Here is a 57671-nt window from a genome sequence, read left to right on the forward strand (position 1 = left end):
TCATATCACCCGATGTCATCACTCACAGTGCCCATCCCGCCGGACCCGAGGCCCGGCGTGTCGGGCCGGAAACACCGATCTTGAAGCACTCCCCGTTCGGCGGGCTGTCTCTGCCGGACTCGGTGCAGGCGGCGAAGCCTTCGTGCTCGGATCGCCGGTATGCGTTGATCCGCCGGGGTGTCATCGCGGCGTTGGCATCCGGAGTCGTCCTGTGCGCTCGGGCCGATGCGTCCCRCACGGCTCAACGTGGGCGCTCGCCTTCGCGCGGTGACAGAGGCGGTGGCCGGCCCGGCCTTGTCTCTACGCTGCTCGGTTGCCGCCCGCCCCAGCGGATGACGCGGACACCCACGATGCGAGAGGCACCGCCGTGACCCTTGAACCCTTCCAGATCAAGATCGGCCAGGATCGGCTGGATCTGCTCGGCGAGCGGCTGCGTTCGGCGGTGTGGGCGGACGAAGCGGCGGGAGGCGAGGGGTGGGGCTACGGGGTGCCTGGCGGGTATCTGCGGGACCTGGTCAGGTACTGGCGGGACGAGTACGACTGGCAAGATCATGAGGCGGCGATGAACCGGTGGCCTCATGTGCGCGGTGAGATCGACGGGGTGACCGTCCACGCCCTTTACGAGCGTGGCTCGGGGCCGGCGCCGCTGCCGCTTGTGCTCTCGCACGGTTGGCCGTGGACGTTCTGGGACTTCGCGAAGGTGATCGAGCCACTCGCGCACCCGGAGCGGTTCGGCGGTGACCCGGACGACGCGTTCGACGTCGTGGTGCCCTCGCTGCCCGGTTCGGTGTTCTCCGCACCGTCGCCGTCCGGCGTTGGCTGGCKGCGGACCGCGGGTTTATGGGTGAACCTCATGGCCGAGCTGGGCTATGAGCGGTTCGGCGCGCACGGTGGCGATTCGGGTGCGTTCGTCACGGCGCAGCTGGCGCATGAGTTCGCCGACCGGCTGATCGGGGCGCACCTGACGTACCCCGCGTTGCTCGGCGCCGACACGGCCAGTCTGCGCAGGGAGGACTTCGCGCCTGACGAGGTTGGCTACTTCGATGCCCGCCGTAGTCCGCAGGCGAACCTCACCCACTTTCTGACCCACACCCTGGAACCGCAGACTCTCGCCTGGGCGATGCAGGACTCCCCCGTGGGTCTGGCGGCGTGGATGGTGCAGCGGCGGCAGGCGTGGAGCGACTGCGACGGCGAGGTGGAACGCCGGTTCAGCCGCGACGAGCTCATCACGAGCTTCGCGCTGTACTGGCTGACCGGCACCGTCGGCGGCTCGCTGCGGTTCTACGCGGACTCTTTCCGGCTGCCGTGGACCGCCTCCCACGACCGTCAACCGGCCCTGGAGGCACCGACCGGAATCGCGGTGTTCCCGCGCGAGCTGACGCATGTGCCCCGGGCCTTGGCTGAGCAGCACGCGAACCTGGTGCATTGGACGCGGATGCCCGGCGGCGGTCACTTCGCCCCGGCCGAAGAACCGGGCCTCCTCGTCGACGATCTGCGTGCGTTCTTCCGGCCGCTACGCGAGCTTGACCGCGCCCGGTAGCTGTCCGATGCCGGCGAAGACGGCGTCGACGAGCTCGTCGGCGGCGCCCGCGGTGAGCGGCCGTCGGTTCAGAACGCGGTAGATCATGCCGCCGACGAGGGCCTGAGCTACGACCGCTGGCGAGCTACCGGCCTGGATCTGGCCGGCCCGTTCGGCCGCGCGCATCCGGGCCGCGAGGGCCTCTTCGAGGGAGCCGATGAAGCGTTCGTGGAACCGCGCGGCGACGTCCTCGCTGTCGGCCGTCGCGGCCACGGACGCGCGGAACAGCGACGCGGTGTGCGGCTCGCTGTTGTGCTCGGCGAAGGCGCGCAACCAGTCCCGGAGGTCACGGTACGCGTCACCGGTGTCGGGGACCGCGATGCTGTCGGCCAGGAAGTAGCCCTCCAGGGCGCACTCGGCGACCAGGGCGCTCTTCGACGGGTACCAGCGGTAGACGGTCTGCTTGCCGACGCCGGCCGCGGCCGCGACGCGGTCGATCGACAGCTTGTCGTAGCCGCACTCGCTCAGCTGGTCGCGGGTGGCTTCGAGGACGGCGTGCCGCGCTGTCTCGCTGCGCACTCGACCGCGGCGAGACCCAGGCATGGTGACGAGCGTAGCGGCTTGGGGTACTGTGGCCGTTCAACGAGACAAAAAGTCTCGCAAATCAGGGACGCGCCCCGGCAGGTAGCGAGCACGAACTGGTCGTCATCAGAGCGGAGGTGGGGCAGCCCGCCCGCCGGATGGGTCCCAGCCGACGGCCGAACTCGCCGACGTCGGCGAGCAGGCGGCTTGGCGATCTAAGCCGCAGCCCGCACGCCCAGATCCATCGACCCACCCATCGACCCGAAGGAGCTGTCATGACGGTGGACATGTCGTCGGGACTGCCGGATGAGCGGGACTTCATCGTGGCCGAGTGCCCCGACGTGCCCATGTGGTCGGAGAACCTGCTGTTCGCGGTGTACGACCCGACCTCCGGAGTCACGCTCTGGCTGCATCTCGGCACGGTCCCCGGAAAGTGGACGATGTGGGAGGACCGGGTGCTCGCGCTCCTGCCGGGCCATGACGGCGCCCTGTCGCTGCGCGGCTACCACCACACGGCTCCGGAACGGCGACCGGCCGGCCCCGGGCTGGAGTTCCGGCAACGCGAGCCGTGGCGGCGCTGGCAGGTGACCTTCGACGGCGCCGGTCTGCACACCCCTGAGGCGGAGATGCTCGCCGGCGTGGCCCGCGACGGCTGGACGAAGCCCCTCGCGGTCGACCTTGAGGTCGAGTGCGTGACCCCCGCCTGGGACGCTCGCACGGCCAGCCTGCTCGCCTCGGGCGGCGGCAGCATGGACGGTCACGACTGGGCGAGCGAACACTACGAGCAGCTCGTGCGCGCCACCGGCACCGTCACCCTCGCCGAAGGCACCATCCCGTTCTCCGGCTACGGCTGGCGCGACCATTCCCGCGGCCCGCGCAGCCACGCGACCCTCACCGGCTGGGGCGGGCATGTGATCCTCGGCTGCGTCTACCCGGACAGCGGCCGTGCCTGGGGCTTCTCCCGTTATTTCAAGCAGGACGGGCTGATCACGCTTGAGGGCGGCTACGTGTTCGTGGACGGGAAGTTCGAACACGCACGCGTCGTCACCGCACCCCGCCTCCTCGAACTACGCCATGAAGGCGAGACTCTCCCCGTCGCCCTCGAATGGTCCGGCGGCCTGATCGAGGTCCAGCTGGAATGCGACCGCTCGCTGTGGACCTCGATGAGCCGCAGCCTCGCGGTCGGCAAGGACCTCGACGGCGACAGCATCATGTACGTCCTGAGCCACGGCCACGCCGACTGGGACGGCGAGACCGGCTACTTCTACAGCGAACGCTCTGACCGCCTCAACAACCTCGCACCCGAACCACACCACGGCACCGCCGCCGCGGCGACCACAGGGGCGAGCGCGTGACCGGCTCGGACGGCTCCGACTTAGTCGGATCGGGATGGCACCTGAAGGAACAGACCCAGACGCTCGACCGCATCCGCAGCGGCCTGCAGGGCTGGCTACGGGACCGCCTCGACGACCCGGCAGCCGAGATCGGCGCTCTGAGCACCCCGGGCGGCACCGGCATCGCGAACGAGACCGTGATGTTCCCGCTGCGCCGCACCACCGGGGCCGCCGCTGGCAGGACCGAGAGCTATGTCGCGCGGCTCGCGCCGGCCGACCCGCTCTACCTGGACTACGACCTGCACCGGCACTACCGGATGTACGAGGCCATGATGGCCTTCCCCTCGATCCCCACGCCCGACGTGCTCGGCTACGGACCTGACGCCACCATCGTCGGCGCACCCTTCTTCGTGATGGAGAAGATCGACGGGGTCGTCCCTTCCGACACTCCCTCCTGGGAGAACGAGGGATTCGTCGTCGACGCCGAACCCGCCCAGCGGCGCGTCCTGTGGGAACGCACCGTGCGGATGATGGCCGAGGTCCACCGCCTCGACCGCGAGCCGTTCCTGTTCCTGCGGACCGGCCGCACCGACAGCGGCGCTGGGGACTGCCTCGACTACTGGATCCGGTCCCTGCAATGGGCCGGCCTGGACGAACCACTGCCCCTCACCCAGGAATGCGAGCAATGGCTGCTCGCCCACCAACCGAACACCACCGCATTGTCGTGGGGCGACAGCCGACTCCCGAATGTCATCTACCGCGATTTCACGCCGGTGGGACTGCTCGACTGGGACCTCGTCTCACTCGCCGGCCCCCAGACCGATCTCGCCTGGTGGATCATCATGCAACGGTGGGAACGCCACCAGCTCGCCGGCATCGGGACCAACGACGAGCTGGTCGATCTGTGGGAAGAGGCCAGCGGTCAACGCGCCACCGACCTGCACTGGTACCTCGTCTTCGGCGCCTACCGACTCGCCGCCATCTTCGCGAAGCTCTACACGATGAGCGTCAAGCAGGGGCATCTGAGCGCCGAGGACGCCCGCGTCCGCCTCGTGCGGGGCTACCACATCGAGCTGATATCCGGGCTGCTGGACCTGACGCCTCCGCCCGGTGTCGTCCCGCTCGTCCCCGATCTGCGACGTCGCTGATCGACGTCCAAAAGGACAGCTGTCCGGCTTGAAGGTGCGGTCCATCGCACGACACCAGATTTCTTCGACATAAGGCCCAGCGGCGCCGCCTTTCCCGGCCGGCGCCCCTGGTCCGCTGAGGCGGGAGACAACGCACTGTGACCAAGACCCTCGGGCTCATCGGCAGCGGAATGATCGGCGGCACGCTCGCGCGCCTCGCTGTCGCCGCCGGCCTGGACGTCGTCCTGAGTAACTCGCGCGGCCCAGAGACCCTCGCCGCGCTCGTCACCGAGCTGGGCGGGCGGGCGCACGCCGCAACGCCGATCGAAGCCGCGCAGGCCGGTGACCTGGTCGTGGCGACGATCCCGCTCGGCGGCTACCTGGTCCTTCCCGCGTCGGCCCTGGCAGGCAAAACCGTGGTCGACACGATGAACTACTACCCGGAGCGCGACGGCACCCTCGCCGAACTGGAAGCAGGCACGCTGACCTCCAGCACCCTCGTGCAGCGCCACCTGCCCGATGCCCGGGTGGTCAAGGCGTTCAACAACATCGACTTCCACCACCTGTTCACCCTCGCCCGGCCCGCGAGCGCTCCCGACCGCAGCGCCCTACCGATCGCCGGCGACGACCCCGCCGCCAAAGCGGACRTCACCGCACTGTTGGACTCCCTCGGCTACGACGCGGTCGATATCGGCACCCTCGCCGATAGCTGGCGCAGCCAGCCCGGCACCCCGATCTACGTCGACCCCTACCTGCCACCCCGGCCCGAAGGCATGAACCAGGAAGAAAGCGGTCGCTGGTTCTTCGAGACGCCGGGCATTCCGGTGCCCGCGGCCCGCGTGAAAGAACTGGCCGACGCCGCCGTCCGCTAGACGACTCACGATCCATCGAACAAAGGGAGCACTTGTGGGACGCGCGATTGTTTTCAACGGTGATGGGACCTGGGAGGAGCGGGAGTTGCCGGTTCCCGATCCCCAGCCGGGCGGCGCCGTGCTCCGGGTCGAGGCAACAGGGCTGTGTCACGGCGACGTCGACCAGTTCCACGGTGTCGGCCGCACGCCCCGGGGCGGAGCTTTCCCCGTGATCCCGGGACACGAGATCGTCGGGCGCATCGAGAAGATCGACCGGCGGACGGCCGAGGACTGGGGAGTCACCGAAGGCGACCGGGTCGCGGTCCGGACCATCATCATCAAACCGGATGGTGGCACCCGCGCCTACGGGATCGACTTCTCGGTGAACGAGGGCTCCGGCCTGTACGGCGGCTACGCCGAATACCTGGAACTCCTGCCCGGCTCGGCGGTCTACCGGCTGCGCGAGGACCTCCCCGCGGCCGAACTCACGATCTTCGAGGCGTTGTCCTCGACCGTGACCTGGGTCCGCCCCGTCAAAGAAGGCCACACCGTCGTCGTTGAGGGGCCCGGCCACATGGGCCTGGCCACCGTGGTCGCGGCCCGCGCCGCCGGCGCGGGCACCATCGTCGTCACCGGGCTGACCCAGGACCAGTCCCGGCTCGACTGCGCGCTGCGGGTGGGCGCCGATCACGTCATCGACGTCCAGAAACAGAACGCGACCGAACGCCTCGCCGACCTGACCGGCGGCCGGATGGCCGACGTCGTGATCGACGCGTCGTCGGGATCCTCGCAGACAGTCAACGTGGCGATGGATCTCGTCGGTCGAGGCGGCACGATCGTCGTCGCCGGCTTCAAAGACAACCCGGTGAACGGACTGGACAGCAACCAGTTCGTCTTCCGGCAGATCACCATGCAAGGCGGCGCCGGGCTCGACGCCGCCCACGCAGTCCAGCTCATCAACGACGGCAAGGTACCGACCGCCGAACTCGCCGGCGAGACCTTCCCCCTCGATCGCTTCGAAGACGCCTTCGCTCTCCTGGACCGCCGTGTCGCCGGCCGCGACGCGGTGCGCGTCTCGCTGCAACTCTCCTGAACGCCCACCGAGCGAATCCGAACGATCTTCCGCTACAGGCCGCCGGCAACGGCGCGAGGAGGAATAGATGGACCTGCAGGCGCTGTCCGACAAGATCGAAATCCACGAGCTGCTCGCCCGCTACGCACGGAGCTGTGACTTGAGGGACTGGGAGCTGTTCAGGACGTTGTTCACCGAAGACGCGTTCCTCGACTACCGGTCAGTGACCTCAGCCGTCGGTTCCCGCGACGAGGTCGCGGCGTGGCTGGAGGCGAACCTCAGCAAGACGCCGATGACGCAGCACTTCATCAGCAACGTCGAAATCGACCTCGACGGCGACAGGGCGAAGGTGCTCGCCATGTTCTACAACCCGATGCAGCTGCCAGGGATGCCCGAGATGAGCTACTGCGGCGGCTACTACCACCACGACATGGTCCGCACCCTACAGGGATGGAAAAGCGAACGGCTCGTCGAGGAGAACAAATGGTTCGTCAATCACCCAGCCGCCCCTGACGCCTGACGTAACTGAGCGAGGTCAAAGCGATGAGCTAACCGCCTGCATGCCGGTGACTTCGAATCGGTCTGGGCGCAGCCCAGTGGCGGCCGGACAATCGGCCGCCGGCGAGTGGGCTGGAGGACAGTGTGCCCTTGCTCTGGCGCTGCGTCGACGGGCTCACGCGCGGGCGGTTCTGGCTGCGGTCAGGGCCGTGGCAGTAGCCGGATCGTCACTTCGGCGGCCTTGTCCCCGGTGACCGATCCGACGATCGCCGGGCCGTATCGGTCGTATTTGGCGTGGTAGGCCGCGTCAATGGCGGCCTGGGTGTCGGAGTCCGTTCCCGCGTCGGCGAACGAGACGTCGCGTTCTAGATCGCCGGCGCGGATGCGGCCCGCGCCACTGGCTTTCGCCCTGCGGTACCACGGGTTGTCCGCACCGTAGGCCGAACGGACGTACACCTCGTCACCGGCCCGGACGACCCACATGGTCACGTATCGGCGCAGCGTGCTGTCGGCGCGCAGGGACGCGAGGCGCAGTTCCTCGGCCCGGCCGATGCGGTCGAGGTCCTCGGTGGTCCAGGTGCTCATCGTGCCTCCTTGGGCAAGGCCAGGTCGGTCTGTCACGCGTCGGTCAGCCTTCGCTGGCTGGCTCGACCGCCGGGCTCGGGTTTAGCGGTTGATGAGCTTCTGCATCGCTTCGGGGTAGCGGTCGCCGGTGAGCTGGAACGCGTCGGCGGCCTGCTGGATCTCGGCGAGGTCTTCGTCGGTGAGCGCGACGGTGGCGCCGCCGACGTTCTCCTCCAGCCGTTCGATGCGGCGGGTGCCGGGAATCGGCACCGCCCAGGGGTTGCCGGCGAGAATCCATGCGATCGCGACCTGTCCCGGGGTCGCGCCGTGGCGCCTCGCGATGCGCTGCAGCAGGTGGACCAGGCCCTGGCTGGCTTCGATCGTGTCCTGGGTGAATCGGGGGAAGATCGTCCGGAAGTCGTCCGCGCTGGAGATGTCGGCGACCGAGGTGATGTTTCCGGTGAGGAAGCCCTTGCCGAGTGGGCTGTAGGGGACGAACCCGATGCCGAGCTCCGTCAGGGTCGGCAGGATCTCGGCTTCCGGCTCGCGCCACCACAGCGAGTACTCGCTTTGCAGGGCGGTGACCGGCTGCACTGTGTGGGCGCGGCGGATGACCTCGACCCCGGCCTCGGACAGGCCGAAGTGGCCGACCTTGCCCGCCTCGATCAGCTCCTTCACGGTTCCCGCGACGTCTTCGATCGGCACATCCGGGTCGACGCGGTGCTGGTAGAGCAGGTCGATGTGGTCGGTGCGCAGCCGGGCCAGGGAGGCGTCGACAACTTCGCGGATGTGCTCGGGCCGGCTGTTGAGGCCCGCCTGGCGGCCGTCTTCGAGGTTGAACCCGAACTTCGTGGCGATCTTCACCTGGTTGCGCACCGGCTGCAGTGCCTCGCCGAGGAACGCCTCGTTGGTACGCCCGCCGTACACCTCGGCAGTGTCGAAGAACGTCACGCCCAACTCGATCGCGCGGCGGATCAGGGGTAGGGCCTCGTCGCGTGAGCGCAGGCTCATGCAGCCCAAGCCGACTGCCGAGACTTCCAGGCCGCTGGTCCCCAGGAATCGCTTCTTCATCTCTCTTCGCTCCTCTTCGGTCCGGTCTGGCTTCTCAGCTCTTCTGACRCCGTCCACGCATCGTGCGCGTCGGGGTTTGCCTCCGACGCGGCAACCGGGGCGCGGATCGCTCGCGTTACTCGCCGGGCGCGTGGTYGGTGGAAACCGCGAGATCACGCTGGCGTTCGAAGCCGTCCATGCGAGCGCGCAGGGTCCCCAGGGTCGTGTCGAGCGCCTGGGACCCCAGGACGAGGCGCAGGGGCGCGGGTTCGACCTCGACGCTGTCGATGATGCGGGCGGCCATCCGCGCCGGGTCACCGGCCGCGGGCGCGCTCGCCGGGTCGAGCATCGCGAGGAAGCCATGCGCCGGGGTGGCGTCGTAGACGTCCAGAAGGTCGGCGACCTGGGCGCTTCCGTACCGGAACTCGGTGCGCGCGCCGCCGGGCTCGACGATCGTCACACCGATCCCGAAGCCGGCTACTTCCTGGGCGACGGACTCGGCGAAGCCTTCGATACCCCATTTGGTGGCGTGGTAGAGCGAGTTTCCGGGGAAGGCGACCTGCCCGCCGTAGGAGGAGATCTGGATGATCCGCCCGCCGCCCTGAGCGCGTAGGTGGGGCAGCGCGGAGCGGATGACCTGGATCGAGCCGGTGAGGTTGGTCGCGATGATGTGGTCGATCTGGGCATCGCTGAGTTCCTCGGCCGCGCCGAACAGCCCGTAGCCGGCGTTGGAAACGACGACGTCGAGCCGCCCCGCGATAGCGAACGCGCGGTTGACGACCGTGTGGATCGCCGGGGTGTCGGTGACATCGAGGACCTCGGCGTGGAAGGCGTCGCCGTGGGTGTCGGTCAGGTCCTTCACCTTGGCGGGGTCGCGGACGGTGCCGACGACGCGATCGCCGCGGGCGAGGAGCTGCTCGGTGAGCTCACGGCCGAAACCGCTGTTGACCCCGGTGATCAGCCACGTCCGTTCTGTCATCGCGTCCTCCGCGGTGGTCTGGGAAGGTGGCCAACGCCGCGTCGCGGCGGTGACCTCGTCCACGGCCCGCAGGCCGTTGAGGGTGGGGGGATCCTGGCTGCTCCGGGATCAGCCCTGCCCCTGACGCGGAGCCCGGAACTCGGGATCACGCTGCCCCTGTAGGGCTCCTACGCTAGGTGCGCTACCGGCAAGCAGGCAGGTTCTGTCATTACCTGTAAGGCCAGAACCTGCCACTCCGGCGCGCTTCGCCAGCGGCAGCGCGGCCGGGCCTGGACCGCTCAGAAGCGTTCAGCGGGTTCGCAGCGTGTTCGTCACCCATCGCTCGACGTCGCCGCCCGCGTTGTCGACCTTTTCGCCCTGCACGGCCAGGCCGGTGCCGAGGCGTGCGTGGGGAGCGGCGGCGGTGTACTCCTGCGCCGTGAGCCCCAGGCCGCTCATGGCGCAGGTGGTGAACGGGATGAGGGCTTTGGTCTGAAGGTCGAGGTTGGCGAGGAAGGTGAGCATGATGCGCGGTGGTCGTACGTTCCAGATCGGACTGCCCAGCAGGATCGTGTCGTAGCCGGTGACGTCGGGCAGTGGTCGGGCGATGGCGGGGCGCGCGTCGCTGCGCTGTTCCTGAACGTTGCGGGCGACGGTTTGGTCGTAGCTGTCCGAGTACGGGTCGGCCGCTTCGATCCGGTAGACGTCGCAGTCGATGTTCGCGGCGATCATGGTGGCGAGCTTCTCGGTGTTGCCGACGGTGAGGGTGCGCCTGCCGCCGTAGTAGTAGTTCTCCCCGGCTCTGGAGAAGTAGGCGAGAAGGACGCGCCCAGTCGCCTCCGACGGCGTGAGTGCTGGTCTCGCGGCCGAGGAGGTCGACGCCGAGGTGGAGGTCGTCGATTGTGGGTCGTCCCGCGAGCAGCTCGTGGGGCCGAGGCCGACCGTGGCGATGCCGCCTAGCGCGGCGGCTCGCAGGAGGTGCCGGCGGTGGAGCGTAGAGGTCACGCAGCCTCCTGAGCCGTGATCGGTAGTACTAGTCGTCGCGCGATCGCTTTGGGATCAGCCGAGGGACAGGCTGTAGCGGCCGGTGACGATGGAGGCGATCACGCCGCCGTCGATGAGCAGGTCGGTACCAGTGACGAACGCCCCGTCGCGTCCCATGAGGAAGGCGGCGGTGGCAGCGATCTCGTCGGGGGTGCCGACACGACCGGCGGACGAAGTTTTGATCATCTCTTGGTAGGCCGGGCCGGCGGGGGAGTTGAACTCATCGAGGGCGAGCGGGGTCATGATGATGCCAGGGCTCAGGGAGTTCAGCCGTGCCCCCCGGTCGCCCCAGACCACGCTGGCCGCCTGGACCCRCAGAACGTTGGCGCGCTTGGCGATGGCATAAGCCATGCCGGAGTTGGCAAGGACATCGGCGGCCAGGAACGGCAGCGCGGCGAGCTGCGAGGCGGGGGTCGCGGCCAGCGCCTGGTTCTGCTCGGCGGGTAGTGGCGGGATCATGTGGCCGGCCTGGCTGGCGATGACGATGCCGGAGCCGCCTTCGGCGATGACGCCGCCGAACTCCTCCAGTGCGTAGGCGACGCCGACGAGGTCCACCTGGATGATCGCCTCGGGTGTGGCCTGCGCGGGCGACAGCCCGGCGGTGTGGACGAGGTGAACGACCTCGCCCAGGTCGGTGGCGGCCGTGACCAGGGCTCGGACGGAGTCCTGCGAGGAGACGTCGACATGGGCGGTAGCCGTCGCATATCCGGCTGTGGTCAGGGCCGTCGAGGCCGCTTCGGCGGCGTCGAGACTCACGTCTGCGAACAGGACGGTCTTGCCGACGCCGATGCGGCGGGCGATGGCCTGGCCCATCGAGCCGGCGCCGATGACGACGACGACCTCGGTGGCCGTGGCCGTGGACATGCTCATGCAGTGCTCCTCGTCACGAGGGTGCGTCGGCGGTCGCCCGGGATGTCAGCGACTAGAAGTAGGTCGGCAGTCGCGGTGTGTAGGGGTCTTCGAGGGCGGCGATCTCGTCGTCGGTGAGCGTTACGTCCAGGGCGGCGACGGCGTCGCTGAGGTGATGGCTCTTGGTGGCGCCGACGATGGGCGCGGAGACCACCGGGTTCTTCAGGACCCAGGCCAGCGCGATCTGCGCCATCGAGATGCCGCGGGCCTCGGCGATCTGGGCTACGGCGTCGACGATGGCCTGGTCGCTGTCGAAGACCAGCGGGCGACCGAACATGTCCACGTCAGGGTTCGCCTTGGCACGCACGGTGTCCTTCTGCCCCCACGGGCGAGCGACCCGGCCACCCGCCAGCGGGCTCCACGGGATGGACCCCACACCCTGGTCGGCGAGGAGGCCGAACATCTCCCGCTCCTCTTCCCGTGCGAGGAGGCTGTACTGGTCCTGCATGCTGATGAACGGCGTCCACCCGTGGGTCCGCGCCGCGTGCTGCATCGTCGCGAACTGCCACGCCCACATCGACGACGCACCCAGGTAGCGGACCTTGCCGGCCCTGACGAGGTCGTGCAGGGCTTCCATCGTCTCCTCGACCGGAGTCTCAGGGTCGAAGCGGTGGATCTGGTAGAGGTCGACGTAGTCGGTGCCGAGACGCTTCAGGGAGGCGTCGATCTGCTCCATGACCGCCTTACGTGACAGTCCCGCCCCGCCGGGACCCTCATGCATCTTCGAGAACAGCTTGGTGGCCAGGACGACGTCGTCGCGGCGGGTGTACTTCGTGATCGCGCGGCCGACGATCTCCTCCGACGTTCCGTGCCCGTAGATATTGGCGGTGTCCCAGAAGGTGATCCYGGCGTCCACGGCCTGGCGGAAGATCGGCTCGGCGCCGGCGTCGTCGAGCGCCCAGGACATCCGCGAGGTGTCCCCGAAGCTCATACATCCCAGCGCGACCCGGCTGACCTTCAGCCCGGAGCTGCCCAGACGGGTGTACTGCATGGCGGCTTCCTCTCCTTGATGGTCTGCCCCAGCCTGTGATCGCGTCTGCGAGGCGATGGCTCGTCGTGGCGGCCGGCCCCGGCGAGCAGCCGTGGCGAGCGGGACAGTTACGAGGCTAGGTAGACCCGGGCAGGGGTGGGAGGTTCTGTCAGGGCCAGCCACCCTGCACGCCGGACGCCTACCGTCGAGGTATGGACAACCGCGAACAGGTGCGCAGTTTCCTGGYCAGCCGGCGGGCGCGGATCACCCMCGAGCAGGTCGGCCTGCCCACCTACGGTGGCCTGCGCCGGGTGCCGGGACTGCGCCGCGACGAGGTCGCCCAGCTGGCCGGTGTCTCGGTGGACTACTACACACGCCTCGAACGCGGCGACCTCACCGGTGCCTCCGACAGCGTCCTGTCCGCCCTCGCCCGCGCCCTACGCCTGGCCGACGACGAGCGCCAGCACCTGTTCGCCCTGGCCCGCGTCGCGAGAGCCGGCCGCGGAACCCCGAAGCGCCGGCCACGGCAGGTCAAGATACGCGAGAGCATCCGCGCCATCGTCGAGGGTCTCAGCGACCTGCCCGCGTGCGTGGTCAACGGCCGCATGGACCTGGTCATGACCAACCGGATGGGCCGCACCCTGTACGACCCCCTGTTCGACGACCCCACCCACCCGCCCAACCACGCCCGATTCGTCTTCCTCGACACCCGCGCCCACGACTTCTGGGTGGACTGGGAAGTACAGGCCACCGAAGTGGTCGGCGCTCTACGAGCCGCGGCAGGACGCGACCCCTACGACAAAGACCTCACCGACCTCATCGGCGAGCTCGTCACCCGCAACGACCGCTTCCGCACCTGGTGGGGCTCCCACGACGTGTTCAACCACCGCGGCGGAACGAAGAAGATCAACCACCCCGTCGTCGGGCGTCTCGACCTCACCTACGAGATCCTGACACTGCCCTCAGACCCCGACCTGTCCATCCTGACCTACTCCGCCCCGCCCCAGTCCCCGTCCCACGACGGACTGCAACTGCTCGCCGCGTGGACGGCGACCGGCGACGAGACCACACCGGGCGATCGCGCCATCGCTGCCGAGATGAAGGACTCTCCTCAGGGGTCGTAATGACAGCTGGCCACCTTCTGGTCAGCGCGCCATACCGAAAAGGTCACGGCCGCCGCGGCCCGCGCACCGCTGTCCGCTGCCGACGCCGAGCAGCTCGCCGGCATCCTCCGGCCGGCCGGTGGTCGCGTAGATCGAGACCGTGCCGATGACTGCGGCGCAACGAGAAGAGGCAATCTCCGCGCTGCGGGCAGGCAGGGAGCACCAGCAGAAAACCGGGCCAAGCGGGCTGATTCTGGACTTACGCTCGCCGATGTCGAACAGGTGCCGAAAGGGTCATGGTCGCTGCGGCCGAAAGTGGGTCCGACGGGTAGCTCTCCTTGACATCGCCAATCTTTTCGAGGGCTTTCGCCAGGAGACCGCCTGCCACCGGTGGAGGAAGGTTCCGATTCAGACTAGTGAGAGCCTGCGAGGCAGGCGCTCCGTCGTGCAGCCGGAGTTATCCAGCGAGAGCCCTATTAACATTCCCCGGCAGCATGAGTGATCCCGGTTCGCCACTGGGCTGCTTGTCGTGATGCTCACCGCTCCAGTAGGAGCGTCGCGCCCGACGTTCCTCCTACCAGTTCGACCTGCTGAAGGCTCCAGGCCTGTGGTGATCCAGACGAGCCTGCCGCCAGCGCTGGCGAGGGGCGGCGGATGCCAGAGGAAGCAGATCCCGCACCGACAGTCACCGACAGGCCGGCAGTCCCAGGAAGTCTGGCATTGTACGAACCGGTTGATCATGTGTTCTGACCTGCAACGATGACATCTCGCGCACCATTCCGACTCATAGGTCAAACCTATTTGACCAGGTCGGGGGCTTGTTGCGCTCCGTAGTGGGGCGGGCGGGGCTCGAATCCACGTCCGGACGAACGCAAGGCGGTAGCTCGCACCCGACGGAGCGAAGCGAGGCACTCGGAGTGCCTGTGCCTGGCCCCGGAGTGCCTGGGCCGGGCACACGACGTTGTGGGGCGCGCGGTCAGTGGCCCGCGCCGAGGTGGCTGCCGCCCGGGTAGCCGCCGCCGCCGAAGCGTTCGTCGAGGGCGTCGTAGTCGACCGCGCCGCCGGCCCGGGGGAGCGCGTCGACGAACTCGACCGTCTTGGGCTTCTTGTAGGTCGCGATCAGCGCGCGGCAGTGTTCGATCAGCTCGGCGGCGTCCGCGGCGGCGCCGTCGGCGAGCGCGATGACGGCCTTGACGTCCTGCAGCCAACGCTCGTTCGGGACGCCGATGACGGCCGCCTCCCGGACCGCCGGGTGGGCCTCGAGCGCGCGCTCCACCTCGGCGGGGAAGATGTTCTCCGCGCCTGACTTGATCATGCGGGTGAGCGTGCCGACGAACGTGATGCTGCCGTCCGCCTCGCGCCGCCCGGCGTCGCTGGTGTGCCACCAGCCGTGCGCCCAGCGGCGGGCGTTCACCTCGGGACGGTTCCAGTAGCCGAGGTTCACCAGGTCGCCGCGGGCGCAGATCTCGCCGACCTCCCCGACGGGCACCTCACGCCCGTCCGGGTCGAGGAGGCGCACCTGCAGCAGCGGGGAGGGCCGACCGGCGTTCGCCCCGCCGTTGCCATAGGAGCGCAGCAGGTTCATGCCGGCCAGCTCCGTCTGCCCGTAGCCCTGCCCCATGCCGCCGCCCATCCGGGCGAACCGGCTCTGGTCGGTCTCGACCACCCCGTTCCACAGCGGGGCCGCGAACGTCGCTCGCAGCGAGGACAGGTCCCGTGGCTCGGCCGCCTGCAGGGCGACGACCTCGGCGATCGTGGCGGGCATGAGGTAGGCATGGGTGCAGCGCTCCTCAGCGAGCAGGCGCAGCACCTCGGCGGCGGCGACGCGGGGCAGCACGACGTTCGTGCCGCCGAACAGGAACGTGGAGACGCCGAAGTACTGGAAGTTGCCGATGTGGAACATCGGGCCCGAGTTGAGGAAGACGGTCTCGGCGCCGATGTCGCCGGCCCAGGCCGTCGTCATCCCCATGCCGATCAGGTTGGTGTGCGACAGCATGGAGCCGCACTGGCGGCCGGAGATGGCGGCCGTGTAGATGACCAGCAGGGCGGCGTCGGGGGAGACCTTGGTCTCCGGGTCGGTGTCGGCTCCGCCGGTGAGGAACGCCTCGTAGGCGTCCGGCCCGTCGGCGTCGTGCTGGAGCCACAGCGCCTTGTGCCGGTCGCCGACCTGCGCGCGCGCCTCCCGGACCGTCGCGCCGATCTCCTCGTCCTGCCAGACCACGACCGTGGGGGAGAAGTCCTCGATCGCGAAGGCCATCTCGTCGACCGACCAGCGCCAGTAACCGGGGCACACCATCGCGCCGATCTTCGCCGCCGCCGCCAGCAGCTCGTACACGCGCGCGGAGTTCTGGCCGAGCCACAGGATCCGGTCGCCCTCCCCGGTGCCGGTCGCGCGCAGCGCGTCGGCCAGCCGGTTGACCCGGCTGTCGAGCTCCGGCCAGGTCAGCCGCGTCTCGCCGTCGACCAGGGCGACCTGGTCCGGGAAGGCGCGGGCGTGGTCGCGCAGGACGTCGCCGAAGGTCTGGCGGTACACAGGCATGTCGATCTTCTCCTGGAGAAGGAAGCCGGCGCTCGGGCGGACGGTGGCTCGGGAGGACGGTCGATGATCGTGGGTCGGCCGGGCCGGCTGGGTGGGCCGTGCACGAGTGTTCAGTCGTCGGTGCGCAGGACGAGCCCCTGAGCGTTGAAGAACAGGCCGCCGGGCGTCAGGAACGCCACCCGCGCGTCCGGCACCTGGCGCTCCCCGGCGATGCCGCGTAGCTGGGTGACGGCCTCGCGGACGTGGCCGGCGGCCTGCGATCCGCCCTCGGAGAGGCTGCCGCCGTGCGGGTTGATGGGCACCCTGCCGTCGATGAGGACCCGTCCGGTGTCGTCGGCGCGGTGGGCGCGCAGGAAGTCGCCGGCCTCGCCCGGCTTGCACCAGCCGTAGGTCTCCAGGCAGCGCAGCGTCAGGAACGAGAAGCCGTCGTAGGGGAGGAACAGGTCGGCGTCCTCGATCCACAGGTCGCTCTTGGCTCGCAGGTCACGGGCGACGACCGCCTGCCCGGTGACGGACAGGTCCTCGGCAAGGTGCTCCTCGGGATGGCGGGTYATGCCCATGCTCGCCGCGTGCACGAGCACGGGTGGCGTCACCAGGTCGCGGGCGCGCTCGGTGGTGGTGACGACGAAGGCGTCCGCGCCGTCGACCGGCACGTCCATGTCGAACAGGCACAGCGGTTCGCGGATCATCCGGCCGACGAGGTACTCGTCCATGGTCAGCGGTGCCCGCATGACCGCGTTCGGGTTGCGGGCGCCGTTCGCCCGCGCGTTGAGCGCGACCAGGCCGAGGTCCTCGCGGGTGCGGCCGAACTCGGCGAGGTAGCGGCCCGCCCAGGCCGCGTAGCCGATCGAGCCGAACATCCCGTAGGGCTCGCCGTCGGTGTGGCCCTCGCCGGTGGCGGCCCGGCCGTCCGGCAGGCCGAACGCGGCGCGGCGGCGGAACGGGTCGGCGCCCGCGCCGCGGGAGTTCCCGCTCACCCGGTACATCGAGTGGTAGACGAGGACGGTCTCGGCGGCGCCGGAGCAGACCGCGCCGATCGCCGCGAGCAGGTGGTTCATGATGGGCGGGCGCACCTGCGCCCAGTAGGTGACCTCGTCGAGGCCCAGGGCCGACACGACCGTCGACGGGTCGATCCCCCCGGTCAGCAGGCCGCCGCCGACGACTCCGTCGATGTCGGCGCCGGTCAGGCCCGCGTCGCGGACTGCCGCCGTGGCGGCCTCGAGCACCATCGAAAGCTCCGTCGTGGCGCCGCGGTCGCGGGCGTACGGCGACAGGCCGACCCCGGCGATGGCGACCTTGTCCTTGGCTCGGTTGCGCGCGCTCACTGGTGTACCTCCGTGCTCGGCGCCGCCGGCCGGAACGCGTACCAGGGCGCGCCAGTGCGGGTGATCCAGGTCAGCTCGACGGGCAGGCCGACGGCGAGCCGCTCGGGCGGGCAGTCGACGATCGTGGCGGCGAACCGCAGGCCCGGCTGCTCGGCAAGCTCGACGGCGGCCAGCGGCCACGGCCTCGTGTAGTCGACGTCCGGCGCCGGCGGCCCCTGGTGCAGCAGCGTGAGCGTGTGGACGGTCCCGCGCCCGGACACCGGCGCCGGGGTGACGTTCGTCGACCAGCAGGCCGGGCAGAGCGGGCGCTGCTGGGCCGCCCAGTTCCCGCAGTCCCCGCAGCGGGTCGCCAGCAGTTCATGACGCAGCAGACCGGCGTAGAACCGGGCATTGAGGCGGTCCAGCCGTACGTCCGGGTAGGCCAGCAGCACCTCCTCGTCGTCGACCGGCCCGGTGGCCGTGCCAGCGGTCATGCGGCGCCTCCCTGCTCTGTTGCGCTCCACGTCACATCCTATAATTATAGTGAGAAGTTAGCTATTTGAAGAGGTGGGGTGGCGAGCATGGGACGACTGGATGGCCAGGTCGCGCTGGTGACGGGCGCCGGCCAGGGCGTCGGACGGGGCATCGCGCATGCGCTCGCCCGGGAGGGCGCCCGCGTGGCCGTGTCCGGCCGGCGGGCCGAACCCCTCGACACCGTGGTGAAGGAACTGGTCGACCTGGGCGCCCGCGCCCGCGCGCTCGCGGTCACGGGTGACGTCGGCGTGCGGGCCGACGCCGACCGGATGGCCGCGGCGACGGTCGCCGAGTTCGGCGCGCTGGACATCCTGGTCAACAACGCGCAGTCCTCGGTCCAGGTCCGGCTCGAGCAGACCACGGACGCCGACGTCGAGCTCGCCTGGCGCAGCGGCGCTCTGGGCACGCTCTACTGCATGCAGGCCTGCCTGCCGCACCTGAAGGAACGCGGCGGCAGCATCGTGAACTTCGGCTCGTCCACGGGCGTCCGCGGCGACACCACCTTCGGCTCCTACGCGATGGCCAAGGAGGCCATCCGCGGCCTGTCCCGGGTCGCGGCCCGCGAGTGGGGCCGCTACGGCATCCGCGTGAACGTCATCTGCCCGACCGCGACGTCGCCCGCCGCCGAGGAGTATCGCGAGGCCAACCCCGAGCGCTTCGCGATGGTGATGCGGGAGATCCCGCTGGGCCGGTTCGGCGACCCCGAGACCGACATCGGCCGGGCGGTGGCCGCGCTCGTCAGCGACGACATGTCCTACCTGACGGGGGCGACCCTCATGCTCGGCGGCGGTCGCGAGGTCCAGTGACCCACCCGTCGGCGGCCGCGCGCGGTTCGGCCGCCGCCGCGCGGCCGGGCTCGGCGGCCGTCAGCTCGCCGTGTCGCCGGATGCCGCGTCGCCAGATGCCGCGCCGTCCGGCGACGCGAGAGTGAGGCGAGCCTCCAGTACGGCCACGCCGCCGCCCTCGGGGAACACCCGCAGCGGCCGGATCGCCAGGTCGGTGACCCGCGGCAGGTCCTCGACCAGCGCCGACACCCGCAGCAGCACGTCCTCCAGCGCGGCGACATCGCACCGCGGCGCTCCCCGCCAGCCGTCCAGCAGCGGGAAGGCACGTAGCGACCGTGTCATCTCCGGTGCGTCCCGGCTGGACAGCGGGGTGACGCGCAGCGCCACGTCGCCGACCAGATCCGCGTAGTCGCCGGCGAGCGCGAGGGTCACCACCGGGCCGAAGACCGGGTCGGTCGTCACGCCGACCGCGACGTCCACGGCGCCCGGCTCCTCGCCCGCGGCCGGTTGCCCGGCGGCCAATTGCCCGGCGGCGGGTTGTCCGGCGGCGGCGCGTCCGGAGACCGGGACTGGAATGCCGTAGCCGCGCAGCAGCGCCCGGACGGCGTCGGGACCGACAGGACCCGCCGGCTGGTCGTCGAGCAGCGCCCGGGCCGCCGCGCGGTCCGGATCGCGCGGAGTGATCACGACGCCGGCCGGGCTGCGCCGCCACGCGCCGTAGGCCGCGGCCGCGCCGAGCGCGGTGGCCGCCGCCTCGGGAAACACGTAGCTGGGGATCGCCCGTCCCTCGCGGCGCAGCAGCGAGGGCAGCCCCGACGCGGACAGGAAGCTCGTCACGACCGGCTTGTCGGGCGCCGCCGCGGCCGCCGAGGCGATGGCCGCGGCGACCTCGGTGACGTGCCGGACCAGCGGTGGGACGTACAGGACGATCGCCGCGTCCACCGCCGGGTCGGCGAGCGCCGCTGTGAGGCTCGTCTGGTAGTCGGCGGCCGTCGCGGTCGGGCCGAGGTCCGCCCCAGCGTGCTCGGCGACGACCAACCCGCTCGCCCGGCACGCGTCGGCGGTCAGGGCGCCAGGGCCACCCGCGTTCGTGACGATCGCGACCCGGTTGCCGCCGGGCACCGGCTGGTTCGCGAGCAGCAGCGCGACGTCGAACATCGCGCCCAGCGAACGGGTCCTGATGATTCCCGACTGCTGGAACAACGCGTCCAGCGCGGTGTCGGCGCCGGTGACCGGCCGGGCGTCCCGCGTCGCGCCGCTGGCCCGGCCCGACAGCGTCGGCACGCCAGCGTGCACCGCGACGATGGGCTTGCGGGCGGCGATCCGCCGGGCGACGCGGGCGAACTTGCGAGGGTTCCCGAACCGGTCGAGGTGCAGCAGGATCACCCCGGTCGCCGGGTCCTCCTCCCACCACTGCAACAGGTCGTTGGTGGAGACGTCCGCGGCGTTGCCGATCGACACGAAGCTGGCGAAGCCGAGGCCGAGCTGCTCGGCGTGCGTCAGCACCGCGAGCCCGAGCGGCCCGGACCGGCTCGACATCGACACCGCGCCGGGCGGYGGGAGACGCGGCGCGAACGTGGCGAACACGGTCCGGTCCTCGATCCGGCTCACCAGGCCCATGCAGTTCGGCCCGACCAGGCGCATCCCGGCTGCCCGGGCGGCCTGGACGAGGCGTCGCTCCCGGGCCAGGCCGGCGGGCCCCGTCTCGCCGAACCCCGTCGACACCACGACCACCGCGCCCGCGCCGACGGTCGAGGCCTCCCGCACGACCTCCTCCACGCCCTCGGCGGGCACGGCGACGATGACGAGGTCCACAGGCTCCGGCAGGTCGCGCAGGCTCGGGAACGCCGGGACGCCCGCGATCTGGTCGGCATGGGGATTGACGGGGTGGACGGGCCCGCCGAAGCCGTGGGCGACCAGGTTGCGCAGGATCTCGTGGCCGATCGTCTCCGGCCGTCGTCCGGCGCCGACGACGGCGATCGAGCGGGGTCGCAGGAGTGGCCGCAGCGACGAGCGGACCGCGACGTGCTCCCGCCGGTCGGAACGGGCCACGGTCTGGGCGCCCGGATCCGTCGCCATCGTCACGTGCACGACCGACCCGTCCCAGACCGTCTCGGTCCGGTACCCGGAGCCCGCGAAAGCACGCAGCATGCGAGTGTTGTCGGCGAGCACGTCCGCGGTCATGGTCGTGACGCCGCGGGCGCGGGCCGCCTGGGCGAGCCGTTCGAGCAGCAGCGCGCCGAGGCCGAGCCCCTGGAAGTCGTCCTCGATGGTGAACGTGGCCTCGCCCTGGTCGGGCTCCTCCGGCGCGCGCAGGCAACGGGCTCCGCCGATGAGCCGGGCGCCCAGGAAGGCGACGAGCGCGATGTGGTCGACCTGGTCGACGTCGGCCCAGGCGCGCAGGGTCCCGTCGCTGATCCGCACCACCGGGCCGAGCAGCCGGTAGGAGATCGTCCGGCGGGAGAGCCGGTTGCCGAACGCGGTCAGGGCTTCGGCGTCGTCCACGTGGATCGGCCGGACGAGCACCGACCGGCCGTCACGTAGCAGCCCCGGCCGCTCCCACGAGGAGGTCACCCTGTCCTGCCTCATCGCCGCCACCGATCCAGCCTAGCGGCGATGATCAGCAATCGCCGTCGACCGCGCCCAGCCCGCCAGTATCCCGCTCATACCGTCGTCCCGCGTCGTCGCCGGTCAGTCGATGAACGGCGACGGCGGACGCAGGTCGCCGAGGCGGCCCGTGGTGTAGGTGAGCCAGCGGTCGTAGTCGGTCGCCTTGTTCCGGAACGACGAGCCCACCTGTGGGTTCGGCAGGATCAGGAAGTTCTCGGCCGCGAGCCCCGCGACGGTGATCTCGGCGACCTCGGCCGGTGTCTGCACCAGGCCGATCCCCGGGAGGTCGGCGCCGCTGACGGTGCGCGTCTCGACCGCGGTCGGGCACAGGCACGACACCCGGATGCCCTTGTCCGAGTAGTTGATTGTCAGCCACTCAGCGAAGCCCAGCGCGGCGTGCTTGGTGACGGTGTAGGCCAGCTCCGAGGGTCCGGTGATCAGTGCCGCCGCAGAGAGCGTCTGCAGGAAGTAGCCGCCGCCGCGGCGCAGCATCCGGGGCACCAGGCACTGCGCGGCCCAGACGTGGGCGAGCACGTTGACCCGCCACGACCGGTCCCAGGTCGCCGCGCTGGTCTGCAGGTTGCCGCCCTCCGGCCCGCCGAACACCGCCGGGTTGCCGCAGAACAGGTCCGTCGGCCCGGCAGTCTGTTCGGCCCAGTCGATGAACGCCGTCAGTGCCGCCTGATCGCCGACGTCGCACGGACGCCCGGGGACGCCGAGCGTCTCGGACATCGCCGAGACGGCCTCGGTGTCCAGGTCGCTGACGACCACCGACCGGGCGCCGTGCGCCAGGAACGCCTCGACGAGGCCGCGGCCTATGCCGTGCGCCGCGCCCGTCACCACGATCCGGCTGCCTTCGATCTTCATGGCCGTCTCCGCATCGCCGTAGGGCCTGTCCGGACAATCCTCTCAGGTGGTGGCAGCGAATGCCATCGTGGCAGACTCTGCCATGAGCGACGCGACTGGTGCGCCGCGAGGGGAGGCGACGGTGGGTCTGGCGGAACTGTTCGACCTGGAAGGCCGGGTCGCGGTGGTGACCGGCGGCAGCCGCGGGATCGGTTACGCCGTCGCCCGCGGCTTCGCCGCCGCCGGCGCCGACATCGTCGTCGCGAGCCGCAAACTGGACGCCTGCCAGGCCGCCGCCGAGCGGATCGCGAAGGAGACCGGCCGCCGGGCGGTTCCTCTTGGCTGCCACGTCGGGCGCTGGGCGGACTGCGACCGCCTGGTCGACGAGGTCTACGCCGCGTTCGGCCGCTGCGACGTCCTGGTCAACAACGCCGGGATGTCCCCGCTCTACCCGGACCTTCCCAGCGTCACGGAGGACTACTTCGACAAAGTCGTCGGGGTCAACCTCAAGGGGCCGTTCCGGCTCGGCGCGCTCGCCGGTGCCCGGATGGCGGCCGCCGGCGGCGGCAGCATCATCAACGTCTCGACGATCGGCTCGCTGCGCCCCGGCGCCGACGAGCTCGTCTACGCCTGCGCCAAGGCGGGCCTCAACGCGCTGACCATCGGGCTGGCGGAGGCCTACGGGCCGGCGGTGCGCTCGAACGGCATCCTGCCCGGCGCCGTGCTCACCGACATCGCCGACGCCTGGACCCCCGAGCGCCGCGAGCAGGCGGCGCGCGCCACCACCCTCGGCCGCGCCGGTACCGCCGACGACTTCGTCGGCACCGCCCTGTGGCTCGCGAGCCCCGCCTCCGCATGGGTCAGCGGCACCCTCATCCGCGTCGACGGCGGCGCATACCGGCAGACCAGCTAGCCAGACCAGCCGCCAGGCCGGACCGCCACCGCCGTCGACCGGCGCGGGTCGGGCCGGCGAAAGGAGAGCAACCGTGGTCGACTTCGCCATTCCCGAGGAGGCCCAGGCCGTGCGCGCCAGGGCCGCCGACTTCCTCGACACCCACGTTCTGCCGGCCGAGGCGCGCGTCGGCCGGGAGCCCTACTTCGACATTGTCGCCGAGCTGCAGGCGAAGGCCCGGGCCGACGGCCTGTGGTGTCCCTTCGTTCCGGTGGAGTGGGGCGGCATGGGCCTCGGCCCGCTGGCGAACGCGCTCGTCCAGATCGAGGTGGGCCGCTCCTTCACGTACCTGGGCGCGTGGGCGCTGAACTGCATGGGCCCGCAGGACGCCACGATGCTCACCCTCATCGAGCACGGCACCCAGGAGCAGAAGGAGCGCTACCTGCGCCCGCTCGTCGCCGGCGACCTGCGGATCTGCYTCTCGATGACGGAGCGGGCCGCCGGCGCGGATGCGACCGGCCTGCGCACCTCCGCTGTCCGCGACGGCGACCACTGGGTGCTGGGCGGCGAGAAGTGGTTCAGCAGCAACGCGTCGATCTCGCAGCTCGCGCTCGTCATGGCCCGCACCAGCGAGCAGGGCCCGCGCCGTGAGCAGTTCACGACGTTCCTCGTCGAGCTGCCGAACCCCGGCTACCGGATCCTGCGCAACATCCCGACGATGGACGAGCCGCTGCGCCCCCGGTTCGAGGACGAGGTGACCAGCGGCCACGCGGAGGTCCGGATCGACAACCTCGTGGTGCCGCACGCGAACGTGCTCGGCGGCGTCGGGCGCGGCTTCGCCATGGGCCAGCACCGGCTGGGCTACGGCCGGCTGCGGCACGGGATGTGGAGCATCGCCAAGGCGCAGGCCGCCCTCGACCTGGCCGCGGGCCGGGCGCTGTCGCGGGAGACGTTCGGCGCGCCCCTCGCCGACCGGCAGGGCGTCCAGTGGATGCTCGCGGACTGCGCCGAGCGGCTCTACCTGAGCCGGCTGATGGTCCTGCACATCGCCGCGAAGATGGAACGCGGCCAGGACCTGCGGCAGGAGAACGCGATCGCGAAGAACTACATCGCGCACATGCTGCACCACGTCGTCGACACCGCCCTGCAGCTCCACGGCTCCCTCGGATACACCCTCGACACCCCGCTCGCCGAGTGGTACGCCGAGGCCCGCCAGCAGCGGCTGGTGGATGGCCCCGACGAGGTCCACCGCTGGATGATCGGCCGGGGCGTGCTGCGGGCGTTCGAACGCGACGGCACCACGGCCGCCGCCGCCGGCGGGGACCTGCTCTGATGGGCGCGGACGCCACGCCGGCCGCGGCCGCGGCGGCCCCGGAACGGCCGGCCGCCCCGCTCGTCGACCTGCCGCGGCTGGAAGCCTGGCTGGAGACCCTGCTGCCGGGCGGCGGCCCGGCGCGCCTCGCCCGGCTGGGTGAGGCCACCGGCATCGCCAATGCCCTGTTCGCGCTGGACTGGGGCGGGCGGACGCTCGTGCTGCGCCGGGCGCCCGCGGCCCGGATCACCAGCAGCGCCGGCAACACCCTGCGGGAGGCGACCCTGCTCGGCGCCCTCGCCGACACCCCCGTCCGGCACCCGCCGCTGGTGGCGACGTGCCCCGACCCGGACGTCATCGGCGCGCGGTTCATCCTCATGGAGCGTGTCGACGGCTTCACCCCGACGGGCGACCTGCCCGCCCCCTTCGACCGCGCCCCCGAGGTCCGTCGCGCCCTGGGCGTGGAAGCGGTCGACGCGCTCGCCGAGCTCGCGTCCGTCGACTGGCGGGCGGCAGGGCTCGACGGCTTCGGCAGGCCCGACGGCTTCCTCGACCGGCAGGTCGACCGCTGGCTGTGGCAGCTGGGTACCTACCAGACCCGGCCGTTGCCCGACGCCACCGACGTCCTCGCCCCGTGGCTGCGCGCCCACCAGCCCGCCACCGGGCCGATCGCGATCATGCATGGCGACTACAGCCTGTTCAACGTGATGTTCGCGCACGACGCGCCGGCGCGGCTGGCCGCGATCGTCGACTGGGACACCGCGACGATCGGCGACCCGCTCCTGGACCTGGGCCACCTGCTGGCCCGCTGGGACGAGCCGGGCGAACCGCCCACCTTCCTCGGATCCTCCGACATCGCCGACCGGACGGGCCTTGCCACCCGCGCCCAGCTGGCCGCCCGCTACGCCGACCGGACCAGCCTCGACCTCGCGGACCTCCGGTTCTACGAGGTGCTGTCGCTGTTCAAGCTCGGCTGCATCCTGGAAGGCCACCACGCCCAGGCGCCCCGGGCCGGCGACCCGGCCGGCGGCCAGTTCGCCCCGATGGCGCCGGCTGTCTTCGCGGACGCGGCCGCGATCGCCCGCGGGGAGCGGACGCTCTGAGGGCCACATCCGCGCAGGTGTGTCTGGTCCGTCCCATTGCCAGGGGCGTGGTCTGGGCAGAACCTGGGCAGAGTCCGGGCACGCGAGATGAGCTCGGCGTGGCGTGGTGTGGGGCTGGTAGATGGACGAGCGGGCAACGGTGCCGGGCCGGGATCCGTTGCTGGCTGCGCGGGTGACGGTGCTCCATGAGACGGAGCGGACCCGGGTCGTTCGGCTGACGTTCCCGGGCGGAAGCGTGATCCGCAAGGAGCTGCTGGGGCCCGGCGCGCGGCGGCGGCAGCGGCATGAGGTGGAGATCCTCGGTCAGCTGTCCGGTGTCGAGGGAGTCACGCAGTTGGCGACCGGGCTGCCGTCGTCCCCGGACTCGATCCTGCTGGCCGATGTCGGCGGTGTGGCGCTGTCCGAGCGGACTACTCCGCTGGATCCGGTCGAGCTGGTCGGACTGGCCGGGTCGCTGGGGCGGGCGATGGCGGAGATGCACCGGCGGGGGGTGGCGCATCGGGACGTCAATCCGGCGAACATCGTGATGACTGATGGCGGGGGAGCGCCATGCCTGGTCGATTTCTCGCTGGCCACCACGTTCGCGGTGGTTCAGCCGGAATTCGTACATCACAGCGAGATCGTGGGAACGGTGCCGTATTTGGCGCCGGAGCAGACTGGCCGGACTGGTTGTCACGTCGACCAGCGGGCCGATCTGTACGCGCTCGGGGCGACGCTGTACGAGCTGGCCACCGGGGCGCCGCCGTTCGGTGCCGGTGATCCTGTTCAGGTCATTCACGACCATCTGACGCGGGTGCCGGCGCCGCCGTCGGCCGTGAACCCGGCGGTGCCGGCCGGCCTGTCGGCGATCATCATGCATCTGCTGGAGAAGGAGCCGGACGATCGCTACCAGAGCGCCGACGGACTGGTGCACGATCTCACCTTGGTACGTCGTGGCGCCTTCTTGGTGCATCCAGGCGAGCACGATTTCCCCGCACGGCCACTGACGCCATCCCGGTTGGCCGGGCGTGACCAGGAGATCCGCGAGCTGGGCGTGGCGTTCGCCGAGGCGATGGAGGGTCGCTGCCGCGGGCTGCTCGTCGGCGGTGCGCCGGGGGTGGGCAAGACGGCGCTGGTCAACGAACTGCGGCCGATCGTGGCCGGTGCCGACGGCTGGTTCGTGGCGGGCAAGTTCGACCAGTATCGCCGTGACCAGGAGTACGACGGGGGCTGGCAGGCGTTCCGGGCGCTGGGCCGGCTGTTGCTGGCCGAGCCCGAGCAATACCTGGCCGAGGTGCGGGAGCGGATACTGCTGGCGTTGGGACCCAGCGCCGGGCTGGCGACCGCCACCGTGCCGGAGCTGGCGGCGCTGCTGAAGGTCCCCCCGGATCCGGGCGATCCGATGACCGCGCAGGTGCGAGCGCTGCGCAACGGAGTCGAGGTCCTGCGCGCCGTCGCCTCCAGGAAACGGCCGGTGGTGTTCTTCGTCGACGACCTGCAGTGGGCCGGGCGGACTCCGCTGGGCTTCGTCGATCTGATCCTCAGCGGCGCCGAACAGGTCGAGGGACTGCTGCTGGTCGGCGCCTACCGGGACAAGGAGGTCGACCCGGCTCATCCGATGACGCCGATGCTCGCCCGCTGGCAGCGCCAGCCGGCCGGTCCGCGCATCGTGCGGCTGGGCAACCTGACCCCGGACGGCCAGATGGCCATGGTTGCAGACCTGGTGCGCGTCGCGCCTGAGGCCGCCGCGGAGCTGGCGCGGATGATCGCGCCGTCGGCCGGTGGCAATCCGTATGACACGCAGGAGCTGCTGAACTCCTTACGCCACGACGGTCTGCTCGTCGCTGGCGTCGGCGGGTGGCGATGGGATCGGGCGGTGCTGGATCGCCGGCTCGGGCGGGTGGATGTGGCCGGGATGCTGGCCGCTCGGGTGGCCGGGCTGCCGTCGGCGACCAGGCAGGTGTTGGCGGTGATGGCGTGTCTGGCGGGCCGGGTGGAGCTCGACCTGTTGGAGGTCGCGGCGGGGCTGGCCACGGAGGATGTCGAGCACCGGCTGGGCCCGGCGTTCGCCGCCGGCCTGCTGGTGCTCGAGCCTGGCGGCGGGCAGGGGGTGCGGTTCCACCACGACCGGACATGGGAGTCCGTGCTGGGCGCCCTCAGCCCGCGGCGGCGGCGTGGCCTGCGACTGCGGCTGGCCCGGCGGCTGGCCGAGCGGGGCGAGTACTTCGCGGTCGCGGCCGAGCAGTACCTGCACGTGGTCGACGTGGTGCGGGACGACGCCGAGCAGCGGCTGGTGGCCGGGCTGTTCCAGCAGGCCGCCGAGCAGGCGCGGCTGCTGAGCAACCATCCGCTGGTGGAGCGGTTCCTGACCGCGGCGGTGCCGCTGGTCGACCCGACCGACACCGACCAGCTGATCGAGGTCCGCACCGGCCGGCACGCCGCCCTGTACAGCCTGGGCCGGTTGGAGGAGGCGGACGAGGAATACCGGAACGTCAGTCGGCTGTGCACCCGCCCGGCGCAGCGCACGGCGGCCACCGTGCTGCAGGTGATCAGCCTGACCAACCGGGGCCGCGCCGAGGAGGCGGTCCGGCTCGGCGTGGACCAGCTGCGCGAGGTCGGTTTCGCCGTGCCGGACCGGGAGCGCCTCGACGCGGAGATCGACCGAAGACTCGACGCGGTCTACCGGTGGATCGACCAGTCCAACGCATCCGACGACCTGTGCCGCCCGGAGGGCACCGACCGTTCGCGACTGGGCATCATCAAGCTCATCAACCGGCTCATCCCCGCGGCGTTCCTCTGCGACCGGCCGATGATGGCCTGGCTGACCGCGACGGCGCTGGAGATGTGGGCACGGGACGGACCGGATCCCGCCCTGATCGGCCCGACCAGCCACGCCTCCGTCCTGACCACGGCCCTCAGGCACGACTACCGCACCGGGCACCGCATCATGCGGCGCCTTCTCCAAGTCGGTCACGCACGCGGCTACGAACCGGACATCTGGCAGATGCAGTTGATGTATGCGGTCTTTACCGGCCACTGGTTCGACCCGCTCGAGGACAACCTGTCCGCCGCGCGTCGCGCACTGGAGGGCCTGCTCCAGGGCGGCGACCTGCAGTACGCCTGCTGGACCCATGTCGTGCTGCTGCCGGACCTGCTGGACTGCGGCCCGTCGCTGGACGCCTATGTCGCCGGTGCCGACGAGGCGATGGCTATCGCCACACGCACCGGCAACGGATACGCCGAAGAGGTGTTCCGGCCCTGGCGCCAGCTGGCGAGGGTGCTGCGTGGCGAGGCCGTCGGCCAGGCGGCCGACGAGGCGGCCGAGCAGGGCCTGCTGGCCGCCAACCCGCTCGCCGCCGCCAACATGCACCTCACCCGGGCGCTCGCCGCCGCCATCTTCGATCATTCGGCCGAGCTGGCCCGGCACACAGCGGCGGTGATGCGGTTGCTGCCGGTCCTCGAAGCGACCTACCTGATCGCGGTCGCGCGCGTGTTGCGGGCTCTGGCCCTGACCGGGCAGGCCCGGACGACGGAAGCGGGCCGGCGCGGGGCCGTGCTGGCCGAGCTGGACGAGGTGGTCGACTGGCTGGCCGCCCGCGCGGCCGACGCGCCGGTCAACTTCCTGCACCTGTTACGCCTGGTCGAGGCCGAACGGGCCTGGGCGGCAGGTGACTTCCGGGAGGCCGCGTACACCTATGACCTGGCACAACGTGAGGCCGCCACCCGCACACGCCCCTGGCACCGGGCACTGACCTTGGAACGCGCCGCACGGTTCCACCTCGCCCAGGGCATGGAGGAAACCGGCCGCATGCTGCTCGCCGCCGCCCGCCGCCAGTACGCCGACTGGGGCGCCACCGCCAAGGTCAGCCAGCTCGACTGGGCTTACCCGGCGCTGGCGGCCGAACCCGCCGGCGCCGAACCCGCTGCGCGAGCACCAGCCCAACCCACCACGGGCAGCCCCGCCGTCACCACCGGCACCATCGACCTGCTCGGCGTCGTCGCCGCCTCCCAGGCGCTGAGCTCCGAGACCAGCATCGAGGGCCTGCGCGCAAAGGTCGTGGGAATCCTGTCCGAGATGACCGGCGCCACCGGCGTCCACCTCCTCCTTCGCGACCAGGACGACAACGATGGCGGCTGGCTGGTACCCACCGACGACGGCGCCATCCCCCTGCGCGAGGCAGGCCTGCGCCGCCTGCTGCCGCCCTCGGTCGTCTGGTACACCGAACGCACCCACGAACCCACCGTCATCGYCGACGCCACCCGCGACGACCGATTCGCCCGCGACCCCTACCTCACCAGCCTCGACCGCTGCTCCCTACTCGCCAYCCCCCTCACGATCCGCGGCGAACTCAAAGCCATGCTCCTGCTGGAGAACCGAATGATCCGCGGCGCGTTCGCCACCAACCGCCTCGAACCGATCATGCTCATCGCCGGGCAGCTCGCCGTCTCCCTCGACCACGCCCAGGTCTACGCCTCCCTGGGGCGCAAAGTCGCCGAACGCACCCACCAACTCGCGGCCGCCAACCAACGCCTGGAACAACTGTCCATCACCGACCMCCTCACCGGACTGGCCAACCGACGACGCCTCGAAGAAGTCCTCCACGCCGAATGGCACCAGGCCTGCCATCAGCGCACCCCCCTCGCCGTCGCCATGACCGACATCGACTACTTCAAGCGCTACAACGACCACTACGGCCACACCGCCGGCGACCGCTGTCTCCGACTCGTTGCCGCATGCCTGGCCGACAACACCCGCGACACCGACCTCGCCGCCCGCTTCGGCGGCGAGGAGTTCGCCATCGTCATGCCCCACACCGACACCGACACCGCCGCCCGCGTCGCCCGAGACCTACGCGACGCCGTCGCCGCGCTCGCCGAACCACACCCCCTCGGCATCGACCACATGATCACCCTCAGCATCGGCGTCGCCGCCACCATCCCCACCACCGACAATCAGCCACAAAGCCTGATCGATCTCGCCGACGTCGAGCTTTATCGAGCCAAGCGTGCCGGACGCAACCGCGTCGAGGTAGCACACCCACACCCCGCGTCGCTATAGCCGGCGGGGACCCGCGGCCGCTCTGACGGCCGCATTCGCGTGGACCCGGGGTACGCCGCGGGTGCTGATGCGGTGCACCAGACGGCGCTCGCCGTCGCGGTCGCTAGGGCGATGCGCCCGCCAGCAGAGGGCGTGGGCCGGCTCACCCGAGCGAAAACGCTAAATTAGTTCTATGATTGTACGCAAGGTCCGGAATGGTCTGGCGCTGAGCAACCATCGAGCCGCGTGCGGTTACCACTCGGCGCAAGAAGCGGGACCGCGGCCAGCCCGGTACGGACGGGACGCCCCGCCGTGGAGGTCGTGGACCGCGCGGCGGGGAAGTGTCCTCCGGGCAGTCGCTCTGATGCCGACGGTCAGCGATCTCACCGCCAGGCATCGGATCTCAGGCATGGACGATGCCGTGCGGCGGCGCGGGCGGACACGAGGTGAGTCCGACTGTCGCTGTCGCCCGGCCTGACCGAACGGAGCGCCGAATGCGGGATGCAGTGATCGTGGCGGCGGTGCGCACGCCACTCGGCAAGCGCAACGGTGCCCTGTCGACCGTGCATCCGGTCACGCTGTCGGCTCATGTGCTGACCGAGCTCGCCGCCAGGAGCGGCGTCGATCCCGCCGAGATCGACGACGTCGCCTGGGGCGTCGTCGGGCAGGCCGGCGAGCAGGCCGCGGACCTCGCTCGCACCGCCGTGCTGGCCGCGGGCTGGCCGGAGTCGGTGACCGGCTACACGATCGACCGCCAGTGCGGGTCCTCGCAGCAGGCGGTGCACTCCGCGGCGGCCGGGCTGATCGCGGGACAGTACGACCTGGTCGTCGCGGGCGGCGTCGAGTCGATGTCACGGGTGCCGATGGGCTTCTCCACCCAGGGCAAGGACCCCTATGGCGAGCTGTATCTGGCCCGCTACGGGGCCTACCCGAACCAGGGGATCGGCGCGGAGATGATCGCCGAGAGGTGGGGGTTCTCCCGGACCCAGCTCGACGAGTTCTCGATCGCCAGCCACGAGAAGGCCGCCTCGGCCCGGGCCGAGGGCCGGTTCGACGCCCAGATCGCTCCGGTCACGCTGGCGGACGGGACGGTCGTGGCGAGCGACGAGGGAATCCGGCCTGGCGGGACGGTCGAGGGTCTGGCGAAGCTGAAGCCCGCCTTCAAAGAGGACGGCGTGATCCACGCCGGGAACGCCTCACAGATCTCGGACGGTGCCGCGGCGCTGCTGTTGACGACCTCCGAGAAGGCCGGGGAGCTCGGCCTGACGCCGATCGCCAGGGTGCACACGGCGGTCCTCGCGGGCGCCGACCCGGTGATCATGCTTACCGCGCCGATTCCGGCGACGCAGAAGGCGCTGCGGCGGTCCGGGCTGACGATCGACGAGATCGGCGTCTACGAGGTCAACGAGGCGTTCGCGCCGGTGCCGCTGGCCTGGGTCGCGGAGATCGGCGCCGATCCCAAGGCACTCAACCCGAACGGCGGCGCCATCGCCCTGGGGCATCCTCTAGGCGGCTCCGGGGCCCGCATCATGACGACGATGCTTCACCACATGCGGGACAATGGTGTCCGCTATGGCCTGCAGACAATGTGCGAAGGCGGCGGGCAGGCCAACGCCACCATCCTCGAACTGCTCTGAACGAAGGAGGCCACGGCCGGAGGTCTCACAATCCTCCGGCCGTGGCTCCGAGCCCCTCACCCCTCGCGGTCAGGTCGCGACCTCGACTATGCCCCGGATGTTGAGGCCGTCGGTCATGTCCTGGTAAGCCTTCTCGATCTCGTCGAGCGCGTAGCGGCGGGTCACCATCTCGTCGAGCCGTAGTTGGCCGTCACGGTAGAGGCCGAGCAGCATCGGCACGTCCTGGTGTGGGTTGCAGAAGCCGTACAGGCAGCCGACGACGGTCTTCGAGAACGAGGTGAGCATTCCTCCCGGCAGCTTCACGGTAATTTCGTCATAGTGGTCCGCGATACCGGTGAGAACGATCGTGCCGCCCTTGCGGGTCATCTCGTAGCACTCCGTGGTGACCTGCTCGGTTGCCACGCCGACACACTGGATGACGCTGTCAGCCAGCACTCCGGCGGTCTGGCGGCGGACGTGGTCGAGCGCTTCGGCGTGGGTGGTGAAGCCGGCGTGGGCGCCGAGGCGCCGGGCGAACTCGTTCTTGAACGGCACCGGGTCGACGGTGACGACTCTCGCGGCGCCGGCCATGAGCGCGCCCTGTACAGCGGCGGCGCCGACGCCGCCGACCCCGTAGACCACGACGACGTCGCCGGTGCGGACGCCCGCCGCCCGCACCGCGGAGCCCCAGCCCGTCGGCACGCTGCAGCCCAGCAGGCACGCCGCGTCCAGCGCGGTGTCGTCGGGCACCTTGACCAGCGAGCGTTCCTGGGCGACGAAGAAGTCGGTGAACGTTCCCAGCGCGCAGAACCCGCCGGCGTCCCGCCCGTCGCGTAGATGCATGCGGTAGGTGCCGTCGGCGAGCGCCCCCGTCAGGGTGCTCGCGCCCGCGTCGCAGAGCCAGGACTGGCCGACCGTGCACCAGCGGCACCGGCCGCACGCCGGAATGAAGCAGGTCACCACCTTGTCGCYCGGTCGCAGCCGGGTGACCCCCGCGCCGACCTCCCGGACGATCCCGCTGCCCTCGTGCCCGCCGACCAGCGGGAAGCGCAGGCCCGCGCCCTTGTTGAGGTGGTCGTCGGAGTGGCAGAGGCCGGCGAAGGCGGTCTCGACCAGGACCTCGCCGGCGCGGGGCCCGTCCAGCGAGATCTCCTCGACCGTCCAGGGCTGTCCCGGACCGCGTAGGAGCGCGGCACGCGTCTTCATATCAACCCTCTCGAGTATCCGGCGTGTGGCGGCTGGGCGCTGGGATCTCAGTGGGCGACGAGCTGGGCCGCGGTGTTGTACATGACGTCCTCGGTGACCTGCTCGTCGAGGCCGTCGAGCAGGTTGCGGAAGTCCGCAGGGGAGGCGAGCCCTTCCGCATGCGGCCAGTCGGAGCCCATGACGATGCTGTCGTGGAAACCGAGCCGCCGGATGATCTCCACCGGGTCGTCCTCCGGGTAGGGGACGACGCGGATGTGGTCGCGGAAGACCTCGCTGGGCCGGCGGTCGAGCTGGCCGCCGATCCAGGGGCCGTTGCGGCCCATGCCGCGGCTCTTGTCCATGTGCCTGACGAAGTGCGGCACCCAGGACGCGCCGAACTCGCTGGCCAGCACCCGGATCTCGGGGAACCGGCCGAACAGGTTGTCGAACACCAGGGCCGACAAGGTCTCCGTGATGGGCCGCTCGCCATAGGTGTTCTGCCACTGCCACGCCGACATGCGGAAGTGGATCGGATCGGGTTCGTGCCCCCAGGCCGGCGCCAGGTTGGCGTTGTAGTACGCCTCGGTGATGTGGTAGCAGACGGTCGCCTTGGCCTCGTTGATCCGTGCCCAGATCGGGTCGAAGTACGGGTCGCCGGGGCTGCGGCCGTAGGCGGGGCCGGTCGTCATGAGAATGAACCGGGCGCCGTCGGCGAGGACCTGGTCGAGCTCCTTGACGGCGAGGTCCCGGTCCTTCAGGGCGATGGTCGCCGGCGCGTAGATGCGGCCCTTGTGGTCGAAGCCCCACTGCTCGTTCATGTAGGTGTTGAACGAGCGCAGGTTCGCGTACAGGGCGTCCGGCCGGGTGATGTAGGCCTCCGCCATCAGCCCCCAGCTGCCCGGGTACATGATGGTCGCGTCGAGCCCCTGGGCGTCCATCTCGCGCAGCCGCGCGTCGCGGTCCTGGTAGACGTCGCGCATCGGCTCGAACATGTAGGTCTCGGTCGGGGCGCCGGTGCTCATCTGCTTGAGCATTTCCTTGAGTGACCCGGGCTTGTAGGCCTTCCTGAACTCGGGCTCGACGGCGACGAGGATTCGCTCACCCATGAGGATCGCCTCGTCGCCGTTCTCCAGCGTGACCGGCTTGACGGTCCGGTGAGCCCATTCCGGCGCGATGTGCCGGGTGAACGCGTCGAGTGTCTCGTACATGTGCTGGTCACAGTCGAAGATCCTGCCCACGGCTGCCTCCCTGCGCGTCCGTGCGCCTGTGGGCGCGAATGGTGTGGTGGAGAGAAGGACCTGACCGAGGTCAGGTGATCGTCCGGCCACCGTCGACGGCGAGCTGCTGGCCGGTGACGTAGGCGGCGGCGTCGGAGAGCAGGAACCGGACCGCGCCGACGATGTCGCCCGGGGTTCCGGTGCGTCTGAGGGCGAGCCGGTCGGCGAAGAAGTCGGGCGGTTCGGCCAGCCCGCCGACCATTTCCGTCGGGAACATCCCGGGAGCGACCGCGTTGACCCGCACGCCGTAGCGGCCCCACTGGACGGCCAGCTCGCGGGTGGCGTGCGCGAGCCCGGCCTTGGCGGCGCAGTAGCCCGCGCTCGGCACGGTCAGCCCAGTGGTGACGATGCCCGACATCGAGGTGATGTTGACGATCGACCCGCCGCCGGCGTCCCGCATCGCCAGGGCGGACCGGCGGGCCAGGTCGAGCGGTGCCACCAGGTTGATCTCCAGCAGGGCGCGGACGTCGTCGGCCGTCTCCTTGAGCGCCGGGACGGCCCGCAGGACGCCCGCGTTGTTGACGAGCCCGTCGATCCGGCCGTGCGTGTCCAGCACGGAGGCGACGAGCTCGGCGCGGGCGTCGTCGTCGGTGAGGTCGGCGGGCAGGACGGCGCAGCGCCGAAGCCGGGCGGCGAGTTCCTTCAGCCGGTCGTCCCGGCGGCCGGTGGCGACCACCAACGCCCCGGCGGCGTCGAGCCCTTCGGTGATCCAGGCTCCCAGGCCCGAGGTCGCGCCGGTCACCAGCACGACGCGGTCGGTCACGTCGAACGGTTCGCCCACCGGCCGGGCGGGGGAGGAGTCGATGGGGTCGGTCACGGGCTAGACCATCGCCGGGGTGGCTGTGTCCCGGCCCGACCGCAGCACCCGGCCCGGGGTGTCGCCGGTGAACGTCCGCCCCGCCACGATCGGCACCCCGCCGACGACGACGTGCGCGATGCCCTCCGGCTCGCTGTAGAGCCGGCCGGCGCCGGCCGGCAGGTCGAACCGGGTGGTGAGTGGTTGCAGCGAGATCGCCGCCGGGTCGAGGACGACGAGGTCGGCGGCGGCGCCGGGAACGATCCGGCCTCGGTCCCGCAGCCCGTAGAGGTCCGCCGGCACCGATGTCAGTAGCCGGACCGCCTCCTCGATACTGATCACCTTGTGCTCGCGGACGCCGTGGTGCAGGACCATCGTCGTGTAGGCGAAGAAGCCGATCATGTCGAGGTGCGCGCCGGCGTCGGAGGCGCCGAGGACCGCGCGGGGGTCGCGCCAGATCTCGGCACGCGCCGCCCAGTCCTCGGCGGTCGGGGCGTGCCAGGGGTTGGAGAACGTCGTGCGCAGCTCGTCGGCGACGACGATGTCGACGAACGTGTCGAACGGGTCCCGGCCCTGCTCCGCCGCGATGTCGCCGACCCGGCGCCCGGCATAGGCGGCGGTGGATGGCGAGAACGTCTCGATGATGTGGCGGCTCGCCCAGTCGACAAGGTGGCTGTAGGGGGACGGGGCCGCGCACGCGTCCCGCAGGGCCGCGCGCCGCGCCGGGTCGCGCAGGATCGCGAGCCGCTCGGCCGGCGGCAGGAACAGGAAGTCGTGCAGGCCGGGCACCATGTCCAGGACGAACCCGGACAGGAAGGAGAACCGTGACGGCGGCGTGTCGGGCATGGTCAGCCCGACGACCTTCGCCCCGCGGGCCCGCGCCTGGTCGCCGAGCGCCAGCTTGGCGCGGGCGTCGTCGAGGGTGCGGGCGGTGACGCTGAGGATGTTCCAGTTCAGCGGACGACCTGCGGCGAGCGACATCTGGATCATCAGCTCGCCGATGTCTTCGGGGAAGTAGCCCTTGCCGGGCACGGTCGGCAGGTACTCCAGCGACGTGCCGGGGTGCTCGCCGGCCACCGCGGCCAGCTCGAGCAGCTCGCCGTCCGTCGCCCACCGCGACGGCACCGGCTGCCCGTCCGCGTCGTGATGGCTCTGCGCTCGGGTCGTCGAGAAGCCGAGGCCGCCGGCCGCGAGCCCCTCGTGCAGCAGTCGCTTCATCGTCGCCAGCTCGTCGTCCGTGGCCGGCCGCTCGGTGGCGGCGGGTCCCATCGCCACCCGGCGCAGCGCCGAGTGGCCGACCATGTAGCCGGTGTTGATCGCGAGGGTGCCGTCGAGGCGGTCGAGGAACTCCGCGGTCGTGCGCCAGTCCCAGGGCACGCCCGCCTCCAGGGCGGTCAGCGGCATGCCCTCGACCCGGGCGAGCATCCGCATCAGGTAGTCGCCGGCCGTCTCGTCCAGCGGGGCGACCGTGAAGCCGCAGTTGCCGGCCAGCGCCGTGGTCACACCATGCAGCGGGGACGGCGACAGGGTCGGGTCCCAGAATCCCTGCACGTCGAGATGGGTGTGGACGTCGACGAAGCCGGGCGTCACGACATGTCCCTCGGCGTCGATCGTGCGGGTGGCGCCGTCGGTGAGCTCACCGATCGCGACGACCCGCCCGCCGTCCACCGCGACGTCCACGCGCCGTGCCGGCGCGCCGGTCCCGTCGACCACCTCGCCGCCTCGGATCACCAGGTCATACATGACTCTCCTTCGTCGGCCTCGACGACAAGACTCCGTCGTCATAATAAGCTAACTAATTAATTTCAGACAACTATCGATCTGCCCTGGTGGGGTGCCGGGTACCGGCCGGTCGCGGGTGTCCTCCCGGGCGGATCTGCGTGCCGGCGGAGAACCGGACGGCGCAGCGCCCGTCGCCGAGTGCGATCTGGCCCTCGGCGACGACGAAGGTCCGGCCGCGGTGGGTGACCGTGGCCGTGCTGGTCACCGGGCCGCCGGCGGCCGGCACGCCGCGCACGAAGTTCACCAGGAGGTCGAGCGGTACRGCCTCGTCGTCCGGGCCGAGCAGCGGCCTGACGGCCTCCGTCGCCGTGAGGTGGGCGAGCATGGCGACGACCCCGCCGTGCACCGCCCCGAAGCTGTTGGCGACCGCTCTGGTGGGCTCGAGCTCGAGATGGGCATGGCCACCGCCCGCGGCTTCCCCGGTGACGCCGAGGAGGTGTCGCGGGTCGGCGAACTGGTCGGGGTCCGCTCCCTGTGCGGGGACGGGGACGGGCGAGGCGGCCGCGGGCAGGCCGCGCCAGGCCGCGGACACCGACCGCAGCGTGCAGATGGCCAGCAGGTCGCCGTCGGCGTCCACCAGGTCGGCGCGGGCCAGCGCCGCGCCGCCGCCCTCGCCGACGGCGGCGAGCGTCGCTCTGCCCTCGACCCAGCCCGGCGCCACCGGTGCAGGGCGGACGAACTCCAGGCGCAGCTGGGCGCTGAGCACCGCGCTGGTGGCCGGGAGTCCGGTCGCCGCCGCGGAGCCRCAGCACGCGTCGGCCACGATCCCCAGGGCGCCGGCGAGGATCCGCCGGTCGGGGCCGAGCACCGCGGAGCTGGCCGGCATCCGGGTGACGCAGTGGCCGGCTTCGGCTTCGCGTACCTGAAGACCCAGCGTCCTGTGGACGGGCAGCGCGGCCCCGCCTCGGCCCCTTCCCCTGCGCAGCCACTCCAGCTCCGCGGCGGCGCCGGGATCGCCCACCGTGGCGGGCGTGGTCTTCGGATCACCGACGCGCGGCACCCTGTCCTCCTCGTCTCGTGCGGCCTTGAACAGGAGGATACGTCAAATAGCTAAAAAATTGTTCTGAATCTGGGGTGTCGGCGCAGGCCTGGCCGCCCAGCTGGGAGGCGAGGCCACCTCTCGGCCGCCGCGTCGGCCTGCCAGCGCGGCGGCAGGCCGACGGAGGCCGTCAGAGAGTGACGGCCAGACGGGTGGCCTGGTCGATCGCGCGGACGGCGTCGAGTCCCTCGGCGTCGTCGGCGCCCCCGACCAGGTGGGCCTTGACGCCTCGCGTGGCGAGTGCCTGGTGGAGGCCTCGATCGCTCTCCTGGCCGGCGCAGAGGATGACGGTGTCGCAGGCGTGGACGCGGGCCTGCCCGTCGACCGAGTAGTGCAGGCCGCCGTCGTCGATGGCGAGATAGCKGGCGCCGGTGACCTCGGCTACCCCGGCCCTGCGCAGGCGGCCGCGCAGGATCCAGCCCGTCGACCTGCCCAGGCCGCGGCCGGTGYGACCTGCCTGCCGCTGGAACAGGGTGATCTCGCGAGTGGCCCCGGCGGGCGCGGGCGGGTCGGTCACGTCGCCGCGGCGGCGGGCGTCCGGGTCCGCCACGCCCCAGTCACGCAGGAACGGCTCCGGGTCCAGGGCGGCCCGGGCGTCGCCGACCAGGTAGTCGGCGGTGTCGAACCCGATGCCGCCGGCGCCGATGACGGCCACCCGCCGTCCGGGTGTCACCCGCCCGGTCAGCACGTCGGCGTAGGACACGACCATGGGATGGTCGATGCCGGGGATGTCCGGCCGTCGGGGGGTGGCGCCGGTCGCCAGGACGATCTCGTCGTATCTCTCGCCGTCGAGCTCGTCGGCGTCGACCGGTCGGCCGAGGCGCACCGTGACACCCAGGCGACCCAGGCGGACCCGGTAGTACCGGATGGCCTCGGCGAACTCGGCCTTGCCGGGAACGACCTTGGCGAGGTTCCACTGGCCACCGATCTCCTCCGCCGCGTCGTAGAGCGTGACCGCGTGACCACGTTCGGCCGCGGTGACGGCGCACGCGAGGCCGGCGGGCCCGGCGCCGACGACTCCGATCCGCCGGTGTACGACGGGCGCGTCGGCCAGGAACTCGATCTCCCTGCCCGCGCGCGGGTTGACCATGCACGAGGCGGTGGCGTCCGTGAAGATCTGGTCGAGGCATGCCTGGTTGCAGGCCACGCAGGTGTTGATCTCATCGRCACGCCCGGTGCGGACCTTGCGCGCGAAGTCGGGATCGGCCAGCAGGGGGCGGGCCATCGAGACCAGGTCGGCCGTGCCGTCCGCGAGCAGCTTCTCGGCGACACCCGGGTCGTTGATCCGGTTGGACGCGATGACCGGCACCGTGACCGCGGATCTGACGCGGCGCGTCGCGAAGGCCCACACCGCGCGCGGGACGCTGGCGGCGATGGTGGGTACCGCCGACTCGTGCCAGCCGACGCCGGTGTTGAGGACGTCGGCGCCGGCCGCCTCGACCCGGCGGGCGAGTTCGGTGATCTCGTCACCGGTCAGGCCGTCCTCGACGAGGTCGATCGCGGAGATGCGGTAGATCAGGAGGAAGTCCTCGCCGACCCGCTCGCGGACCCGGCGCACGATCGCGACGGGCAGTCGCAGCCGGCCGTCGAGGTCGCCACCGAACTCGTCGGCTCGGTCGTTGGTCCGCGGTGAGGTGAACTCGTTGATCAGGTAGCCCTCGGAGCCCATGATCTCGACACCGTCGTAGCCGRCGGCACGCGCCAGCTGGGCGGTGCGGGCGAACTGGTCGACGATCTCCCAGACCTGCGCGGTGTCCAACGCCCGCGGGGCGTAACGGTTGATGCGCGCCTTGGCGGCGGACGGGCCGACGCAGCCGGGCACCTTGGCATAGCGACCCGCGTGCAGTATCTGCAGGGCGATCAGCCCGCCGGCGTCGTGGACCGCGCGGCACACCGCCCGGTGGGGCTCGAGGTCGTGGTCATCGTCGAGGACGCCGGACTCGGGATCCATGCGGCCGTCCGGGTGGGGAGCGTAGCCACCCGTGAGGATGAGCCCGATCTCGCCGTGGGCCCTGGCCGCGTAGAACGCGGCCATCCGTTCCACCGGCCGGTCGAGGGTCTCCAGGCGGGTGTGCATCGCGCCCATGACCATGCGGTTGGGCAGGATGACCGGTCCCACGCGCAGCGGCGCCAGCAGGCGTGGGTAGGAGGAGGCCGCGGGCGCATCGCCGATCTTCATATAGATAACTTAATGTTATTATTGTGGAGTGTCGAGTGTAGATCGTCACGGTGGCCGGCCGGAGACCCGGGTGGACGTGCGCGCCGGAACCTGGTCGGCGCTGGTTGCCGAAGCCAGGCCGCGGACGCAGGAAGCGGTCGTCGGTACCGCCGACCGGTGGAGCCGCGCAGACCTCGCGGACCGGGTGAACGGCGTCGGCGCCTGGCTGACCGGCCTGGCGCTTCCGAGCGGCCGGCCGGTTCCCGCCCTGGTCGCGGACACCGGTCCCGCGCTGGCGCTCGTCATCGCCGGCGCGGCGACTGGCCGGCCGATCGCGCCGCTCGGCGCCCGGCTCACCGTGACGGAGCTCGCCGAGATCGCGCGCGGCCTGGCCAGCGGCGTCCTGCTCGCCGAGGCCGGCCTCGTGCCGCTGGCCGCCGAGGTCGCGTGGGCCGCCGGCAGCCAGCTCGTGGTGCTGCCAGACCCGTTGCCGCCCGGCGGCCCGCGACTGCCCGCCCCGGAGGCCGACGACGTGGCCATGGTGCTGCACACCTCCGGCACGACCGGGGCGCCCAAGGCCATCGCCCTGCGGCAGCGGGCACTCGCCGCCCGCGTCCGGGCCTACCGGTCCGTCGTACCGCTCGGGCCCGGGGACAGGTTCGTGACGGCGGCCGGGTTCCACCACATCGCCGGGCTGGGCAATCTGGCGGTGGCGGTGGCGGCGGGTGCGACCGTGGTCTCGTTCCCGGCCTTCTCCGTCGACGCCTGGCGGGCGCTCGCGCCCTTGGGTGTGACCCACGCCCTGCTCGTCCCCACGATGATCGAGATGCTCCTCGCCGCCGATGCGCTGGCGCTGCCCGCGCTGCGATGGATGCAGTACGGAGCGGCACCCATCCATCCCGACACGCTGCGCGCGGCGCTGGCCGCCCTGCCAGGCGTCCGGCTGGCCAACCTGTTCGGCCAGACCGAAGGATCGCCCCTGTGTGTGCTGACGGGCGAGGACCACCACGCCGCTGTCGCCGGTCAGCCGGAGCTGCTCTCGTCCGTGGGCCGGGCCGCTCCGGGCGTCGCGCTGCGCATCGAGAGCGCCGACACGGACGGCGTCGGTGAGCTGTGTGCATGTGGCGACCACGTGTTCGCCGCTGACGCGGACGGTTGGCTACGCACCGGCGACCTCGCGCGTATCGACGCGGATGGCTACGTCCACCTCGCCGGCCGGACCGGGGACACGATCAACCGAGGCGGCGAGAACGTCCGCCCGGTGGAGGTCGAGACGCTGCTGCGCAGCCATCCCGCGGTCTCGGACGCGGCCGTCGCGGGCGTACCCGACCGGCGCCTCGGGGAGGAGGTCGCAGCCTGGGTCGTGCCCGTCGACACGAACAGTCCGCCGAGCGAGGAAGAGCTGACCGGCTACCTGCGGGCCCGGCTCGCCGGGTTCAAGGTTCCTCGACGTTGGGCTTTCGTCGAGTCCCTGCCCCGCGGCGCCGCGGGCAAGTTGTTGCGTCGAGCCCTGGCTGACATGGCTGCGCCCACTTCGCAGGGCTGAGAGCGATCGACGCGCGTCGCCCGGCGGAAGCCCGCCGGGAGGGAGAGGAGATCGCATGTCCCGGCTCGGAGCCTGGCGGCCAGACAGCGTCGAGGCCCGCCTCGACCGAATGGAGTCCCTTGCCGAAATCCGGCAACTGCCCTACCGCTACGCGCTGGCGCTGGACTCGCGGGACATGGACGCGCTCGTCGCGTTGTTCGTGCCCGACGTCCGCGTCGGTCGCGACGCCCAGGGACGCGATGCGCTCAAAGCATGGTTCAGCGCGCAGATGAGCCATCCGAAGACCAGCGTGCACTTCGTCGGCAACCATGTTGTCGACTTCGACGGGCCAGAGGAGGCGCACGGGATCGTCTACTGCCGCGACGAGCTTGAATGGCCTGAGCGCGGTGAATGGGAGATCGGCGTCCTGCAGTACTGGGACAGCTATCGGCGGGTTGATGATCATTGGTGCTTTCAGCGTCGCCGGTTCCACCGCTGATACATCGTCGATGCGTTGACGCGTCCCGCGCACGGCCACGGCGTGGGGACCGACGGTCTCGCCACCACCCAACTGCCCGAGGCGGGCGCCAGTTTGTCTCCTGGTGCCCCAGCCTGGCCGACGCTGTTGTCGGCTGCGACCACGCCGGCAGTCTGATCGCGGCGGGTTCGCGATCTCGCTGTTCGTGCAGCTCCTGGGCTGGGCCGGGCAGGCTGGCAGACCCGGCGCGGCGCTCACGACTCGCGGCAAGCCTGGCCGGATGCGGCACTAGGGCTTGCGGCAGGGCCCGCGGTAGCGCACCCCGGGTGCATACCGTGCCCAGTCGGCCGGGCTCACGTCGCCGACGTCCCGGGCGCAGGCCGCGGCCAGCGGGTCGTGCCGGAGCCGCTCGAGCGGTGCCAGGTCCCACTCGGTGATGTCGCGGTTCTCGTCGCCGGTCAGCAGTGACGCACCGTCGGGTGAGAAGAGGACCGTAGCGACCGTGCGACCAAGAGTGATGGCTGTTTGACCGAGCGGGCGGACGCGGGCCGGGTCTGTCAGGTCCCACATCGTCACGGAGACGTCTCGGCCGCCCGCGAGCGTGCGCCCGTCCGGCGAGAACGCGAGGGTCCTGACGGTGCTCTCGCCGTCGTCGGCGCCGCCGACGGCCAGCGGGGGCCCGAGCCGCCGGGGACGAATGACGTCGGTGAGATCCCACACCGTGACGGTTCGGTCCTGACTCCCGAGTGCCACCAGATGCCCGACCGGAGAGAAAGTGATCGCATAGATCGAATCGGTGTGACCCGTGAGCGCACCGACCTGCCGGGGCCGGGGCGGCTGCGCCAGATCCCAGAGCAACGCGGTGTGATCAATGAGCCCGGCGGCCAGGATCCGCCCGTCCGGGGAGAAGGCCACGGAGCGGGCGGACCTCTCGGTGAGCGGAGCGCCCAGCTGTTCCGTGTCGTCAGGATCGTGGACGTCCCACAGGGACACGTCGCCTCCCGCGGCCGCGAGCAGCCGGCCGTCGGGCGAGAAGGCGAGCGCCCTCGGCTTGCTCTCGTCGCTCGAGTAGACCTCCACCACGTCGGCGACCCGCGGTTCCCCGGGTTTCGTGAGGTCCCACAGGGTCAGTTCGTCGTCCGGTCCGGCGATGGCCAGAGTGCGCCCGTCGCGGGTGAGCGCGATGGCGTCGATGCCCTTCTTGCCGGCGTGGAACCGGCTCAGCAGACGGCCGTGGTCGCTCCGGTCGAAGACGCGGATGTAGAACAGGCCGGCGGCGACGAGTAGGCGTCCGTCGGCGGAGGACGCCAGGGCGGAGATCCTGTCAGCGTTGGCCGACGACCTCCCGCTCAGCGGGGCGCCGTCCGGCGGGAGCGGGACCGGGCCGGCCAGGTCCCACAGCGCGAGCGTGCCGTCCCCGCTGCCCGTCACGAGGGTCCGGCGGTCCGGCGAGAACGCCAGCCCGTACACGGCATCGCTGTGGCCCGTCAGCGGTTCGCCGTAGCGTCGCGGCTCGGTAGGGTCGTGCACGTCGTAGAGAGTCACCGTGGCGTCCAGCGAGGCCGCGGCGAGCAGGCGCCCGTCGGGCGAGAAGGCAACCGCGGCCACGTCGTCCTTGTGGTCGGCGAACCTGAGGCCGACTCGATCCGGACTGTCGGGGTCGCTGATGTCCCAGAAGCGGATCGTGCCGTCGTCGTCGCCCGTCGCGATGATCTTTCCGTCTGGGGAGAAGGCCATGGACAGCGGGGATGACGTGCCCAGGTCGGTCGTCTCCAGGTCGAAGGGCACGCCGGTGCTGCGTGGCCGGGACCCAGGGCTGATCTCCCACATCGTCACGGTGCCGTCCTCGTCGCCGGTCGCGAGGACACCCCCGTCGGGGGAGAAGGCCACCGAGGTCACCGGGACGTCCTCGTCGGCCGGCGGCGCGGCGATCCGACGCGGCCTGCTCCGGTCGCGCAGGTCCCACAGAACGGGGGCGGCGGACTGGTAGGCGAGGGCCGCCAGCTTGTGGCCGTCACGTGACAGGGATAGTTGCTCGATCTCGCCGACGTCCGGTGTCAGCGGTATGCCGATGCGGCGCGGACGGTCCCGGTCAGACAGATCCCAGAGGATKACGGTGTCGTCATCGCCGCCGCTGGCCAGCATGCGGCCGTCCGCGGTGAACGCGAGCGCAAGCACGCTGTCGGTGTGTCCCGCGAGGGGCGTGCCGGTCCGCCTGGGATGGGCGCGGTCGGTCACGTCCCACAGCGAGATGGTGTTCGCCTCGGTCGCGACGGCCACGGTGCGGCCATCGGCGGAGGACGCCACCGCGTGGACGGCGCTGCCGGCGCGCGTCGAGGAGATGTGCCTGCTGGCGGTGAGCGCGCTGACCAGGCTGGACCGGGTCTCGGGCGGCCCGGGGAAGTTCGCGAATGYGGCGGCGCTTAGCCGAAGCGCGGTCCCAGTGTCCGGGGGTGTGGCCGTGCGCGCCGTGTCCGCTGTGCTGACCAGTGTGTGCGCGGCGGCAGCCTGCTGCTCGCTTCGGGTCGCTTCCCGCTGCCGCCAGACGGCCGACAAGGCGAGTGTCACTGCGAGCAGCAGCGTCACGACGACGATCGAGGTGACGACGAACAGCGGGTTGAGCCGTCGTCGGGACTGCCGGAACGCCTGGTCGACGGTGGTCGCGCCGCGCACCTTCAGATCGGCGGGCGGGTCGGGAAACTCCGGGGAACGGCGCGCGCCCGCTGCTACGACGACCGATCGCAGCCGCGCCTCGTGGGCGGCCTCAAGCTTGGGGCGGTACCCGTCGACAGCCTGGAGCCGGGTGGCTGGTTCGTCGACGGCCGCCGTGACCGCGCAGCGAGGGTCCAGCCGCCGCGGGCTTAGTCGGCCGCGGGCCCGGCGCAGGCGGTGCAGCTCCCGCAGGCCGACCGCGAACGCCGCGCCGAGCGAGCCTTCCAGGACCTGGTCACGGGGCGTGTCACCGTCGAGCACGGACCAGACGACGCACCGTCCGGCGCGGCGGGGAGCGCTGGCACGCCAGGCGCGGCGCGCCGACTCATGGAAGGCGGCGTCACCGACGAAGAACGTCATCGTGCCCGGGTCCGGGTGCAGTCCTGGCGGGCCGTCGGCCAGCTCCTCCAGCCGCAGCACGCCGACCGCTCCGGTGTCGCCTTCCAGCTCGAAGAGCACCGGCAGGGTGACGCGCCGCCGGACCGTGGGCAGCCGACCCGCCAGGCGCAACGCGAGGAGCGCCAGGAAGCCGCGGAGCGGGCTGTCCGTATCGGTCTGAATCTTGGTCAGCAGGCTCCTGCCGGTTTCGGACACCTGGTCGAACATCGCCATGGGGAACGGCTTGCCTTCATCGAACGCGGGAAGACAGGCTCGCTCCCAATGGGCCGCCGCCGCCTGTATAAGCCTGCGCTGGCTGGGCTTCCCGGTGAGCCCCTCCGCGACGGCCGCCACGGCGCGCGCGGCTGCCACGTCGGGCGATCCGTCATCGTCCGCAGCCGCCGGCCCACGCGGAGGCCGGTCGGCGGAGCGTGGCCAGCGTCGGACCTCCGCGAGCGCACGCCGGTGCGGCTGACCGGGCCGAAGCAGACCGTCGATCAAGGCGGGCGACTGCTGCTCGACGGCCACCGAGCAGATCGCGAGCCATCTCTGCTGGGCCCCGGTGAGCGCGTCGTGCAGTGCGAGGGGATCTGTGTGGTCTTCGGATGGACGCTGCCCGGGGTGCCTGTTCGGGTGGCGAGCCAATGGCCGCCAGGCAGGCGGCGTCACGTCCGTGTCGCCTCGAGGACCGCCGTCCGCACCGGGTCGTCCGGCAGCCGGGCCGCGGCGATGCGGCGCCACGCGTCGCGGCCGGAGTTCGTGGTGACCGCGATCGATCTGGCGATCGCCGCCGCGTCGTCGCCGGTCAGCCGACGAGCGGGGAACGGCGGGATGACAGCCATGGAGATCCTGGCCGAGCGGAGGCGGATCCTCGCGGTCGCGACAAACGGTTCCTCGGTGGAGTACCGCCACAACGGGAGGAGAAACAGCGTGCCGGGGTCAGTGCCGGCGCGTACCGACAGCGCGACCAGGTCATTCCCGTTTGTCTCCCGCCCGGCGGTGACGACGACCTCGACGGTAGTGCGGTCGGCCATGCGCCGGACGATCCGCAGCCCGGCCACTTCGGCGGTCTGCTGGCTCGCGCGGCGGTCGGCGTCGGTACCGGCAAAGGCCACCCCCGCGCGGTCGAATACGGGCATTTCCGCGAGCCGTCTCGTGACGCGGGCCGCGAAGGCGAGTGGCGCCGGATCCGGCGTCGTCTCCGCGTCGGGCGGCGGGGCCTCGAGCGTTCCCCCGAGCTCGTGTACGAGGACGTTGAGTCGCTGGCGGATCGGCGGCGGGAGCGGCCCCGTCCCGGGCGGTGGCGCCTCGCCGAGCCGAACGGCCAACAGACCCAGAGCGGCCAGCTCGCGACGGGCCCGCTCGCCGGCAGGTCTGTCGCCCACCGCGTTCGCCGCCTGCCAACGGGCCAACGCGGCGGCCACCGCGTCCCACGACTCCGCGGAGAGCCGCCATTGTGGAATCCTCGAAAGGAGTTCTCGTCCGTTGCCGTTGAATGCCCGCCGGCCGTCGAAATCCAGGTGACGGCGACGACGGCCCCCCGTGCTGTCCCCCATACCCCCGGACAATAGACGGCTATCGGAGGTGTAGGGACGGAAGGCCCTGAGACGACTTGCTCGATGGCCGATCAGGCGTCAGTCGTCCCGCCCAGTCGGCGCGCCGTCCTCAGCGTGCTCTTCACCCGATCGACGGCCGTGGTGAGAAAGAACCGGTCCCGGCCAAGCTGCTCCGTCAGGTACGTGGCCAGCCGCAGGTCCTCGGCGAACAGACCGGGCCCGTCTTCGGGAGACCGGTCCTCCCGCAGCATTTCCCGAATGTTGCTCACCGCGATTTCCACGCTCTCTCGCATGTCGTCACGGTCCGCGCGCGCCGCCACGAGGAGATCGAGATGTACGAGAAGCCGGTCCGTGAGCACAGCCTCCGCAGGGTCCGCGCCGGACGCGACGTCGGCCCGCGGCGACATCAGTCGCCGCCTCAGCTCGGTCACGTCGGTGGCGGCGCGCTCGCGCAGCGCCGCCACCGACGGCGCGTCAGACCACACGCGGTACTGGTATCTGACCTTCGCCGCGTTGGCGAGATAGCCGACCAGGTACGGCAGGGACTGATCCGTGCGCGTCCACGTGTAGGCGCTGAGCGCGTGGTCGCGCTCAGCGGCCGCCAGCACGACGATCTGGCGTTCGATCCGGAGGTCGTCGCCCTCACCCAGCTCCCATACGCCGAAGCCGGAGCCGGTCGTCACGCCGCGTTCCTCCCATCCGGGCCGGCCGCCTTCGCTCGGAGGAAGAGCGTGCCTGCAGCCGCGCGCCAGGGCTTCGCTGACCGTCACCTGGCCGTCGTCGGCGCGGCGTCGGACGTGACCCTGGTAGATCCGCACCGCTCCGACCAGGTCCGTCGACAACGGGCCGACCGCCCGGGACCACAGGGCGTCCAGAGGGGTCCAGTCGAATGCGCCGGCGCCGGCCGCGGGCGCGAGTACCGCGGACAGCCGGACAAGATCGTGGTCGCGCCGCAGCAAGGCCTGGTATACGCCCTCGCCCCCGCCGTCGACGGCGGCGAGATCGCCCGTCGCTCGGCCAAGCGCCGCCGGCGGTCGGGTCGCAAGCCGCAGGCCCGGTGCGGGATGACGCATGCCCAGATGGTCGCGGCAGCGTTCCCAGACGGACAGCAGATGCGCGTATGCGGCCTCGGCGCGCGGGCCGTCCGCCGGAGCGAAGAGGTGCACGACGAGTTCCGCGTCCCGCAGGTCAGGCGGAGCGTCGTCCTGGTCCGTGTCCCGGGCACGGTCCGTCACCCGGGTGCGGCTGGCAGCGAAGGCCGGGTTCGCCGGATGGAGGTCACGCGCGGCCGTCAGTAGCCGGATCCGGCCGTCGACGACGGCGCCGCTGCGCAGCGCCTCGAAAACTGAGAACCAGAAGGCCCCCACGGTCCCCGAGTCGGCTGGAACCAGCGCGTTCGGGAAACCGGCCACCCGCAGCAGGCGCCGGGCATCCTTCACATCCGGGAACACGGCCATCAGTGCGTCCAGCTCGGCGGCTGTCAGCTCCTGACTCACCCGGAACCTCCCATCCGAGCCACCCGGATCCGTCTGTCCCGACGGTAGTCATCGCGGGCAGGTAACCGGGCCGGGTCCGCCGGGGCCGGCGGGCGCCGTTCCACGCCGCCGTGTACACGATGCCGGCCGGCCGGATGACCGCCGGCGACGGGGTGGTCGGGCCGTCGAGGCCGGAGATTACGGCTGCGGTGGGGTCGTCGTGGGCGACCGCGACGGCGAGGCCGCCTGTCACTTTGGTCGGGTGAGGCATCGAGAGGCCGCCGCGATCACTTCTGGTCGAGGCGGCCACGTCGACGAAGCGACTCAGGCGGGGACGTACTTGACCGCGATGTCCAGGACCCAGGTCACGCCGAACCGGTCAGTGAGCTGCCCGTAGAGCGGCGCCCACTGGGAAGGGCCGATTGGCTGCTTGACGCTGGCGCCGTCGACGAGCTTGTCCCAGTAGCCCTGGAGTTCGGTGGGATCGGTGCCGCGGACGGAGACGAAGAACGGGTCCTGCCCCTGGTCCCAGGGAAGGTGGGGGTAGACATCGTAGGCCATGATGCGGAAGCCGTTGTCGCCTGTGACCTGGCCCCACACGACGTTGTCGGCGGTGGCGGGGTCGGCGTTGCCCATCTCGGCATAGCTCACGGCGACGAGCTCGCCTCCGAAGACGGACCGGTAGAACTCCAGCGCCTCGCGGGCGTTGCCGCGGAAGTTCAGGTGGGGCGTGACGCCGATGGTCATCGTGGGACTCCTTGCCCTTGTTGTCATGACGAGCCGGCTCAACGTTCCAGCCGCAGCACAAGACTCACGGCAGTACCGGTCAGGCCATGTCCTCTTCTACGGAAGACTGGATGGCATGGCCGGATCACCGTCACGGATGCTGAGACTGCTGTCGCTGTTGCAGACACGGCGCGACTGGCCAGGCCGTGTGCTCGCGGAGCGCCTGGAGATCAGCGACCGCACGCTGCGCCGCGATGTGGACCACCTGCGAGAACTGGGCTACCGGATCAATGCGATCAAGGGCCCGGACGGCGGGTATCGACTCGACGCGGGTTCCGAGCTGCCTCCGCTGCTGTTCGATGACGACCAGGCCGTCGCGCTCGCCATCGCCCTGCAAGTCGCGTMGGTCTCGGGCGCGGCAGGTGGCGAGGCAGCCCTGCGAGCGCTGACGACCGTGCGGCAGGTGATGCCCMCACGGCTACGTCAGCGGATCGACGGCATGACGTTCACGACGCTCCCTGCCRCTGACACGGCCGCGGTCGCGGTGGAGCCAGAAATGCTCATCACGGTGAGCGCGGCTGTCAGGGCACAGGAGGTCCTGCGATTCGACTACGTCTCCATGGGTCGAGCCCCGGGTGACAGCCCTTCCAGGCGGCGCACGGAACCCCGTCACATCGTCTTCGGCGGCGGGCGCTGGTACCTCGTCGCCTGGGATCTTGACGCGAGCGACTGGCGAGTGTTCCGTCTCGACAGGGTGACCCCATGTGTCCCGACCGGCCCCCGGTTCACGCCTCGCACCGTGCCCGGAGGAGACGTCCATGACTTCCTCGCCGGGCGCCTCAAGGGCTCGGATCGTGGGAACACCTGGCCGTGCACGGGAGAGGCCGTCCTGGAGCTTCCCCTGCGCGACGTGGCCCCCTTCGTCCACGACGGCATCGTGGAAGAGCTCGCGCCCAACCGGTGCCGGCTGGTCGTCGGCTCCTGGTCGTGGGTGGCGCTGGCCGCCTCGCTCGGCCGCTTCGACGCGGCCATCATCCAGGTGGCACCCCGTGAGCTCGGGGATGCCTTCGGGGTGCTTTCTCAACGTTTCGCCGAAGCCGCTGCCCACACCGCCGRCTGACGATCGAGACGATGAGTCGCCACACCACCCATGATCGACGAATAGTGGGCACTTTGAATAACAGCACTCCACCAGTCAGGTGAGATCTATTGGCGCCACATGCGGCCTTGAGTTTCACGGTCTGGTCGGCCATGTGTTCGTGCATAGGTGGTTGGGTCAGTCCAGCGGGGTGAGCAGGACGAGCGGGATTACGCGGTCGGTCTTCTGTGCGTACTCGTCGTATAGCGGGAAGATGCGCGCCATCTGGGCCCAGAGGGGTTTGCGCTCTGCCGAGGAGGCGACACGGGCGCGCGCGGTGAACCGGCGGGTGCCGACCTGTACCCCGACGCTCGGGTCCGCCTGGAGGTTCTTGAACCACGCCGGATCCTCGTCGGCGCCGCCCTTGGACGCGACGACGACGAAGTCGTCCCCCGAGGTGCCGTAGATCAGGCAGGTACGACGTGGCTCGCCGGTCCTGCGTCCGGTCGTGGCGAGCACGAGTGTGTACACGCCGTTCGACTCGTGTCCCACGGTTCCGCCCGAGGCCAGATACGTACGGGTCTGCTCAGCGACCCAGTCCCACGCCGAGTCGGTGGCGCGGTCGAGGTCCTCGGCGACGGCCATGGCGGCGGTCCTTTCCGGTATCGCTGGTACTGGTTGGTGATCACCTACGTGACGTAGGAGAATCGTGTTGCCTCAGCCGAGCTCCTCGACCAGCCCGATGATGATGCCCTCGGGGCCGCGGACGTAGCAGTACCGGCAGTAATCCTCGTACTGCGCCACCCCACCCACGAGTTCGGCGCCGTGGGCGCGCAGGCGGGCGAGGACGTCGTCAACGGCGTCGACGACGAACGTCAGGCGAGGGATGCCCGGGGTGTTCAGCGGCGCCCTCGGCGCAGTGCTGGTGGCCACCGGCGAATGGAACGTCGACAGCTCGACCCGGCCGTGGCCGTCCGGGGTCCGCATGACGGCGAGGTCCGCTCGGACGCCGTCCAGCCCGACGAGCTGATCCACCCATGCACCCTCGACCGCTGTCTCGCCCTCCAGTTCCAGGCCCAGTTCGACGAAGAACGCAATGGCGGCCGCGAGATCCTCGACCACAACGCCGGCGTGATCCATGCGGTGGATCGTCATGAGTTCCTCCCGTGTCGCGCGGCGCTCGCGGCCGCTCGTGTCCCTGGGACGGAGCCGGCGCTACGTTCTCGACGGACAGGAGTCCGAGCGATCCTGGTCATCGCGCCGGGCACCAGGACCCGTACCGCTGCCAGTTCTTCGCCCGGCCGGACGAGATCTTCCGGGCAGGCAGCTGGATCCAGTGCACCGTCCAGGTCTCCGACACCGGGCAGACCACCTTCGGCTGGCGCGCCCTTGCCGCCGACAACTGGATGATGTTGTTCGAGCAGTCGCCGCGTGTGACCGCTCACGCCGCGGCGACGACCGCGATCTCGAGCAGCCAGGATGGCTGGGCCAGAGCCGGGACGGTCACCAGCGTGCTGGCCACCCGGCGGCCGCCGAGGAATTCGTCGCGTGCCGCCATGGCCTGCGCCAGCCCGGGTGTCACCTCGGTCGCGACCAGGTAGGTGGTGACGCTGACGATGTCCCCGGCCGTCATGTCGGCCTCGGTCAGTATCGCGGCGATGTTGCTCCACACCTGGCTCGCCTGGGCCGACACCCCGTCCGGTACCGAACCGTCCGGGGCCACCGGCACGACTCCGGAGGTGTGCAGCCACCGGCTGGCGTTCTCGACCAGGACCGCGTGGGCATAGCGGGCCGCCGGGGGAGCCATGCGGTCGGGGCTGATCGTTCGGCGGGTGACGGCGTCGGACATGCGCAGACCGTACAGCCCGCTGCGACGCCGCTCGTCGGCAAGCGGTTCGAGTCGGATCGGACATCCGGCGTGGTCGCTGTACACGTATGCGACAGTGCCCGCCGCCGCGCGCCCCAGCTCCAGTCGGGCCGTCGGTCAGGCGTCGCGGCTCACGGGGCCTTGGCGATGGTGGTGATGGTCCCGTCAGGCCCGATTCGCCGAATCCGGTTGTTCGCTATTTCGGCTACGTAGAGTGCGCCGCTCGTGTCGACGACCACCGAGTGGGCTCCCCAGAAGGTCGCCGCGACCGCCGGCCCCCCGTCGCCCCCGAAGCCCGTCTGGCCGGTCCCCGCGACGGTGGTGATGGTTCCGTCGGGCCCGATCTTGCGGACGTTCTCCTTGACGGGGCTGACGACGTACAGCGTCCCGTCGGGCCCGATCTCGAGAATGGGCTGGAACAGGCCCGCCTTCAGCGCCGGGCCGCCCTCACCCATCCGGCCGTCGGCGGTTTCGTCCGGCTGGCCGCCGGCGACGGTGGTGAACCCGCCGTCCGGGTCGAGGCGGTCGACCGCGGAGCTGATGAGATCGGTGAAGTAGAGGGCGCCGTCAGGGCCGACCTCGGCGGTGCTCAGGCCGCCGCCGGGCACGTGGATGACCGTGGAGATGACGCCGTCGGGCGTCACCTTGCGGATGCGCTCGTTGCCGAAGTCCGCGAAGTAGATCGTGCCGTCGGCAAGCACCGCGAGGTCGTCGACAGAGCCGATCTGCGCCTCGGTGGCGGGGCCGCCGTCACCGGAAAATCCCTTGACACCGGTTCCGGCCACCGTGGTGATCGCGCCCACAGGGTTGATCTGATTGATGCGGTGCTCGCCGAGATCGGGGTAGTAAAGGTTACCGGCGTCGTCGAAATCGACCTGCCCGATGCTCGGCCTACCGCTGTAGCCCGGATAACTGACGTCGATGTTAACGACGTCGCCGTCCCGGCCGATCCGGTAGATCATGGCGCCGCTGGAGCCATTGCAGGACACGTACAGCGTGCCGTCCTTGCTCACCGCCACGTGTTCCGGTTCGAAGTCCGCGATCGTGAGTGCCTCGCCGGCGTAGGCAGGCCCGGGGCCAGGAGGCGGGGTGCGGGTGGGTGTCGGGAGGGCAGACTGCCCGGCGGGGGCGGTTCCGACCGCGGTGGGCGTGCCGGCCGGCGATTCGTCCGAGTCGCTGACGATGAACGCGGTCGTCCCCGCGGCCACGAGAACGACAACGGTCGAGAGGACGGCTGGGATCAGCCAGGTCCGGCGGCGGCCCCGCGGGGCACCGCCGCCGACGGGCCCGTACCCATGCGGAGGCGCGCCACCCCAAGGCGCGCCGCCGGCCGTGGGCCAGCCGGTGGCACCGGCTGGGCCCCCCGGGACTTCCCCGGGGGTGGCGCCGGTCGGAGTGACCCAGGGGGTGGCGCCGGTCGGGCCGCCCGGGACGGCCCAAGGCGTAGTGGCGGGCTGGGAGCCGTCGGGGGCGCCGCTGGGCGGGGACCAGAACGCGGCTTCTGCGGGGAGGGCGGGACCGCCGACGGATGCCGTGGAGACTCGACCGGAGGGGACGGCGCCGGAGAGGGCGCCCCCTCCGGCCGCGCCCGGCGGCGCGGTGATGGCGACCGCCGAGGGCTCGGAGCCGGTCGGATGGCCGCCCCCGCCCGCATGTTCGGGCTCGGGGGCCGGCGGCACGGCGCCCAGGTGACCGGCTGGGAGACTCGTTCCCGAGCCGCGAGGCGTGGTGTCATCTGGCGCCGATCCAACGGTCACAGCCGGCTGCACTCTCCCTGCTAGAACCCGGCCAACTTGGCCCACATAGGGCATGCCGAATTGAGTACGGCGATGCTAGCGTAAGGGTGCGGCAGGATCCATCCGTGCTGCCCTTATCGAGGACAGGCCTGCGGTAGGCCGTTGTCGTGCCGCGTAGTGCGCGGTAGACGGCGTCGCGAGCGGGCCTGCCAGGGAAGCCGCCAGGTACTGGTTCGTGAATACCGTGAACCGGCGCACGAGATCGATCCGGCCCGGATCGTGGCCGGCCGAAAAATCCGGCTCTGCTGCTGACGCGACCAGCCTTCCAACATTGCCGCGAACACCGCCGCCGCCGGATTGAAATGCGCGATCGTCATGTCCAGAGCAAGATGCGCAGCCCCGGGCAGCGCGAGGCCCACCTGCCACCGTAGCGATCATCCGTGCTGGACGGTCACTACATCGGCAAGTGCTCAGGCCGGCGCCCGCATGAGGACGGTGTCCCGGCGGCTGATACGCCAGGTGCCGCCCGATCGGACAAGCGTGTCGGCGTACCGGCCGGCCATGATCGGCGTCGGCCGGCCGTCCACGACCTGCAGGACGACGAAGTCGGACAGCGCGGTGGCGGTGTCGGGCCCGGCCGGTTCGGCGACGACGTTGACGGTGAGGTGCTTGCCCCGCCGTTGCGGCGCGTCCCGCAGCGGCGCGAAGAACTCGGTGAGCCCCGCCGCCCCCTTGGCCACCGCCTGGCCGTACGTGTAGACCGCGTCCGCGGTGAACAGCTCCAACAGCCCGGAGACGTCACCGTCGTCGCAGCGATGGCAGTACCGCGCGAGCACGGTCCGGATCGCGAACTCGTCGGCGACCTCGAGCTCGGCCACGGCTGCCCCCCTAGTATTGATGTCGATCTCGAATTCGACGCTAGCAGGCTCCGGCTGCAGGGGAGACACACGATGCCCAGCCCGACCGGCGCCGGCGGGATCGGCCTGTGGGCCGGCTTTCTCGACCGGCTGCCCGCCGCCGAGGCGATCGCCACCGCCCGCCGCATCGAGGACGCCGGCGTCCGGACGATCTGGCTTCAGGAGTACAGCGGGGTCGACCCGTTCGTCCGGGCGGCGCTGTATCTGTCCGCGACCAGGGACCTTGTCGTCGCGCTCGGCGTCGCGGTGATCCACGGCCGGGACCCGGAGGCGATGGTCGCGGTCGCGTCGACGCTGGAGGAGGCGTTCCCGGGGCGGTTCGTGCTCGGGCTCGGCGGCAGCCACAAGGCGCTGGTCGAGGCGCGCGGGCACACGTTCACCCCGCCGCTGGCGACGATGCGGACCTACCTGGCGGCGATGGACGCGGCCCGCGGCCACCGCCGCCTGCCGACCCGGGTGCTCGGCGCCCTCGGCCCGAAGATGATGGAGCTGGCGGGGACCGCGGCGGACGGCGCGCACACGTACTTCACGCCGGTGGCGCACACGGCGGCGGTGCGGGCGGCGCTCGGGCCGGACCGCTGGCTCGCGCCGACCCAGATGGTGGGCCTCGACCCGGGGCAGACCCGCGACTACCTGCAGCTGTGCCTCGGCATGCCGAACTACACCCAGACCCTGCTGCGGTTCGGCCTCGAGCAGGCGGACCTGGACACGACGAGCGACCGGCTGGTGGACGCGCTGGTCGTCCCCGCGGACGCCGTCACCGACCGGGTGGCCGAACAGCGGGCGGCCGGCGCCGACCAGGTGGTACTCCAGTTCGTGCCGCCGCCGCCGGCCGAGGTGGTGCTCGAACGCGTCGAGAAGGGGCTGACATGACCGTCACGGGCGTCCTCGTGTCAGCCTGTGGGGTGCCAGGACTCGGCCACCTGCGTTGAGCTGGGCTTCTGTACGGCTCGTTCGTACTCGTTGATCAGCCCTCCGAGGGCGGGCCGACGCTTGATCCGTTCGGCCCGTCCGCCTCGACCGATAGTGACCGGTGAGCACCCGATGAACCTTGCACCGACCGAGGAGCAGGAAGCGCTGGTCGCGTCGTTCGCCGACCTGCTGGCGACGCACGCGACCCCGGACCGTGTCCGTGCCGCCGAGCGGACGGGCGGCTTCGATCCCGAGCTGTGGAAGGCGCTGTTGGACGTCGGGGTGGTCGAGATGGCCGTCCCGGAGAGCCGAGGCGGTTGGGGCGCCGAGCTGCTCGACCTGGCGCTCGTCGCCGAGCGGATCGGCGCGGCCGCCGCCGCGGCGCCCGTCATCGAGGCGCAGGTCGCCGCTCGGCTGCTCGCCTCCCTCGACACGGCGGCGGCGCGGACCGCGTTGGCGGCGGCGCTGCGTGGTGAGCGGCTGGTGACCATCGCCGTCCGGCGGGCCGCGGCCGGCGTCGCGTCGCTCGTCCCAGGGGCCGCCGTCGCCGACGAGGCGGTCGTGCTCGATGGTGACCGTCTGTTGCTGGTGCCGCTGCGCGACGGGACGCGTACCGCGGTCGCGAACCTCGCCGCGGCCCCGCTCGCCGACGTCACGTTCGGCGCGGACGTCACCGAGCTGGCCGTCGGCGAGACGGCGGCCGTCGGGTTCGAGGTGGCTCTCGACGACTGGCTGGCGCTGACGGCCGCCGCGCTCGTCGGCGTGGGGACGGCGGCGCACCGGCTCACCGTCGGGTACGTCAAGGAGCGCCGGGCCTGGGACCTGCCCATCGGGGCCTACCAGGCGGTGGCCCACCCGCTGGCGAACACCGCGACGGCGCTGGACGGTGCGCGGTTGCTGGTCGCCAGGGCGGCCGAGGAGCTCGGGCGAGGCCGCCCACGGGGCCGTGAACTGGCGGCGATGGCCTTCGCGTTCGCGGCGGAGACCGCGCGGCAGGCGACGTACGACGGTGTCCACTTCCACGGCGGCAACGGCTTCACGCTCGAGTTCGACGCCCAGCTCCACTACCGGCGGGCGCGCGGCTGGGCACGGGTGTGGGGCGAACCGCGCGACGCCTACCGGCGGGCTGGCCGTGCCCGGTACGGCCGCGCCCAGGAGGTCTGAGCACATCATGGATTTCGACGTCGACGCATCGGTGACGGCGCTGCGCGCCCAGGTACGCGCGTTCCTCGCCGAGGAGCTCCCGCCCGAGCTGGAGGAGCGGGTCTATCGCAGCGGCGTGTCGCACGACGCCACGTTCATGCGGCGGTTGGCCGAGCGCGGCTGGATCGCTCCCGGCTGGGAGCGCGCCGACGGCCGTCCTGGGCTCGGCCCGTATGAGGCGCATGCCCTCGTCGACGAGCTGACGAAGGCCGAGGCGCCGATCTACGCCATCGGTACCACGGAGATGGTGGCGAACGTGATCCGCCGGGTCGGTTCCGAGGGGCTCAAGGCCGAGATCCTGCCGCGGTTTCTGCGCGGCGAGGTGACGATCGCCCTGGGTATGACGGAGCCGGACGCCGGGTCGGACGTGGCCGCGGTGCGCACCAGGGCGCGTCGGGACGGCGATCGCTGGTTCGTGAACGGGCAGAAGATGTTCACGACCAACGGGCACATCACCGACTACATCTTCCTGCTCACCCGGAGCCGTCCGGACGGTCCGAAGCATGCCGGTCTCACGATGTTCCTGGTCCGGCTCGATCAGCCGGGCATCGAGGTACAGGCTGTCTACACGCTGTCCGGCGAGCGGACGAACATCATCTATCTCAGCGACGTGGTGGTCGAGGACCGGTGGCGGATCGGTGAGGTCGACGGTGGTTGGCGGGCGCTGATGATCGCCCTTCAGGACGAACACTCGGTGCCGTTCAGCCCGCATCTGGCCCGCCTGCTCGAGGC

General features: G+C 71.3%; 46 protein-coding genes (1 of these 46 running past the window's edge). 19 read left to right on the forward strand and 27 right to left on the reverse strand.

What is annotated here, in order from left to right; genetic code table 11:
• Positions 1–367 precede the first annotated feature (367 nt).
• A complete protein-coding gene (locus BCD49_RS29545; protein WP_071042145.1) occupies positions 368–1540 on the forward strand; it encodes an epoxide hydrolase family protein in 1173 nt (390 codons plus the stop codon).
• Here BCD49_RS29545 and BCD49_RS29550 read toward each other — a convergent pair.
• Entirely contained in the window at positions 1514–2098 is a 585-nt protein-coding gene (locus tag BCD49_RS29550; RefSeq protein ID WP_158072973.1) for a TetR/AcrR family transcriptional regulator, read from the reverse strand. The genes BCD49_RS29545 and BCD49_RS29550 overlap by 27 nt on opposite strands.
• Before the next feature lie 278 nt (positions 2099–2376).
• On the opposite strand from BCD49_RS29550, the gene BCD49_RS29555 reads away from it, so the two are divergent.
• From BCD49_RS29555 to BCD49_RS29575, 5 genes are all read left to right on the forward strand, one after another.
• The gene (locus tag BCD49_RS29555) at positions 2377–3456 is read left to right on the forward strand and encodes a hypothetical protein (protein ID WP_007507225.1); all 1080 of its coding nucleotides are present in this window, start codon (positions 2377–2379) and stop codon (positions 3454–3456) included.
• On the forward strand, positions 3453–4583 hold the full coding sequence (locus tag BCD49_RS29560) for a phosphotransferase family protein (protein ID WP_007507223.1): 1131 nt from the start codon (positions 3453–3455) through the stop codon (positions 4581–4583). The genes BCD49_RS29555 and BCD49_RS29560 overlap by 4 nt, the downstream gene beginning before the upstream one ends.
• Positions 4584–4720: 137 nt before the next feature.
• Positions 4721–5434: an NADPH-dependent F420 reductase gene (locus BCD49_RS29565; RefSeq protein ID WP_071042146.1), complete on the forward strand. Its 714-nt coding sequence runs from the start codon at positions 4721–4723 to the stop codon at positions 5432–5434.
• 34 nt (positions 5435–5468) lie between these two features.
• Positions 5469–6506 carry a zinc-dependent alcohol dehydrogenase gene (locus BCD49_RS29570; protein ID WP_007507219.1) on the forward strand — a complete coding sequence of 346 codons (1038 nt, stop codon included), beginning with the start codon at positions 5469–5471 and terminating at the stop codon, positions 6504–6506.
• A gap of 67 nt (positions 6507–6573) precedes the next feature.
• The gene (locus tag BCD49_RS29575) at positions 6574–7005 is read left to right on the forward strand and encodes a nuclear transport factor 2 family protein (protein ID WP_007507217.1); all 432 of its coding nucleotides are present in this window, start codon (positions 6574–6576) and stop codon (positions 7003–7005) included.
• Positions 7006–7184: 179 nt separating this feature from the next.
• On the opposite strand, the gene BCD49_RS29580 is transcribed toward BCD49_RS29575, so the two are convergent.
• From BCD49_RS29580 to BCD49_RS29605, 6 genes are all read right to left on the reverse strand, one after another.
• Positions 7185–7568 (reverse strand): DUF2255 family protein, encoded by a 384-nt coding sequence (locus BCD49_RS29580; RefSeq protein WP_007507215.1) that lies wholly within the window; start codon positions 7566–7568, stop codon positions 7185–7187.
• Between the two features lie 81 nt (positions 7569–7649).
• The gene (locus BCD49_RS29585; protein WP_007507213.1) at positions 7650–8618 is read right to left on the reverse strand and encodes an aldo/keto reductase; all 969 of its coding nucleotides are present in this window, start codon (positions 8616–8618) and stop codon (positions 7650–7652) included.
• Between the two features lie 115 nt (positions 8619–8733).
• Positions 8734–9576 (reverse strand): SDR family oxidoreductase, encoded by an 843-nt coding sequence (locus BCD49_RS29590; protein ID WP_071042164.1) that lies wholly within the window; start codon positions 9574–9576, stop codon positions 8734–8736.
• 288 nt (positions 9577–9864) lie between these two features.
• Positions 9865–10560, reverse strand: coding sequence for a flavodoxin (locus BCD49_RS29595; RefSeq protein WP_007507210.1), 696 nt, complete (start codon positions 10558–10560; stop codon positions 9865–9867).
• Positions 10561–10614: 54 nt separating this feature from the next.
• Positions 10615–11469 carry an SDR family oxidoreductase gene (locus BCD49_RS29600; RefSeq protein WP_083401770.1) on the reverse strand — a complete coding sequence of 285 codons (855 nt, stop codon included), beginning with the start codon at positions 11467–11469 and terminating at the stop codon, positions 10615–10617.
• Positions 11470–11521: 52 nt separating this feature from the next.
• The gene (locus BCD49_RS29605; RefSeq protein WP_071042147.1) at positions 11522–12499 is read right to left on the reverse strand and encodes an aldo/keto reductase; all 978 of its coding nucleotides are present in this window, start codon (positions 12497–12499) and stop codon (positions 11522–11524) included.
• A gap of 191 nt (positions 12500–12690) precedes the next feature.
• On the opposite strand from BCD49_RS29605, the gene BCD49_RS29610 reads away from it, so the two are divergent.
• Positions 12691–13602 carry a helix-turn-helix transcriptional regulator gene (locus tag BCD49_RS29610; protein ID WP_071042148.1) on the forward strand — a complete coding sequence of 304 codons (912 nt, stop codon included), beginning with the start codon at positions 12691–12693 and terminating at the stop codon, positions 13600–13602.
• Positions 13603–14557: 955 nt separating this feature from the next.
• On the opposite strand, the gene BCD49_RS29615 is transcribed toward BCD49_RS29610, so the two are convergent.
• The 3 genes from BCD49_RS29615 to BCD49_RS29625 form a co-directional block, all read right to left on the reverse strand.
• Positions 14558–16120: an AMP-binding protein gene (locus tag BCD49_RS29615; RefSeq protein WP_007507203.1), complete on the reverse strand. Its 1563-nt coding sequence runs from the start codon at positions 16118–16120 to the stop codon at positions 14558–14560.
• Positions 16121–16230: 110 nt separating this feature from the next.
• Complete coding sequence (locus tag BCD49_RS29620; RefSeq protein WP_071042149.1) at positions 16231–17445, reverse strand: thiolase family protein; 1215 nt, start codon at positions 17443–17445, stop codon at positions 16231–16233.
• Positions 17442–17918 (reverse strand): Zn-ribbon domain-containing OB-fold protein, encoded by a 477-nt coding sequence (locus BCD49_RS29625; protein WP_007507199.1) that lies wholly within the window; start codon positions 17916–17918, stop codon positions 17442–17444. Before BCD49_RS29625 ends, BCD49_RS29620 begins: the two co-directional genes overlap by 4 nt.
• 87 nt (positions 17919–18005) lie before the next feature.
• Here BCD49_RS29625 and BCD49_RS29630 point away from each other — a divergent pair, with 87 nt between their 5' ends.
• Positions 18006–18764 carry an SDR family NAD(P)-dependent oxidoreductase gene (locus BCD49_RS29630; protein WP_007507197.1) on the forward strand — a complete coding sequence of 253 codons (759 nt, stop codon included), beginning with the start codon at positions 18006–18008 and terminating at the stop codon, positions 18762–18764.
• 60 nt (positions 18765–18824) lie between these two features.
• Here the strand turns inward: BCD49_RS29630 and BCD49_RS29635 are convergent, their stop codons facing one another.
• Together BCD49_RS29635 and BCD49_RS29640 are read right to left on the reverse strand one after the other, a co-directional pair.
• Positions 18825–21332, reverse strand: a complete 2508-nt coding sequence (locus tag BCD49_RS29635; protein ID WP_007507195.1) for a bifunctional acetate--CoA ligase family protein/GNAT family N-acetyltransferase — start codon at positions 21330–21332, stop codon at positions 18825–18827.
• Between the two features lie 102 nt (positions 21333–21434).
• Entirely contained in the window at positions 21435–22220 is a 786-nt protein-coding gene (locus tag BCD49_RS29640) for an SDR family NAD(P)-dependent oxidoreductase (RefSeq protein WP_007507194.1), read from the reverse strand.
• A gap of 82 nt (positions 22221–22302) precedes the next feature.
• On the opposite strand from BCD49_RS29640, the gene BCD49_RS29645 reads away from it, so the two are divergent.
• From BCD49_RS29645 to BCD49_RS29665, 5 genes are all read left to right on the forward strand, one after another.
• The gene (locus tag BCD49_RS29645; protein ID WP_051466261.1) at positions 22303–23112 is read left to right on the forward strand and encodes an SDR family NAD(P)-dependent oxidoreductase; all 810 of its coding nucleotides are present in this window, start codon (positions 22303–22305) and stop codon (positions 23110–23112) included.
• Between the two features lie 73 nt (positions 23113–23185).
• Positions 23186–24424 carry an acyl-CoA dehydrogenase family protein gene (locus BCD49_RS29650; protein ID WP_071042150.1) on the forward strand — a complete coding sequence of 413 codons (1239 nt, stop codon included), beginning with the start codon at positions 23186–23188 and terminating at the stop codon, positions 24422–24424.
• Complete coding sequence (locus BCD49_RS29655; protein WP_007507188.1) at positions 24424–25506, forward strand: phosphotransferase family protein; 1083 nt, start codon at positions 24424–24426, stop codon at positions 25504–25506. The genes BCD49_RS29650 and BCD49_RS29655 overlap by 1 nt, the downstream gene beginning before the upstream one ends.
• Positions 25507–25627: 121 nt before the next feature.
• Entirely contained in the window at positions 25628–30544 is a 4917-nt protein-coding gene (locus BCD49_RS29660) for a diguanylate cyclase (protein ID WP_071042151.1), read from the forward strand.
• A gap of 473 nt (positions 30545–31017) precedes the next feature.
• Complete coding sequence (locus tag BCD49_RS29665) at positions 31018–32160, forward strand: thiolase family protein (RefSeq protein WP_007507184.1); 1143 nt, start codon at positions 31018–31020, stop codon at positions 32158–32160.
• Between the two features lie 69 nt (positions 32161–32229).
• Here BCD49_RS29665 and BCD49_RS29670 read toward each other — a convergent pair whose 3' ends face one another.
• The 6 genes from BCD49_RS29670 to BCD49_RS29695 all read right to left on the reverse strand — a co-directional run bounded on the left by BCD49_RS29670 (position 32230) and on the right by BCD49_RS29695 (position 40397).
• Complete coding sequence (locus BCD49_RS29670; protein ID WP_071042152.1) at positions 32230–33345, reverse strand: NDMA-dependent alcohol dehydrogenase; 1116 nt, start codon at positions 33343–33345, stop codon at positions 32230–32232.
• Positions 33346–33392: 47 nt separating this feature from the next.
• The gene (locus tag BCD49_RS29675) at positions 33393–34532 is read right to left on the reverse strand and encodes an amidohydrolase family protein (protein WP_051466891.1); all 1140 of its coding nucleotides are present in this window, start codon (positions 34530–34532) and stop codon (positions 33393–33395) included.
• A 100-nt stretch (positions 34533–34632) separates the two neighbouring features.
• A complete protein-coding gene (locus BCD49_RS29680) occupies positions 34633–35418 on the reverse strand; it encodes an SDR family NAD(P)-dependent oxidoreductase (protein WP_007507179.1) in 786 nt (261 codons plus the stop codon).
• A 3-nt stretch (positions 35419–35421) separates the two neighbouring features.
• Positions 35422–37140: an N-acyl-D-amino-acid deacylase family protein gene (locus BCD49_RS29685; RefSeq protein ID WP_007507177.1), complete on the reverse strand. Its 1719-nt coding sequence runs from the start codon at positions 37138–37140 to the stop codon at positions 35422–35424.
• Positions 37141–37210: 70 nt separating this feature from the next.
• On the reverse strand, positions 37211–38179 hold the full coding sequence (locus BCD49_RS29690) for a PaaI family thioesterase (RefSeq protein WP_007507175.1): 969 nt from the start codon (positions 38177–38179) through the stop codon (positions 37211–37213).
• 169 nt (positions 38180–38348) lie between these two features.
• Positions 38349–40397 carry an NADPH-dependent 2,4-dienoyl-CoA reductase gene (locus BCD49_RS29695; RefSeq protein ID WP_071042153.1) on the reverse strand — a complete coding sequence of 683 codons (2049 nt, stop codon included), beginning with the start codon at positions 40395–40397 and terminating at the stop codon, positions 38349–38351.
• A gap of 70 nt (positions 40398–40467) precedes the next feature.
• On the opposite strand from BCD49_RS29695, the gene BCD49_RS29700 reads away from it, so the two are divergent.
• Together BCD49_RS29700 and BCD49_RS29705 are read left to right on the forward strand one after the other, a co-directional pair.
• Entirely contained in the window at positions 40468–41922 is a 1455-nt protein-coding gene (locus BCD49_RS29700; RefSeq protein WP_007507171.1) for a class I adenylate-forming enzyme family protein, read from the forward strand.
• 55 nt (positions 41923–41977) lie between these two features.
• Complete coding sequence (locus BCD49_RS29705) at positions 41978–42400, forward strand: nuclear transport factor 2 family protein (protein ID WP_007507169.1); 423 nt, start codon at positions 41978–41980, stop codon at positions 42398–42400.
• Positions 42401–42667: 267 nt separating this feature from the next.
• Here the strand turns inward: BCD49_RS29705 and BCD49_RS29710 are convergent, their stop codons facing one another.
• The 4 genes from BCD49_RS29710 to BCD49_RS29725 form a co-directional block, all read right to left on the reverse strand.
• Positions 42668–45841 carry a WD40 repeat domain-containing protein gene (locus BCD49_RS29710; RefSeq protein ID WP_131803587.1) on the reverse strand — a complete coding sequence of 1058 codons (3174 nt, stop codon included), beginning with the start codon at positions 45839–45841 and terminating at the stop codon, positions 42668–42670.
• Between the two features lie 293 nt (positions 45842–46134).
• The gene (locus BCD49_RS29715; protein WP_131803588.1) at positions 46135–47025 is read right to left on the reverse strand and encodes a CATRA system-associated protein; all 891 of its coding nucleotides are present in this window, start codon (positions 47023–47025) and stop codon (positions 46135–46137) included.
• A 71-nt stretch (positions 47026–47096) separates the two neighbouring features.
• Entirely contained in the window at positions 47097–48521 is a 1425-nt protein-coding gene (locus BCD49_RS29720; RefSeq protein WP_007507163.1) for a CATRA conflict system CASPASE/TPR repeat-associated protein, read from the reverse strand.
• A gap of 303 nt (positions 48522–48824) precedes the next feature.
• A complete protein-coding gene (locus BCD49_RS29725; protein ID WP_007507161.1) occupies positions 48825–49247 on the reverse strand; it encodes a VOC family protein in 423 nt (140 codons plus the stop codon).
• Between the two features lie 115 nt (positions 49248–49362).
• Here BCD49_RS29725 and BCD49_RS29730 point away from each other — a divergent pair, with 115 nt between their 5' ends.
• Positions 49363–50346, forward strand: coding sequence for a helix-turn-helix transcriptional regulator (locus BCD49_RS29730; RefSeq protein WP_071042155.1), 984 nt, complete (start codon positions 49363–49365; stop codon positions 50344–50346).
• 156 nt (positions 50347–50502) lie between these two features.
• On the opposite strand, the gene BCD49_RS29735 is transcribed toward BCD49_RS29730, so the two are convergent.
• From BCD49_RS29735 to BCD49_RS29755, 5 genes are all read right to left on the reverse strand, one after another.
• On the reverse strand, positions 50503–50949 hold the full coding sequence (locus BCD49_RS29735) for a nitroreductase family deazaflavin-dependent oxidoreductase (RefSeq protein ID WP_007507157.1): 447 nt from the start codon (positions 50947–50949) through the stop codon (positions 50503–50505).
• Between the two features lie 72 nt (positions 50950–51021).
• Positions 51022–51459 carry a VOC family protein gene (locus BCD49_RS29740; RefSeq protein WP_007507155.1) on the reverse strand — a complete coding sequence of 146 codons (438 nt, stop codon included), beginning with the start codon at positions 51457–51459 and terminating at the stop codon, positions 51022–51024.
• A 286-nt stretch (positions 51460–51745) separates the two neighbouring features.
• Positions 51746–52153 (reverse strand): RidA family protein, encoded by a 408-nt coding sequence (locus tag BCD49_RS29745; RefSeq protein ID WP_027140589.1) that lies wholly within the window; start codon positions 52151–52153, stop codon positions 51746–51748.
• 149 nt (positions 52154–52302) lie between these two features.
• Complete coding sequence (locus BCD49_RS29750) at positions 52303–53379, reverse strand: NHL domain-containing protein (RefSeq protein WP_027140590.1); 1077 nt, start codon at positions 53377–53379, stop codon at positions 52303–52305.
• Between the two features lie 998 nt (positions 53380–54377).
• Positions 54378–54785: a nuclear transport factor 2 family protein gene (locus tag BCD49_RS29755; RefSeq protein WP_007507147.1), complete on the reverse strand. Its 408-nt coding sequence runs from the start codon at positions 54783–54785 to the stop codon at positions 54378–54380.
• Between the two features lie 72 nt (positions 54786–54857).
• On the opposite strand from BCD49_RS29755, the gene BCD49_RS29760 reads away from it, so the two are divergent.
• The 3 genes from BCD49_RS29760 to BCD49_RS29770 all read left to right on the forward strand — a co-directional run.
• Positions 54858–55697, forward strand: coding sequence for an LLM class flavin-dependent oxidoreductase (locus BCD49_RS29760; RefSeq protein ID WP_007507145.1), 840 nt, complete (start codon positions 54858–54860; stop codon positions 55695–55697).
• 171 nt (positions 55698–55868) lie between these two features.
• On the forward strand, positions 55869–56900 hold the full coding sequence (locus BCD49_RS29765; protein WP_007507143.1) for an acyl-CoA dehydrogenase: 1032 nt from the start codon (positions 55869–55871) through the stop codon (positions 56898–56900).
• Positions 56901–56907: 7 nt separating this feature from the next.
• Positions 56908–57671 carry the 5' portion of an acyl-CoA dehydrogenase family protein gene (locus BCD49_RS29770; RefSeq protein ID WP_007507141.1) on the forward strand. The gene runs 382 nt beyond the window's last position, so only the first 764 of its 1146 coding nucleotides appear in the window; its start codon is at positions 56908–56910; the stop codon falls past the right edge of the window.

This window comes from Pseudofrankia sp. EUN1h, from assembly GCF_001854645.1.
GTDB classification, from domain to species: domain Bacteria; phylum Actinomycetota; class Actinomycetes; order Frankiales; family Frankiaceae; genus Pseudofrankia; species Pseudofrankia saprophytica.

Coding starts and splice junctions, on each gene's coding strand:
- BCD49_RS29555 (WP_007507225.1), top strand. CDS start 2,377: ATGACGGTGGACATGTCGTCGGGACTGCCGGATGAGCGGGACTTCATC.
- BCD49_RS29575 (WP_007507217.1), top strand. CDS start 6,574: ATGGACCTGCAGGCGCTGTCCGACAAGATCGAAATCCACGAGCTGCTC.
- BCD49_RS29580 (WP_007507215.1), bottom strand. CDS start 7,568: ATGAGCACCTGGACCACCGAGGACCTCGACCGCATCGGCCGGGCCGAG.
- BCD49_RS29585 (WP_007507213.1), bottom strand. CDS start 8,618: ATGAAGAAGCGATTCCTGGGGACCAGCGGCCTGGAAGTCTCGGCAGTC.
- BCD49_RS29615 (WP_007507203.1), bottom strand. CDS start 16,120: ATGCCTGTGTACCGCCAGACCTTCGGCGACGTCCTGCGCGACCACGCC.
- BCD49_RS29625 (WP_007507199.1), bottom strand. CDS start 17,918: ATGACCGCTGGCACGGCCACCGGGCCGGTCGACGACGAGGAGGTGCTG.
- BCD49_RS29630 (WP_007507197.1), top strand. CDS start 18,006: ATGGGACGACTGGATGGCCAGGTCGCGCTGGTGACGGGCGCCGGCCAG.
- BCD49_RS29640 (WP_007507194.1), bottom strand. CDS start 22,220: ATGAAGATCGAAGGCAGCCGGATCGTGGTGACGGGCGCGGCGCACGGC.
- BCD49_RS29645 (WP_051466261.1), top strand. CDS start 22,303: ATGAGCGACGCGACTGGTGCGCCGCGAGGGGAGGCGACGGTGGGTCTG.
- BCD49_RS29655 (WP_007507188.1), top strand. CDS start 24,424: ATGGGCGCGGACGCCACGCCGGCCGCGGCCGCGGCGGCCCCGGAACGG.
- BCD49_RS29665 (WP_007507184.1), top strand. CDS start 31,018: ATGCGGGATGCAGTGATCGTGGCGGCGGTGCGCACGCCACTCGGCAAG.
- BCD49_RS29675 (WP_051466891.1), bottom strand. CDS start 34,532: ATGTACGAGACACTCGACGCGTTCACCCGGCACATCGCGCCGGAATGG.
- BCD49_RS29685 (WP_007507177.1), bottom strand. CDS start 37,140: ATGTATGACCTGGTGATCCGAGGCGGCGAGGTGGTCGACGGGACCGGC.
- BCD49_RS29705 (WP_007507169.1), top strand. CDS start 41,978: ATGTCCCGGCTCGGAGCCTGGCGGCCAGACAGCGTCGAGGCCCGCCTC.
- BCD49_RS29715 (WP_131803588.1), bottom strand. CDS start 47,025: ATGGGGGACAGCACGGGGGGCCGTCGTCGCCGTCACCTGGATTTCGAC.
- BCD49_RS29725 (WP_007507161.1), bottom strand. CDS start 49,247: ATGACCATCGGCGTCACGCCCCACCTGAACTTCCGCGGCAACGCCCGC.
- BCD49_RS29735 (WP_007507157.1), bottom strand. CDS start 50,949: ATGGCCGTCGCCGAGGACCTCGACCGCGCCACCGACTCGGCGTGGGAC.
- BCD49_RS29740 (WP_007507155.1), bottom strand. CDS start 51,459: ATGACGATCCACCGCATGGATCACGCCGGCGTTGTGGTCGAGGATCTC.
- BCD49_RS29745 (WP_027140589.1), bottom strand. CDS start 52,153: ATGTCCGACGCCGTCACCCGCCGAACGATCAGCCCCGACCGCATGGCT.
- BCD49_RS29760 (WP_007507145.1), top strand. CDS start 54,858: ATGCCCAGCCCGACCGGCGCCGGCGGGATCGGCCTGTGGGCCGGCTTT.
- BCD49_RS29765 (WP_007507143.1), top strand. CDS start 55,869: ATGAACCTTGCACCGACCGAGGAGCAGGAAGCGCTGGTCGCGTCGTTC.